The sequence below is a fragment of the Bacillus cereus group sp. BfR-BA-01356 genome (assembly GCF_022663635.1).
GTDB lineage: Bacteria > Bacillota > Bacilli > Bacillales > Bacillaceae_G > Bacillus_A > Bacillus_A cereus.
The window spans coordinates 1-57,671 of sequence record NZ_JAKUFX010000003.1 but is presented as its reverse complement, the minus strand read 5'-3'; the positions used below and the strand labels follow the sequence as shown (position 1 = coordinate 57,671).

Genomic DNA, 57,671 nt, shown 5'->3' with positions numbered 1-57,671 from the left:
ACTTCATACCCTGCTTGTTTAACAAAGATATCTCTTGCTTTTGAAGCGTATTCAATAGCTGAATATGCGTAATGCAAGTGGTATTTTAATATAGCAACTCTATAATTAAACTCTGCATATTCAATTTCATCTGAAATATGCTCTAATAACCCTTCAGCTTTTTCAAAATAGTTGCTAGCTTCACTATAATTAGTAAGAATTGTATAATGAATGGCTTTGAATAAATAATAATAATAATTAGAATATTCATCATTTGGTTTAGGCAATGCATCTATTTTATCAAAAGCTTTTTTCAAATTACCTAAACCATCTATTAACACTTTATATCGAAATTCTAACAGATAATAGTGAAATGAAACCTTTACATCTGATTCGATAATATAAAGCTTTTTATCGATCTCCCCTTTTAATTTTTTCGCTTCACTTATACGTTGAGCTCTAATATCTCGATACCAATCATTCAGCATCTTAGTAATTAATTCATTGCCAGTGATTTGTATATTCATCAAATCCACTCTCCTTCTTTTAATTATCATAAAAATAACATAATTCGATTATTTATATCTATCTATATATATATTTCTCAACAATTGAACGAAATTCATTCACTGAATTTCGTTCAATATTTTAATAAATCCGCTGTAAATATGAATACTTTTTCTTATAACCTCTGAATATGAGTATCCTTAAAACCCGTCTCATATTTCAATCCATACCCAAACATTCGATCCATTCCAATATATGCTGTCCATATTAAGCCAATCATTATAACGGTATCTATCTTAAAATAGACACCTAGTAGAACAATTAATATGGATATGATATATGTGTGACATACATTATATATTTTCACACCAACGTGATTATTAATCCCATATGCTAACATTGATAGATCCGGCGCTAAAAGGAATACAAAAAATATAATCCAACTAAACTCATATATCGAATACATATAAATTGTGGCTAAAAATACAACCATTCCTTCAAAATGTACAATACGTTTTTGCATTATTTATCATTCCTATTTTTCTATATTTATTAATACATTTTCATCGCTAAAAGTATTCTTTTCATTTTTTGCATTTTTTGACCAGATGGTTGCTAATATTGGCCCTGCAATGTTATGCCATACTGCCGCTAATACACTTGGGAGTGCAGCAGCCGGTCCAAAATGCAAAATACATTCCAGCTACATTACTTATCGCTTCTAGTACTTTCATCCACTCAGCCCCTATCTTTTAATTGAAACACCTTATTCGGATTCAAAATATTTTGCGGATCAAGAGCTTTCTTTATTTTCTCCATTACAAATAATGCTGCCCCATGCTCTTCTTCTTGATACTTTCGTTTTCCGATTCCAACGCCATGTTCTCCTGTACACGTTCCTCCTCGTTTAAGAGCATACTGAACGATACTTTCATTTATTTCGTCTGCCTTCTTCACTTCCTCTTTATCATTTGTATCAATCATTAAGAGTACATGGAAATTCCCATCCCCAACATGACCGAGAATACCGCCAATAAGCCCTACTTTATCTAATACCTCTTTCGCATGTTGAATCGCTCCAGCTAATTCCGAAATTGGCACACATACGTCTGTACTCATTAGCTTTTTACCAGGATAACTATGCACGTAAGAGTACGCTAAGTTATGTCTTGCATCCCACAGTTTATTTCTCGCTACTGTTTCCATCTCAAATGCAATTTCTATACATTTATGATCAAGAACGATTTCTTTCGTAAATTCAATATCTTGCTTTAACCCTGCTTCATTGCCGTGAAACTCTAAAAACAGTGTCGGTTCTTCTCTGTAACTTGTTTCATTGTAATGATTTACTTGTTTCATAGATAATTCATCAACGAGTTCAATTCTCGCGATTGGAATACCTGCCTGTAATATGTTAATTACAGCTTCTACTGCATCATTTATAGTTGGAAACGATGCCCTCGCAGCCATAACATGTTCTGGTATACCGTATACTTTTAAAGTTAACTCCGTGAAACATCCAAGTGTTCCTTCTGAGCCTACGAAAATACCATTTAAATGATAACCTGATGATGACTTCGCCGCTAAATTCCCGGTATGTATTACTTCTCCATCAGCAAGAACGACTTCTAAATCTCGGACTTGATCACGCATTACCCCATACTTTACCGCTGTCGTTCCGCTCGCATTTGTAGCAGCCATTCCTCCTAACGTTGCATCAGCTCCTGGGTCTACACTAAAAAATAATCCATACTTTTTCAATTCTTTATTAAGCTGAGAGCGCGTCACCCCTGGCTGTACTCTCACAAGAAAATCCTTTTCTCTTATTTCAAGTATTTTGTTCATAAGAGAAAAGTCCATTGTGATTCCTTTTTCGTAAGGAATTACATGTCCCTCTAAACTGGACCCTACTCCAAATGGAACGACAGCTGTTCCGTGCTGACTCGCTATTTTCATTATCGCGCTAACTTCTTCGGTCGTTTTTGGAAAAACAACTACATCAGGTAAACTACTAACATGGTAAGATTCATCTTTACTATGTAACTCTCGTACTGTCATATTTATTACTACTCGATCTTCAGGAAGTATGCCTTTTAATTCATTTACTACATGTTCAATTGTTATTTCCATAATCAACTCTCCTTTTTAAATTTAAAACAAGTATACCATCTTTATACAAAATAATTAGAAAAATGAGATTTTTAAACCTAAACATACAAAAAAGAACCTGCAGCACACGCTACAAGTTCTTTTCCACTACATTTTAAACGATTTCTTTATTAACAACATAAACCAAATTAAAGTAACTGCCATCAACGAATGAGAAAATCCTACAATATAAGTTAACCCTTTAAAGTCAGCTCCATTTAACTGAAGAAGCCCTCTCGCTGCTAGCGAACCTAACATTAATGCTAATGCAATGTTATGTAAAACAAACCACTTATTAAACCCTTGCACTTCATGAAACGCGAATACTTTTGCTAATCCTAAAGCAATTAAAAAGAAGAAAAAGCCAAGTACAAGTGTATGTGTATGCAAAAGATTTAACAAAGTAGATCCTAAAATCCCTTTATACTTACCATACTCCCTAGCGAAAATCCCTGATAATAAACCGATAATCAAATACGTAAACGATGCATTATATAATTTCTTCATTATGTACCTCCTTGAGTAGAATGTGTAGTGTGTCATATTTAGTAATAATGATAGTTATATAGTAAAAACTCCTAGTCACCTAGGAGTCATTGTATAAGCATCTCACTCTTTACAATCAATCCTAATTATAAAATATCTCCCTATACAAAACAAACGAACTTTATGTGAACAAACAAAGCTCCATTAAAATATGTTGCACTTTTGTTTTACACAATCCATACTAATTGTTATAACTTTTTAAAGGTGGTGTAATAATTGATAGTTCTTGAAACCGAACGTCTTAACCTTCGTTGGTTTGATATAAAAGACGCTCCTTTTATTCTTGAGTTAGTAAACGATCCTGCATGGATTCAGTTTATCGGTGACAAAGGAGTTAGAAACTTAGAAGATGCAAAAAGTTATATTGTAAACGGTCCCATCGATATGTATAACAAACTCGGATTTGGCCTTTACTTAGTAGAACGAAAAGAAGATCTCACTCCACTTGGTATGTGTGGCCTTATTAAAAGAGATTCATTAGAAGACGTTGATATCGGATTTGCCTTTTTAGAGACATTTCGTTCACAAGGATACGGCTACGAGTCAGCTTCTGCGATAATCGAATACGGTGTACAAAAGCTCAGCATGAAACGAATTGTAGCAATTACTTCTATAGATAACATCGCCTCAGGAAAGCTTTTAGAAAAAGTAGGATTACGATTTGAGAAAATCATTTCAGATTCAGGAGAAGATTTAAAATTATTTGGGTATAACGCATAGTAAAGAAGGTCGCCGTGAATGGTGACCTTCTTTACTATTTTACTGATCTCGTCATAATACTTTTAGTTCCATTATAGTTTTGCAGTAATTCTTGTGATTACTACTATGCCTTTCATATCACATTTTTTGGAAATTAATAGAAATAAAACTTTCACATTTAAATAAATTATATTAATATATCAAATAAAGGAAGTGAGAATAAATGGAACAACCGCTATTTTTATTAGTTCTTCAATTCATTGCATTCATATTAATCATTTGTATCGTATATGGAATGTTGTACAATACCGTATTAAATTTAAATATGCCTAAATGGACTGCACATATAGTAGCTACGGTCTTTTCCCTTGGTATTACCTATCAAGCTTTTAGAAATTTTATTTGAAAAACTTTTGTAGCAATTACTTCTATTGTTGATGCAGTAAAGCTTTTAGAAAAAGCAGGATTGCAATTCGAGAGGGTTATTTCAAGATCAGAAAACGTAACCATTTTTTATAAAGTCTTTCCAGCGCAAAATAGTGAAGAAGTTAGTTCCGCTGAAAGTGTGTTTGCATAAAAAGAAATGAATTTAATTGATGCTACAAAAATTTTATTTTAATTCTGGTTCTATTGTTTGGAATCGTTCTAGGGTACCATTTGTGTGGACTTTAAAAATTTTCATTTGCGCACCAAAATGTTGCGTTAAGTAAAATGTATCACCAGTTATTAAATTTCCAATCTTCCAATCAGGTTGATATGTACTTTCCATGGAACTTTCTAAATCCCCAATCATTATTAAATTGATATATAATGAAGATGAACTACTCAACATTTTCGTTAAAGATAGTCTATCAACCTCTAACTACCTAATGAACTCAAGTAAACACATCTTCAGTCATTTTAAGAGGTACAAAAGGCACCCTTTCGGGTGATTTTTGTATAAAAATTCTATTTTTTTATATTCGATACCAACCACGAACCTTTTTAAAATAATAGTATCATTATGTCTCCTTTTTAGAGATTATTTTTAATTACCTTGAATTTTTTGCACCAGAACCGGAAAATCCCTGACTACTCGAAATATCAACTATCAGGTGCTAATATTCAATAACGCGTACTGAAAATGATTAAACATTTTTATAAACCAGTGGAACATTTAAGAAATCAATTTTTCTCTTATCGAAATTTAATTAGCTTACAGTAATACAGTGGTCATATATTTTTAAGAATAACGGAAGAATATATAGAAATTGCTACAGAAATGTGAAGTTTAATTAATTTAGGAGGAACAAACTTGTTTAATCAGCTTGTAAAAGTTATACCGAATTTATTTACGATTGGAAATTTATTGTGCGGTGTTTTCTCAATCACCTTGAATATGAGTGAATATTTAGGAGCAGCCTCCATTCTCATTTTCTTTTCAGCTGTTTTAGATTTTCTTGATGGAAGAATTGCAAGAAAATTAAAAGTGAACAGTGAGTTTGGCGTAGAATTGGATTCCTTAGCTGATATTGTTAGTTTCGGCGTCGCTCCTGCGCTTTTATTTCATACGATAGCAACACCTTCTATTTTAACTTCTTTGGCATTTATCCTATTCCCAACAATGGGTGCTTTAAGATTAGCTAAATTTAGTATTAAACCAACTATTGGATATTTTAAGGGATTACCTATTCCAGCTGCAGGATTATCATTGGCTGGTATGGCATTGTTTTCATATAGTAATGCATGGATTACTTTAATCCTCGCCCTCTTAATGGTAAGTCCCATTAGGTTTAAAAAATTTTAATGAAGGTCACGCCCAACGCCATTAAGGAGCATTTTAAATGGATTTAACGCGTCAATAAGTATAAAAAAGCGGGACAATAATATTAAATTAGGTGCCCTTCGAAAAATTAAAACCTTGTATTTATGGCTATTGGGTTAATCCATCGATATGTTATTCTGAAACGTCAGTCCACTTTTAACAGGAGCTCCCTTTATCAAGAGAGCTCCTGTTCTTATTTCTTCTTCTTTTCTGTCGGTTGACTTTGTTTAGCAAAATTAGATGAATCATCAAAATTTGGTTGCTTTTTACCAGCATTATTACTTCTACCTTTTCCCATATGTAATGCACCTCCCCTCCCCCTTACTATTCCCAATAAAAAAATTCTCTTGCATCCAAGAGAATTTTAAATTGGGTTCTTATTGATAATACCTAAGTACTTCCAACACTGCCATTCCATAAAAGATGGATCCAATGTTAAATTATTTAATGCTAAAACAAATATTACATTTTCATATTTAACTGGATAATCAATTAATAATCCTAATGTATTTCCTGAATCTGCGACAATTATGATTCCCTTTTCTAACACGTCATCTATAACTTCTTTTAATTATTCTTACCTAGCATATAATATTTTCCTACACATTGAGATTGCATGTTGTATAAGGAAGCCCTTCTTCTTTCCATGCAAGAAATCCTCCCTTTAAATTCACTACTTCCTTTATACCAGCTCTTTGTAAAATACTAGCTGCTATAGCGGAACGTAATCCGGTTCGACATTGCAAAACTATTGGAAAATCTTTCGGTATATAATCTAGTTGTTCAAATAGATTACCTAAAGTGATATGTATTGCATCATGAAGGTGTCCTTCCTCCCACTCTTTTTTACTACGCACATCGATAACCTTAACGCTTCCACCTTTTATATGCGGATATAATTCAATCGATGTTTTTTCTTTGTAACTTTCAAATCTATCAAGTCTTTGTATTACTTTTAAGGGTGCAAAAGCAATAATATTATCTAACCCAATAGATTCAAATTCTCTAATAACTGCCTCTACTTTAACCTTTTCCTCATCTAGAATTATTAAAGTTTCTTTTTTATAATCTAATAACCATCCACACCAAGTTGTGAAATACTTGTTATAAGGTATGTTAATTGACTTCTCGATATGACCTGCAGCAAAACTCTCTACATCCCTTATATCAACTATTTGATAAACGCTCTTCAAAATTTCTTGAAGTTCTTCTACTGTATTAATAGCAGTACTTTTTCTCTTCTTACGAATTGGCGGACCATACTTATTTAAATTCTTCATTAATGAAAAATACTTTGGAGGCTCTGGCTGTCCCGTCAATAAAGTCGATATAAAATCACTTTCTTCATTACACCGAAATGCCCAATTGAACATCTTTTCATAACCTAATGTAGAAGTTGGAATTGCTCCTAATGCTTTTCCACATGCGCTTCCCGCACCATGTGATGGCCATATTTGCAAATAATCAGGAAGTATTTTTATTTTTTGTATAGAATCAAATAATTGTTTCGCTCCTATTTTTGCAGTATCTTTAATACCGACTGCAGTTTCTAATAAATCCGGTCTTCCTATATCTCCTACAAATATAAAATCACCTGTGAATATTCCTATCGGTTTATCATTCGTATAATTATTTTGACTTGTATCAGTTACTAAAAAAGAAATACTTTCAGGCGTATGCCCTGGGGTGTGAATTACATTAAATTTTATATGACCTACTTTAAACTCTGTGCCCTCTCTAACCAATTTGTATCGACCTTCGTTAAGATATTGATATTTCCAATCACAATCTCCTTCATCAGATACATATAAATTTGCATGGTAAAGATTAGAAAGTTCTCTAGACCCAGAAAGAAAATCAGCATGAATATGAGTCTCAGCCGCAGCAATTACTTCCATCCCCTCTTTCTTAGCAAATTCTATATATTGTTCTATATAGCGACTAGGATCAATAACGATTGCTACGCCTTCTTTCTGACAACCGACTAAATAGGAAGCATGTGCTAATTTTTCATCATAAAAATATTTTAAAAGCATAGCTATTCCCTCCAATTAGTTATTTCAAATTAATTTTCAATTTTTGTAACCACTTTTTATCTTCTCCTATAGAATCCCTTTCAACATTAAATTCCAATACATATATGGCAACATATATCTTTTAAGTAAAAACATACTATACTGTTCTTTCGCTTGATTAAATGGAAACGTTTCTTGAGGCTCATGTTCATAGTTAAATTCAGCAAGTATAAGACTTTTATATCCTGTAACAATCGGACATGATGTATATCCATCATATTTAGCCTGTAAATCTCTTCCGCTAAGTACGTCCATAATATTTTGTTTTAAGACGGGTATTTGTTTTCGAATTGCTGCTCCAGTTTTAGAGGTAGGTAAATTGGTACAATCTCCAAGTCCAAAAATATTTTTATATTGCACATGCTGCAAAGTATAAGGGCTTATATCTACCCACCCCTGATGATCATTTATCTCACTCTCTTTAATAAAATTAGGTGGCCCCATTGGCGGAACAACATGTATCATACTATATGGTACGGTTTCTCTTTTTAGTGTTTGCGTATCTTCAAAAATTGCCTCTCTCTTTTCGGCGATAATTTCCACTAGATTTTTATTATAATTCGTTATAATTTGCTTTCTTTCTAGTACTTGTTCTAAAGTATTTGCATATCGTGGAACCTGAAATATGTTATTGTTTGCAGAATAAAATATTACTTTACTTCTGTTTCTTACACCACTATTACAAAAATACTCCTCTGCTAAGTACATAATTTTTTGTGGAGCACCACCGCATTTAATAGGAGTATTAGGGTGGGTAAAAAGCGCATTTCCTCCTTTAAATTTTTCGATTTCTCTCCAAGTAGAATCAACATATGTATAAGAATAATTGCTACATACCCCATTAGTGCCAATAGACTCTTTTAAGCCTTTAATACTGTCCCAATTTATTTGGATACCAGCTGCTACAATAAGAATTTCATACTCAAGTAGCAGTCCGTCATCTAAAAGTATCTTATTTTCAGATGGAAATAACTCAACAACACTTTTAGGGATCCACGTTGCCCCTTTTGGAATAAGCGATTCCTGATTACGCATCGTACTTTCCTTTGAAACAATTCCTCCCCCCACTAAACTCCATAGTGGCTGAAAGTAATGTTTTTTTGATGGATCAATAATTGCTATACTTTCTTTCAATAGGGGTACATTTCGTAATAAATGTGCAGTAGAAGATAGTCCTGCTGTCCCAGCACCAATTACAATAATTTTATAACTATCTCTGGTCTTCATTATCCTCTTCCTATCTAAAATTGATTTTTAAATTAACTAATTAGTAGCCATTTTTTCATCGTAGTAACATGATTATAAGTTAAAAATATCATAGTTTTATCTGATTTAAATGAAAATTTTGTTAATTTTACCATCAACATTACTATATGCGTAAATCCCCTATGTTACTTCCATATTTTAATTTTAATATTAAAACTAAATATTATTATATAAAATAAAAATAATGCATTAAAATACTTTTCATGAATCCGGATAAGTAATGTTTAAAAAACAACATCTAACATCTTAGATGTTAAAATAAACAAATTCACATACTTCACAAATATGAAAAGTATTAAATATCGCTTAAGTTTCGTTACCTTTTTCTGTATATATTGATAAAAAATTGTGAAATTTTATCGCATTATGCAAGACATTTAATATTAAATATATTACTTTTACTATGAACTAAATGGTTTATAGGGCTTTTCTAAATAAACAAGGTGCTAAATTAATTCTTAAGAAGCCATTATCATTGCATTTATCTAAAAATTTTAAAAAATACACGCAGATGGATATCATCTTAAATACATATATAATTACCTTTAATTTTTTGACACGATTTCACATAATTCTTAAACTGATTTTTTTGCGTGCATTATGAAAAAAAATGCACCGTGTCAGTCTTTAAAAGATTATATATCATAACTTTAAGAGAGGCAGGAAAACTATGAAGATGAAAAGAAAAATCTACTGGTTAAATGCTAGCCAATAGATTTTTCTTTTTTATCTAAGGATTCTTTTAAAAGAACAACAATTTTACTACAGTAATCAAGAACAGGTTTCTAAATTAAGTTACTGGAGAATATATAACTCTGGCGCAATATCCCTACCAGCTTTCATTCCAATAATAACTCCATGATATAACGTCAAAGATGAAATCCCTCAACTTAGGTATTTGACTTTTTAAATTTATACAAATGTCTTAGCTCTATGTACTGTGATATATAGGTCCACATCAATATGTTATTGCATCATATACTGAACAGATAATTTAAATTACTTTTATAAAGGATGATGAGGATGAACCTAGAAGATATACAAAAATCCTATGGCGTAATTGTAAGTTTAGGAGGATTGTGTCAAGTCACCAACCAAATCAAAAGACACAATTTAAGAACATTTTCTGGACCTTTAGATTGGTTTTATTATCCATCACTTTCAGATGTAAACAGATTACTTCAAAATCGATTTAAAAAATTCATGAAGTTGGAAAATATGGTTATAGAAGGTTCAGAAAGTTACGGTCTTATTGAATCGGAATTTGATAATCAAATTAAATGGGCAGAACGAATTACCTACTGTATAAAGGACACTTATTATAATTGTTTTTCAATGCATGATTTTCCTATTAATTCCGAAAAGGATTTGAAATCAACCTATCCTTCTTTTAAAGCTAAATTAGACACTAGAATTAATCGATTCCTTGAAAAAATAAATAGTAGTGAATCCATTTTATTCATTAGAATTTGGGGAAATCGAGATGAAGCGGTTGAATTACAAAACGTATTATCTAAAATTACAAATAAGGATTTTAATATTCTTATTGTTAATTTCAAGGAGGGTATATCTAATATTGTTGAACAAAATTGGGGAATATCGAGGGTTTGTTCAATTGAACTCCCACGTTATCAGGATAGATGGGAAGGTGATGATTCCGATTGGGATGTTATTTTAAACAAAATAACATTAACTTAATAATTTTCTTCTTACTTTTAACATGATTTGGCCCGTAAAATCAAATAGGTGTAGAAAAATAAAATTCCTGTCTAATTGATACACACTTAATTAACAAAACGTTCATATAATAATTCGTAAGTCCTTCTTTATTGAATAAATAGTTCTTTACAAAATTAGTTCCATCACTAGAGCACCTTTATGCGGTGCTCTTTTTTGAATTTATAAAATGTAAAAATAGTTGTTCCATTTTCCTTTAAATGGCTAATTCCCTTTGTTATTCTTCTATTGATTTCTGTATAATCATTTATGCGATCAGCATATTCTGCTTATGTAGTGCATTCACGACTACTTACTTCCATACTTTATCTTATATTTTGTCTTCTTGGATATTTCATTATAAGCTTCTTCAATTCCCTGGATTTCCTTCCCCTTCTTTTATCTTAAGAACAAGCAATTTCTTTCATTAATATTAAATAAACTAAAGCATAGATTTTAAAAGAACCTAATTTACATATAATTAATGATAAACTACAGTGTGTATTCTCCACGTTTAATCAGCATCTGAATTATAAATCTAACATATTTTTTTTAGTTGATTGTCATTATGGTACAACCGTGTATACATTTACCAAACAAACTACATAGTTTAAATTAGTAAAATATATAGAGAGGAAGGAAGTAAATCTATGAAAGTCATAATTTTGTGTGGCGGAAAAGGGCTTCGGATGCAAGGAATTTTAGAGGACATTCCCAAACCATTAGTTCGAGTTCAAGGAAAGCCTCTCCTCTTGCATATAATGAATTGGTATAGAAAATATGGACATTCTGATTTCATTTTACCCTTAGGATATAAAGGTGAGAAAATTAAGGAATATTTTATGGACTTTAGCTGGAAAGAGAATGACTTTAGTTTGAATTTTAAAACCAGTCAATATACGCTACTTCAGAAATTAGAAAATTGGAATATACACTTTATAGATACAGGAATTGATACAATGACCGGGGCAAGACTAAAAAAACTTGAATCCTTTGTACAGGGTGAAACCTTTTTATTAACTTATGGTGACGGATTAGCCAATATAGATATTGATCAACTAATAGCATTCCATAAAGAAAAAGGAAAAATTGCTACATTAACTGGAATTAAAAAAAATAGTCAATACGGCCTATTGGCGGTCGAAGATGGAATTGCTATTGATTTTAAAGAAAAACCATTACTTGATGAAGTAATTAATGGCGGTTTTTTTGTATTTAACAAAGAAATATTCAATTATTTAAGTAATAATGATGATTGTGTTCTAGAAGAAGATCCTCTTCGAAATTTAATAAAAGACAATGAGCTCGCCGTCTATGAACACAATGACTTTTGGGCTAGTGTCGATACACCTAAAGATTTAAAAACTGTAAATGAAAGTTGGAATCCAAATAAATTTTAGTGGAGAGGACTGAATAAGCATTGAACTCTAATGATAAAAAAATAAGTTTACCTCGATTGTACATCCCCTCTAATGAGAAAATAGTTAACCCACTTTCAACAGGAATTAAAGCTTCAAATCTCTCCAAAAAAAATACTCAAAAAAGAATTAATCCCCAATTCTATAATCAACAACATGATCTAAATAATCATTTCTGCGTCATTGTAGGTAGTGAGTATGTCTTGAAAATTATTGCTTTACAGCAATCATTAATGCAGTACTCAGAAAAATTCACATTGTGGATTTGTTGTATAGATCCTTTTGCATATTCACTATTAAAAGAAATGAGTTTAATTAATGTAAACCTTTTACAAGTTGAAGAATTAGAAGATCGTGAACTAAAAGCAATTAAGAAAAAAAGAAAAGTAAATGAATATTGTTGGACTTTAAAATCTGTCTTGATAGAATATTTATTGGTCAATTATGATTTACCATCTATTCTATATTGTGATGGTGATTTATGCTTTTTCTCTGACCCTAATATTATTTTTGAGGAATGGGGTGACCATTCTATCTTCCTAACCCCCCAAAGAGATCGTGATTGGGTAGAAAAAATGTACGGAAAATATCAGGCTGGTCTAATTGGATTTAAGAATGATCTCTATGGACTAAAAAGTGTAAGATGGTGGAAAAATAAATGTATAGATTGGTGCAGTGCCGAGGCTGAAGAGGGGAAATTTGGAGACCAAAAGTATTTAGATTATATCCCTATATATTTTCCAAAAGTAAAAATTTCAAATAACTTAGGTATAAATGCTGCGCCTTGGAACTGTATATATAATAACGATTATAAAATTGACAAGACTAAAAATGATATATTTATTGAAAACGACAAACTAGTTGTTTACCATTTTGCATGTATTACTATCTTTACTGAAAATGATTTTGATCTTTGGTCTTTGGGAGAAATTTCAATACCCAATAATATATTAAACCATATTTACACTCCGTATTTAGAGAGAATTCAATTTGTTTTAAAGCAATTAAAGGATAAATTCAATAAAGATACTAAACAATTTTTAAGTAAAAAAGATATAAATAAAGCTCAAACTTTATATAAAGATTCACAATTAAGAAGAAAAATGAATCAATCCAATCATTTTATGAACTTTTCCATGATTATAAGTAAAGAACGATTAATTCAAGGATTGACCTCTTATTATTCCTTAGAAAATTTCAACGCTAAATTTACTGTATGGATCTGTTGTATGGATGATCTAACTTATCAAATATTAGAGAAATTAAAATTAAAGCACGCCATACTAATTCCGGTAAAAGAAATTGAAAATCATGAACTCCTCAGTATAAAAAATGATAGAAGTTTACAAGAGTATTGTTGGACATTAAAAGCGCCCCTATGTCTACATGTCCTTAGTCTTTATCCGGAAGTTGATCACATTATATATTGTGATGCTGATATGTATTTCTTTACAGCACCTAATATCATTCTTGATGAGTGGTGGAAATACTCTGTATTCCTTTGCCCTCAAAGAAGCTCTACTGAAATTGAAAGCATACACGGTATATACCAAGCTGGTTTAGTAGGCTTCAAAAACGATCAAAATAGTAAAGAAATTTTAACATGGTGGAAAGATAAATGCCTAGAATATTGTAATAATCATTATGATGTTGAAATGGATAGATGGGGTGATCAAAAATATTTAAATCACATTCCTAACATCTTTTCTAATATAAAAATCATGACTCATAGAGGTATTGATGCAGCACCTTGGAATGTCATTTTAAATAGCAGTTCTATATCCAAAACAGATAATAAAGTTTTTATTGATCAAGATGAATTAATAGCTTTTCATTTTGGAAGTATGCAAATTATTAATCCAAATGAGTTCGATTTATGGAAACACGAAACTTTAGAATTACCTCCAGCAGTTTTAGATTATATATACATTCCTTATATTGAACAATTGAATAAGACATGTCATACCCTTCATAATACTTTTCAAAAACCTTCCTCCTCTTTATTTGCTGATCAAATTGATACAACAACAATAAAAAATTATTTTAAATACCCCTCCCCTCATCACAATTAAGACTGATACTTTCCTTATTTAAAAATAAATCTATTTATTTCAGCAACTAAAAATACATCTTAATAAAGGATAGATTATCACTATGATTGCTTCATTTAAAAATAAAACTTTCCTTATTACTGGTGGATACGGTTTTATTGGTTCTCACTTGGCACGAAGACTTTTAAATTTACAAGCAAAAATTGTTCTTTTCATAAGAACACCATCAAACTCTTGGAGACTAAAGGATATTCTAAAATATATTGAAACCTATGAAATAGATATACGAGATAAAAAACAAGTACAAGATGCAATAAAGAAAATTAATCCCGATTATATCTTTCACCTGGCAGCCTATGGTGTAAATTCTGCCCATACAGATTACATCCATGCTATAGAAACAAATGTTATAGGGACTTGTAACATTATTCAAGCAGCAAAATTGGTGAATTGTAAAAAAATCATCAATTTTGGGAGTAGTTCTGAATACGGTAACAAGATGGAACCTATTCATGAAAATATGTTACTAACTCCTGTGGATATCTATGGAAGTACCAAAGCTGCTGCTACTATACTCGCCCATCAAATTGCTAGCGAAAACAATATTAATCTTATAACATTAAGACCTTTTGGCATATTCGGAGAAGGCGAAGAGCCGCATAAAATTTTTAGCTATATAATCTTGCGAGTATTACAAAACAAAGATGTAAATTTAACTTTATGTAATCAATTAAGAGATTATTGTTATATAGAAAATGTAATAGATGCCTGTATCCTAGCAGTAGAAAATACTACTGTACAAAATGAAATTTTTAATATTGGGAGCGGCACTATTCACCCCTTGAAACATTATGTAGAATTATTATTCAAACATTTGAAAACCAATTCCAGACCAAATTACGGTGCAATTTCCTCTAGAACAAATGAAAGATGGGTTCCTGAAGCGGATGTGCAAAAAATAAAAAACTCTCTTTCCTGGGAACCTAGAATTAATATTGAAGAAGGAATTATAAAAACTGTTAATTGGTATAAAAATAATAAACATTTATACCTAACCCCCTAAAAATAGGGTACTAAAGGAGGTGGACTAATTGTTAAACCAAAACTTTAATAATGCTTTTTACGGAAAAACAATTTTAATTACTGGACATACTGGTTTTAAAGGTTCTTGGTTATCCCTATGGTTGAATGAATTAGGTGCTACTGTAATCGGATATTCATTAGATCCTAAAAATAAGAATGATAACTTTAACATTACTAACCTTCAAAATAATATAATTGATATTCGTGGAGACATTAGAGATTTTAATAAATTAAATAAGGTTTTTACAGATTATAAACCTGAAATTGTATTCCATTTAGCTGCCCAACCTCTAGTTAATTATTCATATGAATATCCTAGAGAAACATACGAGGTAAACGTTGTAGGGACTATGAATGTACTAGAGGCAATTCGATTACATGAATCAGCTAAAATAGGAATTATGGTGACAAGTGACAAGTGCTATGAAAATAAAGAATGGCCTTGGGGTTATCGTGAAATTGACCCTATGGGCGGCCATGACATATATAGCTCAAGCAAAGGATGCTGTGAACTTTTAATTTCTTCCTATCGAAATTCTTACTTTTCAGAAGAAAACTTTTCTCAACACAAGAAAATAATTGCAAGCGTTCGAGCTGGTAATGTAATTGGTGGTGGTGATTGGTCAATAGATAGAATTATTCCTGATTGTATACGAGCATTAGAATCAAACAAAAACATTATTATTAGAAACCCTACTGCTATTAGACCCTGGCAACATGTACTAGAACCTTTAAGCGGGTATTTACTCCTTACAGAAAAAATTATAAATAATGGTATCCTTTATTCAGGAGCATGGAACTTCGGGCCATCCCTAAGCAATATTGTTCCAGTAGAAAAATTAGTGACCAGTTTACTAGATATTTGGGGCTGCGGGGATTGGACAGCAGAAAATATAGGTCCAATAAATTTTCATGAAGCAAATTTACTAAATCTTGACATTAGCAAAGCAAAATTCAATCTTAATTGGCAGCCAAAATGGTCCCTACAACAGACTTTAGAAAATACAATAGAATGGTATAAACATTATAATTCTTACACCAGTTCTGAGATGATAAATCTATGTATTAGCCAAATCAAACAATATTGCATGCTTTGAACTACTCCCACTTCCCCATACTTGCTGTGAGTTCCTTATGGAGGGAGTCTTCTTGGTTAAAATAATAAAAGATACATTAATTTTTATAGTCTAAATTATAAACCTACTATACCTAAAATTATGTGATTGTCCATTAACAAAGATTTTATTTCTTCGGTTATTTCAAATCAACTATTGACATTATACTTAAGAATAAAGGAATCACATATTTTTCTAGTGATTCCCTTGTTCTGAGAAAATAATGTCTTGCTTTAACGACAATACAGTATATGCGATTATTAATTTATTTGTTCTAGTTATGAAAAAATCTATTCCTGTCAAAAGAGCTTTCTTCAAAGAAAAACTTCCTATTTTCTTCTACTTATCCTACCCGAAAAGTAACTAAGATGAAAATTTTGATAATTATATCTACTATTATAGAATTATCCCCTTCTTGTAGCTATTCCACTAAAGTTCATGCTTATATATTGATTCCCTGATTTATTATCACCAATGTTGATGAATTCATGCATTGCTTATTCTATACACAAATTGCTTTTTGAATTATCTTTTCAGAATAAGTAAAGAAGGCTTTCTCTTTTATGCACTTCTTCCCTACCAGTCTTTAATTTGCCTTTAATCAACAATAAGAACAAATCTTCAATATAGTACATCTTCTATAAAACAAAACCATAAGTAAGATAATTTCACTATTACAAATAATGAGATGTTCTGTTTCACCTTTTTACATTATCTAAAAAAGAACTTATAGGAATTCTTACAAGTTCTTTTTTGTTTTCTTTATTGTCTTCTTATTTACATACGCAAGATTTATATATTTTATCGGATACATACTATATGTATCCGATAAAATAATTTAAAAATTAATATGTAATTGATCCGTTTTAAGAAAAGGAAATTTCATAAATCTTCAATCACAGTTTCTAAGTTCACCTGATAGAACGTATAAAGACTCATATCATCTTTTGATAATTTTTGGATGTTTTATTCTAAGTATATTCGACACAAATTGATTGTTTTTTATGAATTTTCTTGAAAAATATTGTAATATCACTCCATTTTTTCTTCTATTTTGTTATGATGTTTATAATTAAATTGGATTAGGATTTTTTTAGAAAATGGGGGCGTATATTATGAGTGTTTCAGTAAAGGGAAATGAGCAATTAACTTCTCTATTGAACGACTGGTATCGAGCTATGCTATCTCAACAAGTTATAAAAGCTACTAATCTAAAAAAGAAAATTGATGAAAAAATTAATAAGTTAAGCATTGAGCCGGATCAAGAACATCAGGATCAAAATTTGTTACTATACTATTCACTACTCGAATTTCGTTACAAGGTCTTAACAGATAGCCTTGGTATTCAACAAAATAGTTTTGATACTATTAGCGATTATGATATGCCTACAGATCAATTTCTACAATTCTATTATCATTTTTTCAAATCCATTCATTCCACTTTTATATCTAATTATACTGAGGCAGAGGAACATTATAAACTAGCAGAAAAAATATTGGTAGCTATACCAGATGAAATTGAACATGCTGAATTTTACTATAGAATTGCTACTTTCTATCACCATACCTATAACAATCTCGCTTCTATCGAGTACGCAAATAAATCGAGAGCAATCTTTTCAAAGTACGAAGGTTATGAAGTAAAAACAGCCTTTTGTAATAGTTTGCTAGGTGGTTGCTGCATCTATTTAAAACAGTACGAACAAGCAGAAGAATATCTACATTGCGCAATTGATTTACTACAAAAAAATAGGGAAGAAGATTCCTTGTTATACGTAAAAAATACTATGGGGTGGCTGTATTCTGATCAAAGTATGTCTACTTTAGCTATTCGTCACCTTTCAGAAGTAACAGAGAAAATCCCTACACACTTCAAGGCCATCTTCCTACAAGCTAAGGAACATTATAAGTTAGGAGAACAATCAACGGCCAGCCAACTCATTGATAAGGGACTACAGATTTGTAGAGAAATTCATAACGAAGAATACACACACCACTTCTCTATTTTAAAAAAATTAAACGAAAATATTCCATTGGAAGAATTAGAAAAAATCATTCAAGAAGGAATCTTATACTTTGAGGAAGAAGAATTATGGGAATATGTTGTCGAATACGCCGAATTATTTGCCACAAAATGTAGACAATTAGAGAACCACCAAAAAGTAAGTGACTATTTCCATATTTGTTATCAAGCAAGACAAAAATCAATCGCAAAAGGAGTGTTAAAATAATGAAAAAAATTAGCTTATTATTATCAGGCATTGCTTTTATTGGGGTATTAACGGTGGGAATTTTTCAGTTTTCTAAAACAGATCAGCTTGCTACTCATGGGCATTATCCTGCTCCTTCATATAGTGTTGGCGATTATGGTGGTGCACCACCACAAATTTAATGTAAATGTATTTAAAAACCCTCCAAATGGAGGGTTTTTAAATGGCTTATCTGCCTGTTCAATACGCATAGAGAGTACATATTATACTTATTTACTATGTTATAAGATTTTTCATTTCCACTCTGTAACAAGATTCTAGCATTCTCTCCTAAAATCTCAACTTAAATCTTAAATCCACCAATTAACTCTTGAAGTTCTTCCGCCATCTGTGCTAATTGTATTGCTGAAGAATTTATCTCTTCCATAGAAGCATGTTGTTCCTCAGATGAACCAGCTATCGTTTGCATACTTGAAGAATTTTCTTTTACAGCCATAGCTATTTGATCAATCGATGTATCAACTTTCATTGCATCAGTTGTCATTTTATTTGATAGTTCTACCATACCATGCACTTTTGATACAATATCATTTGCAGATTTTGAAATCTCATAAAAACTTTGTTTTGTATCATTCGCAACCTTAATTCCCGACTGTACTTCTACGCCTACTTCATTCATAGCTTTTACAGTCTCATGTACGTCTGCTTGTATTTCCTTAATTAAACTTCCAATTTCCATTGAAGATTCGGATGATTGCTCCGCCAACTTTCTAACTTCATCAGCAACAATTGCAAACCCTCTCCCCTGTTCCCCAGCTCTAGCTGCTTCAATCGCTGCATTTAATGCTAATAAATTTGTTTGTTCCGCAATATTTTGAATCGCTTCTAATATACTGCCAATTTGCTGTGATTTCTTATCTAATAATTTTATGACATTATCGGATTGAGAAACAGAGTGATGGATAGACTGCATTTGTGTTACAGTTTGTTCTACTAATTGTTCACCTTCATTGGCTTTTTGTTTAGTGTATATGGATGAAGCCGATACTTCAGAAGCATTCTCAGCTACGTATTGAATATTTCGTGTTACCTCACCAATTAATTCAGCTCCAGACTCAACTTCATTATTTTGAACCTCTGCACTGTTCGAGATTTCTTCCATCTCTTTTGTAATTTGTTCTGTCGCAACACTTGCTTGCTCTACACTAGCAGTTAGTTCCTCAGAAGAAGCAGCTACATGTCCTGCAGATGTGTTAATTTGAGAAATAATATTACGTAACGACTCTGCCATTGTATTGAAACTACCACCTAATTGACCAAGTTCATCCTTTGAACGAATATCTATTTTCTCGGTTAAATCTCCTTGACTAATTCTTTGAGCTGAAATGACTAATTGTCTTAGTGGAGTAATTATAGATTTGAGTATGAATAGAATTACAATTCCACCTAACAATAATGAAGCACCTATTATAGTAAGCGTTTTATAAAAAATAGGATTGGTAGCTTCTTCAATTTCTTTCGTAGGCATTACGCCAGCTATTTTCCAACCTGTTTTTTTATTTGTCTTAAAGCTTATGTTTCGATCTTCACCATTGAGGCTATAAGTAATTACTCCATCTTCTGTCTTGTACAATTCATCCACTAAAGTTTTATCTAATTTCTCTCCAGGTTTTAGTGATGGATGAACAACTATAGTTTTATCTTGACTAACTATAGATACAAATCCTTGCTTCCCAATTTTTATCATTTTGGATGTTTTTACGATATCTTTAATATTCAAATCTACGCCAATGACACCACTTTTATCTGCATTCTGCTTTGCAATTGCAATTACCATATTTCCTGTAGACTTTGATTTATATGGAGATGAAACAATAATCTCTCCATCTGCTTTTACTGCATCCTTATACCAACTGCTTTCTAGCGGATTAAACCCTTCTGGTATTTTTCCAACAGGTGCATGAATAAATTGATTGTTACTGGATGCCGTATAAATCGTTTCTATCTCTGGATGTAACTGTATATATTGATCAAATTTATTCTGTACATTTTGCGATTGTTCAGGATTATAATCCCCTTGTGTGAGTACTTTTGCAAAATGAGTGATATCTGTATGCTTATTTTCTAATTCATCATCAACAATCTTATCTAAAATACTTATATTATCTTTTGCTGATTGTAGAATTGTTTCATTAAGATCTGTTTTTGATTTATTATAAGATGATACTCCTACGATAAGGCTTGGTATAATTAATATTGCTATAAATGCCATAGACAACTTCGTTTTAAGCTTTATTTGCCCCAATCTTTCTTTTATATTAAACACTAGCTACTTCTCCTTTTCATTTTTACTACTTATATAGTTTATTTAAATTTTTCTCCTTTACTTTTCCACATTCATTTATGGTACCATTCGAAATGAAACCACAATTACATACTATTATCCATACTTTATAATTTAGTGATTTAATTTTCACAGACAGAGTTTTATCTGTCCTCCTTTCGAATATGTTATTTTTCTAGATTCAGCAATTATTAGACTACGAATTATTCCAAATAAACTTGATGCAACATATACTTCATTTAAAAAATAATTATTGGATTTGTTTGGATAAAAATCTAGTTTAGCGCTAATCCAATCGGATGAAATTCTTACCATAATACATTCACTAAACATAAATAAGTAAATTTATTTCTTTTAATACTTATATTTAACTGCCTTTTAACCATTCTAACTGTATTATTTCATCGTTTTATCTATTTATTACAACCACTTTTGTTTTATTGAATCACTAAACTATAAATTCTAAATAGGATAATAAAATAAATTAGAGAATTACATTGTAACACATATATATAAGTTGTTAATATTAAAATTTAAAACTTTACTATTTTTCATATGCAATATTACATGCGAAAAGCCATAATTTTTTTGTTATACTATGCATGTGGATTTTTCATCCAAAATCCACCCAAACGCATATTTATGTATATGCCACCCTAATTGATGAAAGTGAGAAGAGTGTTTATCATTTTTCTCACTTTTTTATTTAGGCTCTGTTAATATTGATTATTGATAAAAAGTATTAAATAAGGGAAGACACCTTAGAGTTGGTGCTTCCCTTATTTGTTGATTATTCAAATCTAAAATAGGTATTTTCTAAACCTATTCTTTGCTTTAATGTTCTGCCCAAAGCATAATTATTTGGTAATTCTTTTTCAATGACACAAATAATATAACCTGCTTTTCCTGTTGTTAAATTAGTTAGTTGTAAGTAGTTAGTGTTGTCGTAGATATAAGAAATAATATATTCATAGAAATTATTTTCTTTATCTTCTCTATTCATACCAACATTGTACAACCTAACTCTTGCTCCTACCCAAATTTCCTCATCATCATCAACATTACTTAAAGGCATCCATTTCGAGTTATCCAATATTTCACCCTTTTCTTAATTCATTCGTTTATACACGAATTTTGCTAGACACAAACTATCATAAGCATCCGTCATTTCATTGATTAGACGACCACCAACAGAGAAAAAAGACTCAACATAGCTTTTTACCCATTGAAACACTTGCTCTTTTAGTTATTTTTACATTTTGAATCTACGAAAATGAATTCCCTTATAAAAACTCTAACAGAGAATGTTCCCTCCAAATTTCACCTAGGGAATTATTTGTTTTCCAAAAAACCTGCCAACATCTTTATCAACTCATTTTAGAATATTTAAACAATAATTCCATATACATTACCTGCATAAATTATTCATTTTCTTTTATATAAGACCTACCTTTTTACTTTTGGTAGATTATTAGACATTGGATTATTATACATAAACCCCAAAAACATGCGGTATTTTGTAGAATTTTGTCTATCAATATGTATGTACACCCTTTTGTAGTGGATATAGACTGTGAGGTGTAAGGAGATACCTTACAAAATAATAAAAAGGAGATTATAGAATGAGTAGATTAACAAAATTCTCAAAGTTAGTATTTGCAACTTTAATCGCGGGAAGTAGTCTAAGCACCTTTGTTTCGTCACACAGTGTACAAGCTGACACCTTAGATCCTAATTACCAAGACAATGTAAAATTCATACCACCTTCTAGTGCTAGGCCAAAATTGGAACAAAAAAACACTATTGTTCCAGAAGCAAAAGTTGTTAAAAACCATTATGTAAAGTACTCTAAAGCACATTTCCAAACTAAAGAAAGTATACCAAAAGAGATTTATTATTCTTCAGAAGGCTTTAAGGGCTATATACAGGCAAGTACCGTTTGGGATATGGGAGATCATTTCGCAACACTATATTCCGGAACCGTTATTCGATGTTAGACTTTTAATCCATTCTCCCCTAATGCTTAAAATGATTAATAACTCACTGCCAATACTTTAATATCTATTGTTCATAAAATAAACCACAAAATCTTTCGATTTCATGGTTTATCAAATATAAAGATAATGCTAAACGAATACTCTAACATTACCTTCCCCAAAGTTAATTATAGAGTATTTTCAAAAAAAAGACACTCTTGTAGTGTCTTTTTTATAGTATTTTAAAAAGAATTCCACCTACTAACACCTTTTTGTTGCGCCTATTCGTTTATTTCAATATGATACTTTTCCATCTCGTATATGCAATAGACAATGATAGCTAAACTCCAACTGACACTATAATAATTATGTGTGTAGAAGTCATAGCCCGCTTTAATACCTTTCTCTATTACAACTAATGTAAATCCTAAAGCCACCCATCTGTTAATTTTCATCTTTATAAACGTTAAAGAGATAATTATTAAAAATAAAATATTTGTAAGATGATTTATCATTAGCTCATATTTTTGAATGTATACTGCCATTATACAAGCAACGATATTAGTCGCAATGCCAAAGGCAATCACCGCTCCCCAAACCCTGTCCGAAAGTCCCACTCCTGAGTCAGTCCCTTCCTAAACAAATATCCCTTTCTTTAATTCGTTCCTACACCCTATTCAAGATATGCTAAATTATCCTTGTCTGATGAATATCTATTTATCTTTTCATATAGAGCAAACAAAATTTCTACTCATAATTTTTTCTTTATTAGACAAACTATGTCTAAGCCGTTTGAACTAGCGGCTTCACTCTTCTGGTAATGGGATAGCACAATTTATTGAATTGACTAACTCATTCAACCCACTGGCACCGGCAGGCAACAAAATAGTTGTCTGCCATTTTCATGTATACTTTTTCTAATTTCATTTCAAACCAAGTGTGTGCTGTACTGATTTCAAAAGGACAGAATTTCATTTTTTAAAATGTAAAAAAGATAAGGTCCTGTCTACTTTTGGTATAGGACTTTTTCTTTTCACACATACTATTTTTGAACCTGTTTACCAATACGTGTCCTAATGGTGTCTTGAATTCCTCCTAAAAAGGGCTGCAGATACGACTGCATGCCCTTTTATTTACGTTGCTTCTCTATATTGAATAAAATAATTAAAAACTAAAAATGTAATATTACATATTTTTTCTGTTCAGATTATGTTAGGATTTACTTCGTAGTCGAATTATAGTTTCGTATCTAATTCAGCAATATGTGAACTGTTTACTTAAAGAAAAGACACCCAAAAGGTGTCTTTTCTTCTTTTAATCTAAAAAACATTTTTTCTTTTCAGTAAGATCCAATTATCCCTCTAACCTAAACCTCATAATTAAAGGCAATTTAATCATGGTACTCAAGAGTTTTCATCCATTTCAATATACCTATAGCTTAATTTAAAATCACATTTCCAGCACTATATTTGCTTTCCTACAGATTTTCTGTCTTGTTCTTAATTCTGTCAAAATCCTCATGTAGCTATACAAAGAATATATGCTACTATGATATTAAGAAACTATGCGTTCCCTTAACCCTGTATCCGGCCCTGTATTTATTACAGGGTCTTTATTTATTTTATTTACTTTTATTGGCTTATAAGGGTTAATACACAACCAATTTCAATTAAAATTGTTTAAATGTTAGTTAGAATTTGAAATAATATATCTATTAACTTTTTTAACAAATGTAATCTAATATTAAATTTCTAAATCTATACTGTACTATACACCAGTTAACACTATATAAATAGTATTAACTATCTTAATTGAATATTAGTAATAGTAAGTATAAATATTATCAATTTACTACATCTTACATTTATGTAAAAATAAATACATGTTAAGCTTTTTCAAAATCTTTCCCCTAATAAAGATTTGAAGTAGCATTTCATGATTCTCCTTACTGTTAATATGCCTTGAAAAAGAACCCTATAGGGTTCTTTTTCTTCTCATTATAACCTCAGTAAGTCCATGCAAAAAGGACTGCTAATTATTAGAACATTGCTTCATTTTCAAAGAAACAAAAAAAGGAATCCTTTACGGATTCCTTTTTGCAATGCACTCTTTTTCAAATGGTACATTTTGTACCTACTTTTAGTATAACTTATAATCCCTATAAGATAAATAAGATTAAATTGAATTTACTTCATTTATTTTCATAAAAGTATATAAATCTATAAATTAATACTACTAGGTTCACTTCCAAAAGGTTTGTATTTTTTCAATAAAAAGAATACATTATACTTCTTTATAATTTTACACTTTAGGTTTATCTGTTAATGCAGTAATAATCCTGTCCACTAAGTCTTCTGGCATCCATTCATGATTTGTATCATTCGTTTCATTTGGCCCTAAAGAATCAATAAACTTTTTAAACTTTGGAAATAAAACAATAGAAGTGATCCAATGTATCGTATGATTTATGGAGAAGAAATGAAAAACTCCTTGCTTTTCACCCTCCTGTAATATTTCTTTTAACTGTTCAAAATTACCTATGAAATACGGTTTAATCTTTTCTAATCGTGCACTTTCCTTAATAATCTCCTCATATGCCAATGATCCAATTTCAGGGTTCTCTTTTATATGTGTAGTAAAAACCGTTAAATAGTCTCTAAGGGCATTGATAGGATTAAATTGATTCTTCTCAAGAAAATTGGGTAGCTCATTAGCAAGACCATATTTCTTAAACACCTCATAATATAGGTTTTCTTTCCCGTTAAAATAGTAAGAGGCCATAGCAACATTCACTTTCGCTTCTTTTGCAATTTCTTGTATGCTCGTACCTTCGTAGCCACGCTCTCCAAATTTTTTCTTAGCAGCCTTTAAAATATTTTCCATCGTCTGCTCTCGAGATTTCCCCATTTCACACACCTCAAATAGTATATATTTCACTTCAAAAGCCCAATAAGGACTTTGAATAGAGTATCTTTTTAATGAAATTTAATTATATATTTAAAGTGGTAACTTAACAACCGATGAAGTTCTGATTACTTTAAACAATATCCCCTTGCGTAATGTCAATAGCTTTCAAATACTTTACGCTCTTTTCTAATCGAGTGAAAGTCTGGACAAAAAACATCTAATATTATCTTAACTTCGTGTGCAAACAAAAAAATAATAAGGACCAAAGTTTATCTATTTTATAGATAAACTTTGGTCCTTTCATTACATTATACAGATTTAAAATAAACTCGTATATTGATGAGATAATTATCCATCAATCGGCCATCATTTACTGACTAGATCTGTTTAATCTCGATATAAGGTCCTTTAATGTTTAATTTGTTAATATCATTAGAGATATTGCCTACAGTTGATTTTTCATTAAAAGTATAGACCTTTTCACCATTTACAAAGATACCCCAATCTTTATCTTCGTAACTGATACCATAACCAGCATTGCTAGATGTAGCTTTAAGTTGATTTCCATTCATTGAAAGAGATAATTTCCCTTTTCCTTTGTTAAGTTTATCATTCACGCTGTTGATACTATTCATTTGTTCTTCAAGGGCTTTTTGGTTATCAAGAGTAACTTGATGGTTTTTCCAGTCTAATTTATAGTGGTTCGTAAAGAATTCATTATATGTATCTTTATTATTTGTTCCCCACCATTTTGAACTTACCCATTCGATATTGTACTGATCTGAAATTCTACGATTTGTTATTTTTAAATCTGATGTAGTTTCTGTTTTATCAGCAGTAATAACCGCTACTACGTTTGGAGAAAAACCATATCCTGTTAAAGCTGGTACTGTATCTTTTGAAACAAAATTATTCGTTCCTTCATTATAACTACGTGATTTCATAAATAGTTGATTACCATAGAAAGTATTGAATGAATCACGATTATAAATTCCCCACTCTGGGAAGTTAAATGATTGGAATCCTACTTTCCAATTTAATTTTTTATCTGTGTGAGTCTCTAATACCGTTTTATAATCTACTTGATCATAAGATACACTTTCTTTCCAAGCAAAGCTACCTGTGATACTTGCATCGGCATTTGGCCCTTTATCATTTACTCCTACTTTAACACTTCCACCAAGTGTATACCCTACCTCCGAAGTGACCTTTGCTGAAGTCATTGTATTAACTGGGGCAGCTTTATGGAATTGAGCACTATCACCACTTGTTATTTCTGCTTCAGTATGATAGGCTGATGGCCATTTTAAACCTGCGTTATAGTATCCGCTATTAATTGTATATTTAGCATCTATATTACTACCATCAGTGGTAACAATTGCAATCTTTTTATCTGCGTAAGGATCCTCAATAAAAGAAACCTTTATTGAATTTTTGATATTTTGCTTCATGTCATAAGTAGTTTTAAAACTATTATAGACCTTCCCACCATTTTGAAGATTTTCTACAGTTCCTTTAGAATCTGCAAATGCAGATGTTGCTTGTAAACCAAATGATCCAGACATAATAACGGACGCTACCGCAACGCATTTAGCTATTTCTTTTGCTTTTTTCATACAGACAGCCACTCCTTCTTAAACATTTAAAAGATATAAATATATTATTTCTAGTTCACAAAAATAGAGATATATTCATAGCCATACAATATAGAAATTCATTAACTTTTATGACACTAACTAAAAACACATATTTCACTAATCTTCCTCTCACTATTATTGATAACTATTATCAACATTATTAAAACATAAAATAACGATTTAAACAACAATTTTAAAAAAATTATAGAATTCTTCATTTCGAGAATTACTATATTTTCAATTACTTATTACAGCCTATATTCAGATACATTATTTCCTTTCCATTCATAATAATCTAAAATTCCTTCATAAATGGCTTCTGCTGCAATTTGTCTGCCATTTTCCGTAGATAATTTACTGTAATCAATACCATTATCTATAAATGCCAGTTCCGTCAACACAGCTGGCATGTCATTTTCCCTTATAACATGAAGGTCTCCATGTTTAACTCCTCTGTCTCGTGTTTGAAGTGCCTCTACTAAACGTGTTTGAATTTTTTCCGCTAAAACACGACTTTCTTCCACATGAGGATTTGTTTTTTCAGATTTAGAAGATTTATAGTAATATGTTTCTGTCCCTTTTGCATTACCATTAAAAGCATTTGCATGTACGCTTATAAAGATATCACCCCGATTTTTCTTAGCAAATTTAACACGTTCCTGTAAAGAACTTTTTTGATCATGTCCTGGTCTATTATCAGATTGACGAGTTAATAAAACTGTAAATGGTGTATGCTTTTCAAGTAATTGTTGTAGACGTAAAGAAGTGTCTAGTACAATCTTACTTTCAGGTAATCCCTTTGTGGATTTCCCAGGATCTTCGCCACCATGTCCAGGATCAATAATAATTGTTTTGCTTTCTAATGGGTTTTTTTGACGATGTTGCATCATATCTGTTTTTGCAGTAAGTTGAGCAGCTTCAGCACGTGTTATAAATCTATTTGGTTGCCAACCGTTCTCAGTACCATTGGAAATTTTCAAACCGATTAAAATATTGGCATATTTTTCTCCCCAATGCCCTTTTAAATCTTCAAATTTAACCTGCTCATTATGATTTGGTGTGCTTTGTAGTTTATATGCATTTACTAGCATCGTAGCCATAGCAGCGCGAGTTACTTTTCCGGATGGATTGAAGATTCCATTACCCTCACCTTTAACAATACCAGCTTTTTCAGCAGCAGCAATATACGGAGTCGCCCAGTGGTTTTGTGAATCTGTAAATGATGGTTTTGCATTAGAGTCAATTTGTAGACCTAAAACTTTTGTCATAATTTTTGTAGCCGAAGCTCTGTCTAATGAGTCATTTGAACCGAAAGTTCCGTCTGGATAGCCATTCAATACCTGTTTATCAACTAAATAATTAACGGATTTGTCCGCCCATGCAGGAACATCTGGGAACTTATGAGTATTTGCAAATGTATTAGATGAGTAGGATAATAGACTTCCAGCAAGAATTCCTGTAGCAATTAATTTGTATTTCAAAATGTAACACCTCTATCAAGTTATTACAATTTGGTAAATATATCATTTATAATTAATCTTTAAATAATACGACCTTGAATAAAGAATAGATTAAATTGTTCGTATTACTATATAGCAGATAATGAATTTAAAATAGAACTATTACTCCAAAATAATCCTCGGACACACACTTATAGATAGAGATTATTAAATATACTCACCAACATTGTGTAACCAGTATAGTTACTTATACATACGAGTGTCAATTAAAATAACCTTACACTTTTGTAAGATAACCACCTTAATAGTAAACCAAGTAATTATTAAATAATATAAACAGTTACTTGATATAATAAAATAGCAGTCTTAAATTTTGAGCAAAGACTAATTATTTTGATAGGAGAATAACTTATAACAACCACATTTTTAACAATGCTTTTGAATCCCACTTTACTCTATAATTCTCTGTTATATCCCAACGTGAATGCTCCTATAATATAGTCAATTGCTGCAATGAATACTACAACTTATAATATTGTATTCCCCCAAAAAACATCTCTAGAAGTCACCGAAAGTGGCCTTTATTAATACACCCACACAATCCATCTTTTCACTCCCTTAGGACATCCTCAAATTTTACAAGGAACGAAAAAAGAAGAGGGATACCTTCCCTCCTCACCAATGAAATTAAAAAACACCTTAATTTATATCCCCTACCTTTTACAATCTCACTTCTATTGCTAGCCAGTTTAATTCTTCAATTCTATTTTCATAGATTCATATATTCTTCTAAGGTCTGCTTTTGTTTATATAGTTCTTAACAGAAAGAATGTATATCCTTCTATTTGTTTGACATCATTAAGATGCTCACAAATAGAAATAAATTCTATTCCTATATATAGATAAACAATCTAAAAATTTATATAATAAGATTAGAAGTGTAGCATATTATTATTGAAGGGTCTTGGTATAATGCTAGGCATTAATGTAAAAAAAACAAATGAAGAATTAATTATTTCATGGCAATTGGCGGAGATTACAATTCCATTACGTGATGTGATTGAGGTTACCGAAGATGCTACCTATGCTGGTGTTGAAGAAGTAGATGTAATACGTATTGGAACATCTTATGGGAAAACAGACCGTATTTTAATTAAAACAGTAAAACAAAATTATGTATTGTTTACTACAAATAAAGTTGCTATTTTAAATGCCATTCACGCTTAAATATAGGAGTCTTCTTGGCTAAAATGATAAAAATAAGCACATCTTGTTATAAAAACAGATGTGCTTATTTTTTAATTTCTATGCATTTTTACGTTTTAAGAAAATCACTCCACCAACAATTAACAGTAATGCTCCTGCAGCCATAGAGAACCAACTTGTAAGATTAGTACCTGTTTGCGGTAACCATCCAATTTTAGATTGAATTTCTTTCTTAGGTTGTGGTTGTTCTTTTACTTGCTCGTTAGGTTGCTCTGGTGTTGGCGTATTTTTATCTGAATTTGGCTGTTCTGGTTTAGGTTGTTCCGGCTTTACCTCTTTAAATTTCACTGTTTGTCCCTTATCTTCAATTTCAGCGTGAATAGCTACTAATATATTATCTTGATACAGTTCTTCAAATACTACTACTTCTTTACCTTGTAATGCAGAAGCATTAAATGTGAAATCTAGTGTGATAGAACCATTCTTCTCTTTAGCAATAAACTTAGATTCTACTGTTACTTCTTTACCCTCAACTAATAATGGCTTGTTTGTTGCTTTATCCATCAGTTTACCTTTTACAACATACTCTTTACCCGCGATTAAGTCTTTGTATTTCACTTTATCTTGGATTGTTACAGATTTAGAAGCGTCTAACTCTTTAGAACCATCAGCTTTGTTTGTTGCTGTCGTTTTTACTGATGGCTTAACGAACTTAACTGTTTGACCTTTATCATTGATATCAGCATGTGTCGTAACAACTTTTCCGTCTTTCAGTAACTCTTCGAATACTACTACTTCTTTTTCTTCTAAACCAGTTGCATCAAAAGTGAAATCTAGTGTAATAGAACCATTTGCTTCTTTTGGTGTAAACTTCGTTTCAGCAGTTACTTCTTTACCATTTACAACTAATGGTTTATTAGTCTCTTTATTCATTAATTTACCTTTTAAAGTGTACTCTTTACCTACTTGTAGGTCTTTGTATTCCACTTTATCTTGGATTGTTACAGACTTAGACGTGTGCATTTCTTTTGTACCATCTGTTTTATCAGTAGCTGTTGTTTTTATTGAAGGAATCTTTTCATCTTTGACAATGTGTTTAATGATTTGACCATTCTCTTTAATTTCAAAAGAGAACGTTTCTTCATTTAATACATAACCTTTTGGTGCAACAGTTTCTTTATATGTGTATTTTCCAAATGGTAACTTTTCAAATTTAGCGATTCCTTTATCGTCTGTTTTTCCTTTTACTACTTCTTTTCCTGCTTCGTTATAAATCGTAAATTCTGCATTTGGAAGCTTGTTATTTCCATCAGCTACATCTACCTTTGTAATTTCTAGATCACCTTTGATAAGATGATTAACTGCCAATAGCTCAATAATCTTTCCATGTTCCTTTATTTCGAACATAATCGGTTCTTTAACAAGAACGTAACCATTTGGAGAAGCCTTTTCTACAAATGAATATTTACCATACGCTAAATCTTTGACGTTAATCTCACCATTTTTATCTGTCTTATATTCCCCAACTACTTTTCCACTTTCATCTTTCAATTCAAATACTGCACCTTCTAATTTTTTACTAATATCTTCATTATCTACTTTTAGTAATTTTACACTACCTTTCACTTCGGTATTTTCCACTGTAAAAGTAAGTGTTTTATTGTGCTCTTTAATTTCAAAAGGATACTTTGTTTTATTTCCAATATATCCATTAGGTGTTTTTGTCTCTAAGAAATAATATTTACCATACGTAAGACCTTCAACGTTTGCAATTCCATTTTCTTTTGTTACTACTTTTTTCACTTCTTTTCCATCTTCAGTGAAGACTGTGAATTCAACATTTGGTAAAATCTTTCCTGAATCACTAAGCTTTTTAATTTCGATGCTACCTTTTACTTTGTTATTTACTATTTGGACAGCTCCTGTTTCTCCTGTCTTAACTTCAATAGTTTGTGGTTTATCATCTGAAACATAGCCTGTTGGTGCTTTAATTTCTTTTAATGTGTAAGTACCAATTGGTAAGTTGTTTAATTCTGCCATACCATCAGCACCAGTCGTGATTTTTCCGACTGATTCATTATTTGCATTAAAGACCTCAAATACTGCACCAGCTAAAACTTCTTCATTTTCTCCAACCTTTTTAATTTTTAAAGAACCAGCTGCTTCCCAATTTACTGCAAGATCACTACTAAGCTTTTCTTCATTTCTCTCTAATAGTACTGTAGCATTCTGAACAATATCCGTACCACGGTAAGCAATTGCTTGAACTTTAGTTAAATTAGCAGCAACACTTAAATTAAATTCACCCGTTTTTGTATTCTTAGGAATTTGGATACGAAATTTTTCTCCAACTGAAAGCTGATCTTTCACTTCTCCACTTTCACTAACAATTCTAACTCCATTAGGTGCATTTTTCGCTACTACCTTATAAGAACCACTCTTAGCATTTGTTTGTACTGAATATAGATTTGTTTCGAAGAATTCACCCTTTAATTCTGCTTTTTGCTTTTCAGCAGGAATCACATTCATAAAAACATCTTGAGTCTCTTCACTATTATTAGCATTACTAATAATAGCCTTAGCTGCTTTTTCAACATTTTTATTCTCATGTTTTAATTCATTTACATCGAGTTGACCTAATGCATTCCAAACCGCAAGTTGCGTTGCATAATGCGCTTCATTTTTATTAGCTACTCCCAGCTGTTCAGCACTTTTTTGCGGGAAACCATTTAATAAGACTCTATATACTACATTATCTGTTTTCCCCATTTCAGGAAGATCTTCACCATTTGGTGATTTTAATCCAAGGGTTAAGCAATAAGCAATTTGACCACTTGAATTTTTAATCATTTCAGTGCGAATGTACTTACCTAGACTATTACTATAACTCCAGTCCATTGAATATTTCTCATGCGTCATAACCTCTGCACTAGCCCTAGGTAAAAATACATTAAGGAATAATGCCAGTACTGATAATAATGTAAAAACTCTTATAATAACTCTCTTACCCAATTTTGTAACCTCCCTAGAATAAATTAATCCGAGTATATATCGCAATATCTAAAACATTCACGATCGACCCAATTATCATTATAAAACAATAAATTACAAATATTAAATAATTTTAATAAAATAGTCAAAAAATTTACACATTTTATTATTTATCAAGTTTTTTAACGAATTTACTATATACAAATTCTAAAACACGCCTACAATTTAAAAGACAAATATGTATGTTAAATATATAAATAGCAATTCCTTTACTCCAGTTATTAAGCTTTCCCCTATTAAAAATATCTTCTTCATTTTCTTGTTAACCTGAGTAACTTATACACCTCTTCTAATCTATTACACTCCTCCATTTAAATATAAAGGTGACTTCTCGTTCAAAGAATAAAGTGAAACTTTAATCCTCCCGATTCCCATCTAACTTCCTTGCTTTCATTGAATTTTTGGGCGGGAGTCTTACTGCCCCAAAATAGCGGAATATATTATGCAATATTGCATTTGATAATCATTTTCACTGTAACTATAATGATTACAGGGTTACTATTAATCCAATATTCTACATGGAGGTTTTATTATGTTTAAAAAAATTATTGTATCTTCTATGGCGCTTACTATGTTCGGTGGAGCTGCAACTATGCTAGAGGCACCTACTGCTCAAGCAGCTTCTTATAACTCAACGTCATCCTCTTACTTTGATGTCACTCCTGAAGAGGCCGTGGCTTTCTATCAATCTCAAGACTATAAAAAATTAAAAGTATTTTTGGATGACTTTGAAGCAAGAAACCCTTATACTCCAGGTGGAGGCTACGCTCAAGGGAGTGTACGTATGCAAAAATTCAACGATGCTCTTAGAGATGCAAAATTAACAAATGTCTATCAAGAATTTATTAGAATCTCATACTACAATCATTATCCAGAACCAAAATAATAACAACGGATTAAATGTTTATTATTTCTATAACTTAGCCTAATTTTAAATGTATAACCTAAAAATAATTACTAAAACCACTCATATAAGGGTGGTTTTTCTATTTCCCCATATAATTTAGCGGAATGTTACATCATCTTTATTTTAATATGTTTTATAGTAGACATTCTCTAGTTGACACAATCTAGTAGGTTAGCAATGGGAATTTCAAAATATATTTATAATTATTTTCTGTTTAATAGCAAAAAACGAACACCCTCTCACAATTAGATAAGGTGCTCGTTTTCATTTTTATCGGTAATTCTCAATTCACTTTAGCTTCTTTCCAATAAGTAAAGATTAAATTAACTTAAAAACAAAGCGTTTTAAATTTAATTCATAGATCTTACTGAAACTTGGAATTGCCCCTTAGAACCATCATCATTTGAAACGTAAATTTTATATGTTCCATTCGGCAATGGAGATAAAGCATTCCGTACATTTGTAACATTAATTTGTTGTTCTCCAGGTTTTATATAACCACCAACAATTAGCTCTGTATTTGGACCTTTTACACTATATCCCATTGTATTTTGACCATTATTTTTCATAGAAAAGCTTAAGTCAGTACTCCCATCATATACGAAAGAAGTTACAGCCTCGCCACTATAATCCATTGTTTGGGTTAATAATAAGTCTGCAGAAACATGTTCAACTACATGAATTGGATCATTCGTTTTGTGTACTTCTTCAGCATAAGTATTATTCCCTAACACACCAAGTGTTAATGCTGAAACTACTCCACAACTAAGCACTAGTTTATTTAACTTCATTTTAAGTTCCCCCTTGATGTTTGTATTCTATTACCATCATACATCCTTTTTTAAGTGCGTTTTTATGTAATAATTCATATCTATAAACCTATATATTTTAACTTTCCGCCTTAATAGTTATTGAGAAAGCCACATAGATAAAGCTACAATATTACACTTCATAAAAAACTTATAAATTTTAAAATCTTTTTCTAACAAAGTTTTATACGAGGAAGTACCAAAATACTCAAATAAATAGCATTTCTATTTCAGATAAAATGTACTAATAAAATTTTTCTAAAATTTCACTTTGTAATTTGATATATTCCATGTTAATATAACGAAGGCTACAAAACAGGAGTCACCACACATATCATTTTCACAGAATATTCATACTTAAAGAACCTTATTTTATCAGTAACTCAATCCCAATTTTACCTATACAAAAGTTAGTTTATAATTTCATATGCACATGAATTTAAATAGATTTTTTATCTATTATTTTTTCTATTTTCCTTATCGATTTTAATACGAGTAATATAACAGCACTTTTCAAGTACCCTTCCTTTTTAGATAAAAAGTCTACTAATACTAAACATCTTTGTCCAACTCATACATAATTCTACTTACAAACTATCGGAGATGCAAAACTATGGGAATTTCTACTCTTTTATTAAATACCTTTATTATAATAATTTGTATCCTTAGCTATCACGTACTCTGGCTAGAGTTTAAAGAAAAAATAACATGTAATAATATGTTATTTTCTATCCTTTCCTCCATTGCTATTATTTTTTGTATGACTTTTCCTTTTCATTTACATGTGGGATTTATTTATGATTTACGTTTTATTCCTATTATATTAGTTTTTCTATATGGAAATACAAAAAACATTGTTTTTATAGGAATTTTATATCTTTCTTACCGGTTTTACTTAGGCGGAAATGGCGTTCTTCCATCATTTATTATCTTCACTATTATTTTGGGTATAACAATGCTCTTTCGTTACTTATTACCTATGTATTTTAAAGAAAAAAAGATATTATTAAGCTTACTTCTTATTTTAGTATGTACAGCTTCACTTTCTATTTGCGGTATTGTAACTCAAATAAATACAGGAGGTAAAATAGACTCTACTCTCATAGAATTTTTATTAAATTATATAGTCATTAATATTTTCACAGTATTATTATCAGTTTATTTTATAGAGGAAATGATTGAGAAATATAAAATGAAAGAAAAACTGCAACGGGCTGAAAAATTTTATATAGCTAGCGAACTAGCAGCGTCAATTGCACACGAAATCCACAACCCACTAACCACGGTACATGGATTCACTCAATTATTAAATGAAAAACATGCCTCTAAGCTATCTCAGGGGCAATACTTAGAAATCATGTTAATTGAAATGCAGCAAATACAATCTACTATTAATAACTATTTATCTTTAACCAAACCACAGAACACCCTAAAAGAGAAAATAGATATTAATCACATTTTAAATCAGGTGAAAGATACTATTTCACCACTCGCTCTGTCATACAAAGTTGAAATCAAACAAAATAGTACAGATTCCTTTTATATAAATGGGGACCCCGAAAAATTCAAACTCTGTCTAAACAACATCATCCAAAACGGAATTGAGGCTATGAAAAATGGTGGATTATTACAAATAAATATACAAAAAGTAAAAGAAAATATCATAATTGATATTATTGATTCAGGAATTGGGATGTCATCTCAACAAATAAAACGAATTGCTTTGCCATTCTATTCAACAACAGAAAAAGGAACTGGGCTTGGTACTATGATTGCTTATAGTATTATTAGAGAATTAAACGGAGATATAGAGATAGAGAGTGAATTAGGTAAAGGGACACGTTTTTCTATTAGTATCCCTTGCTAACGTGATAACAATTTTCTATTTAGTTAATTACATAAAAGGATCAGAGTATATCTATTGTTACAGATATACTCTGATCCTTTAGTTTAATTCAATTAAAAACACTTAATATTTATAACTTTTCTTACATCGTGATGAAATACTAGTTCATCGATTTTATCTCATTTACTGATTAGATTTGTTTAATGTAAATATAATATCTCGCGATACTTAATTTGTTATTATCATTAGGGACATTTCCTGCAGTTGTTTTTTCATTAAAGTACAGACCTTGTGCCATTCATTGAAAAAGACAACTCCCTTTTTACTACTTCACTTCCACCGTATAATTCCCTGTTCCACCACCATACTGATACACATGTAAATAATACTTCCATGGATATGTGTAGTAACTACCTACTAGTTTATTCCCTTGTTGCTGAGCATACGTAACATAATTATTTAAATCTGCTTCAGAATAAAGTACCCAGTTCATTCCGATATTATTTTCATTCGTTACGTTAATTTGAAGGTTTTTAGCATTCTCCACATTAATTTCAAAGAAGTCACTTGTATCGCCATTTCCTAAACTAGCACGTAAAACTTGATTTAACTGCAGTTTGTTTGCTGTTTGGAATGAGTTATTCGGTTCTTTTTCTACACTGTTATCTTCTTTCTTTTGAACAGCTACAGTCGCTGTAGCAGTATTAGTATTAGTTGCTCCTTTATCGTCTGTTACTGTTAATTTAGCCGTATACGTTCCTTCTTTTGTATATACGTGAGTTGGATTTTGCTCATTACTTACTGCTCCATCACCAAACTCCCATTTATATGAAATAATTTTCCCATCTTCATCTTTTGATCCGTTGCTTGTAAATGAAATTGCTTCATTTACATTTCCACTATACGGACCGTTTATAACCGCAACTGGTGCTTTATTCTCTGCCCCTTCTTCCGTATTAATACCATGGAACACAACATCATATTCAAATTGTCCTGATGCATTCACGCGATAATTTACGAAGTATGCTGTTACTGTTTTATAGCCTGTCCATTCCTTTGCAATTAAACGTTTTAACGTATCATTAACGTTTTGTGTAATTGTTTTCCAATCTTCATATTCTCCTTTTGCTGCAGTTCCTGTATATGTTCCTTGTAGTGTGAATGCATTAAAGAACTGTGATTTATTTTTCTTCACTGATACATTTTTCAATTTTGCTTCCGCTGTTATTTCTGCTGCAATATCTGAAACTGGCTTCGATGCATGATTCGCTAAATAATCGTCTGATACTAATGGCACATTATATTTCTCACGATTATCAACTAACATTTGCATATAGTCTTGATATTCTTTATTTAAATTCGCATCTTTACTTAATGTAGAGCGATATGCATCATATGCTGTTACATCATTTTTCCTAATAAGATCATGTATTTTATCAAACATATCATATCTCTTATTGTACATATACGATTGTAAAGCAAAGGAATAATTATAGAAATCCCACGTTCCATACTTTGCATTTAACGTTCGCTCTGCCGTATAACGCTCTGCTGGGTTTGAAGATAACCCTCCTATAATACTCTTTCTCGGTACAACATTATCCGTTCTCGTTGCCCCTGCAAAAAATTCAGCATTTCCTTCTTCAAACCAAGATAATCTTTCATTTTCATATATTTTTCCTTGTCCCCATAACCCTGGTACTTCATATCTACCTTGTAAATAATGCGTGAACTCGTGCCGGAATAATTCTTCTAAACTATAAATACTTTCTTCTGGCGTACGCTCATAAGTAAAGAACGTACCTGTTCCTTCTATATAAAGACCACCGTTATTCGTTTCATATCCGTACAATTGACGATTAAATTGATATTCCGCTGGGCTATTATAAATAACCATCGTTAATACATCATCAGGATTTCCTTTTTCTAAAGGTTGATCACTTTCAACCGTACGATGGAATTGTGCCTTCACTTCTTTTGCCGCCCAATATAAACGTTTTACTTTTTCTTCTGTCACTTTATCTCCAGCTTTTAAAACAATTGCCCCATCATCAAACGTATACGTTTTTGGCAAATATTTTTTCTTTCCATCTTCTCTTATTTGATCTAAATTCACCACTTTACCATTTGCATCTTTCCCGCCATAATTCGTTGCAATTTGCTCAGCAGCTACGAAATATTGCTCCCCTAAATATGGATATATTTTCATCGCATCTGTTACAACTTGTAACCCTTTCGTTCCTGTACTATGGAACGTACCGAGTCTACCTGTATAATAAATGCCATTATTAATAAGCCAACCGGTTTTTGCTGTAATCGTTCCCATTAATGCAAAACGACTTAATTCATTAATATAACTATCTATTTTCTGATACCATACTGTATCTTTCGGTGCTTTCCTCGTATCGTACAAATACGATTGAATATCGTAATCAACACCTTGCATAATATCGTAAATAGCATTTCCAGCTGAAAGATTATCTACTAATGTAGAAAAATTATCATTATATTGTTTAAAAATCTTTGCAGCTGATGTTATCGTTTCCACATCACTCGAAGCGTTTCCTATTAACTTTCCGTATGATGATACCACTCTATTTTGCTCTAATGTACCCAGCTTGAAATTTGAATTGTTAGCTATCGCTTTTAATGCAGGTAAGCATTTATCATGATAACTCCGTTCATTTAATTTACTAAGTTCCGAATTATAAAATCCTAAATAAAATCCTGAACGTAATACCTCCACTAATGTCTCAATCCCTTTTGAATCATCCTTCGTATAGGCTTGTCCTTGCTGCTTCAATTTATCAATAATCGCCTGCATCCTACTATCATTTTGATAGAATGCTAGACTGTCTGTATTAAACTGAAATAGCCCCGTAATTTGCTCCCAATCAATTGTTACAAGTAAATCTACTAACTGCTGATTGCTTAATTGATTTAATTCAGCAATTGTATAAGTTTTCGCTACAGCTAATTGCTTACTTTCTTTTTTCACCTCAGGTGGTCTTTGTGATAAATCGGCAAATTGTAGCCTTTTCTCAAAAGACTTGCTTTCGAGCACTTTCGATGAATGAGCTAATTCTTGTACTGGTAGTTGTACACCGACTGGCTCCATTTTGAGCACATTTCGATAAGAAACTTGCTCTCCCTTAGTATCTTCTGCCAAACTTCCCCCTTGAAAACTCCCTAACATTAAACTAGCAAAACTTACCCCTACTAACATTTTCTTTGAATAGCCTTTCATGCTCTCCCCTACCTTACATTTTTAGTGTCCCGCTCCATTATTTTACTATTTTTACTTTTTGTCCTGTATTGAGAAAAAAATAAGGTAACGTTCACACATGTATCCATTCCATGTAAAATTAACGCTTGACTTTCCGTGCATTTTATATCAAAAAAAGATAGATAATAGCAAAATTTCTGCTACATCTATCCTCGTTTTCAACACTATGATTTTAACTTTATAAACGTAACTTCCGGTAATGTTTGCATATGCTGAATAAACTCATTCTTTTCTTCTGACGATATATTTTTCAGTTGCATTCCTACCTTATAAACAGTTTCTGTACCTTGCTGTGAAGCTTCCACCTCATATGAGAGTATTGGGATGCCTTTCACTTGTAGTGTTTCTAATATTTGTTGTATCGCTTCATGTTTATTTACAAACATTTGCACTGTTATATTTTGTGGAAATAAAAATTGCACCTTAAAAATACGACTTACAATTTCTAAACCAATTAAAACGAGAATCGTCGCTCCAATGCCTACTACATACATTCCCGCTCCAATTGCTAATCCTATACCGGCAGTAGCCCATAAACCAGCCGCGGTCGTTAATCCTTTCACCGCCTGCTTTTGAATAATAATTGTGCCTGCACCTAAAAAACCAACTCCACTAACGACTTGTGCTGCAATACGACTTGGGTCTAGAGACATATGCTCTTCAAACACAATATCTGAAAAGGCATATTTCGAAACAACCATTATTAACGCACTTCCTACCGCTACGAGGAAATGAGTCTTTAATCCAGCTTCTTTCGATCGAATTTCTCTTTCAATACCAATCATTGCTCCTAACAAGCCAGCAACACCGATTCGTATAATAAAATCAAAATCTACACTCACGGGCACTTCCCCCTTTCATTCATTATAGATAGATAAAACAAAAAATATCACAAACATCCATTTATCAACATGAAGGAATACCACTAAAATACACTTAATACTCCGGCCGTTTTATGTTAATATTTAAAATATTAACATAAAATAAATAACTTCTAATTTTAAACCTTCACTAATTTTCTAAAAAATAAAAGGTGAATTACATGAAATTAGGTTGAGAAACTTCAGAAAACGCTTTCATTTTGTATCATAATTTTTTATAAATACTACATAAACAAAGGAGCTTACTAACAATGAACGTCTCGTTACTTACACCTACTACTGATTTACAAGAAGAATACTTAGATTTCTATAACGAATGGAAAGATAGCGGTGAAACAATGATCCCGTGGGTTATCTCAAAAAATCCTGCTAACTTCCCAGCTATGGTTCAAGAACTTCTCGATGCGCATAACGGAATAAATATCCCTGAAACTTGGGTACCAGATTCTACATATTGGCTCGTTACAAATAATAATAGAATTGTCGGAGCTGTTAATATACGTCATAGTTTAACTGAACATCTATTTAACGCTGGCGGTCATATCGGTTATGGCATTCGCCCTTCTGAAAGAAGAAAAGGTTATGCTACGAAATTACTAGCATTATCATTAGAAAAAACGAAGGAATTAGACATCACGAAAGTACTTGTCGTTTGCGACGCAGTGAATACCGCTTCTGAAAAAACGATTTTACATAACGGCGGGCTTCGTGATCATGATTTCACTGAGGAAGATGGGAATGTAGTAAGAAGATATTGGATTGAGCTATGAATAATCACAAATAAGCGAGAAAGTGATTATACACTTTCTCGCTTATTTTACACTGCTTCTATTTCAAATTGTACTGTAATACCGCTTGGATCTACCACCACAAACCCATTTGTAGTTTCATTTATTTCATGTTGTTTTTCTATTAATCTTTCTTTCACTTCATCTAACGCCTCTTTATACGGTAGTACAATCGTATACACCTTTAGCCCAGTTGCATGTACTGGTGGGTGTGGATTGTTTACTCCGTTCCACGTATTTGCACCAATATGGTGATGATATCCCCCTGCTGAAATAAATAAGCAATCCTCTTCACGCTGTTGTACTTCAAAACCTACTGTTTCCACATAAAATTCATGTGATTTCTCTACATCAGCTATTCGTAAATGTACGTGCCCAACGACAGTATTAGCAGGCAAACCATCAAACTCATAATCAACAAGTGTTGCCAATTCTTTTAAATCAAGTGGTGTACTTCCTCCTGGCCCTTCTCCCCATTGATCACGCGGACGGTCTGCATAAATTTCAATACCATTCCCCTCTAAATCTTGCAAATAAAAAGCTTCGCTATATGTATGATCACTTGCACTATTAAACCTTGAAATTGGTAAAATTTCATTTGAATATGTATAACGCCCTTCTTGCTCATCCGGGCTGTCAATTACATTTTTATTACGAAGAACCCCAAATAGCGCAGAAGCAAAAGCTTCACGAGTCGGAACTAAAAAGGCTACATGATATATACCAGTCGTACGCGGTTCTTGCAGTACCCCGTCCTCTAACCTTTCAAGAACAAGTAACGCGTTCTTTCCACCTTTTCCAGATAAATATGCTTTATTCCCCTCTTGCTTAATTACCTCTAATCCTACAACATTCTCATAAAAAGCAATTTGACGCTCTAAATCTTTCACTTTAAATTCAACATGACCAATACGTGTTTTCGGATGAATTTTTACCATGAATAACTTCATCTCCTTATCCCTATATTTTCCCATTACATATAACCGTTACTATGAAGGATACAACTAAAATCATCCTATGTAAATAAGAAAAGTCAGAATTCACATGCATTTTTATTTTCATAATAAAAATGCCACCTTTTCTAACTTTTAGAAAAGGTGGCATTTTAACTCTTATCTCATTTTATGTACTTCAGCAACTAGCTTTCCACCCTGAATGCCCATATAAAGCTTCACAGGTGCATCATTCGTATTTTCAAATACTAAATCTAAATATGGATATGCAATTGTAGCATCTCTTCCTTGTGGAACATAACCTACCGTTTTAGAATGTGTAGTTCTCTCCACCATTTTCAGGCCAGCTTGATCTGCTGCATTGTATAAAGTTGAAGATGTTTGACAAACACCACCGCCATATCCATCTACTAATTTACCATCAACTATTTCTTTCCCTAATTGATATCCTTTATCTGGTGTTGTATCACCGATTAATGAATTAAAAGAGAAACGGTCTCCTTTTGCTAACACAACTCCATTTATGCTCGCTGCTGACAAACGAATATTCTCAATACGGCCACCTGTTGAACCACCTAAGTTCGTTTCATATCTACCAATTACCGTACCATTTCCTTGCGCATCACTTAATGTTGCGACTGGTTTTTTCTCCACGATCGGCAACTGATACGTAGCATCCCACATACCAACATTTAACAATTTATCTACTAATTCTTTTTCCATTAATTCATAAGAAGGTTTTCCTTCTTGCCAACTTCCATCAGGTGCTATACGTGAAGGAACCATTTTTTTGTCGACGCTTTTTCCAACCTCACCAACAACCTTTGTTACAGACTTTTTAAATTTCGCTTCATCTTCAAAATAGCCTAAACTAGATAAATCTAATTTTTTCACTTCAGTACCAGTTCGACCATCAACTAAACTAATAGTATCCTGCACTTCTGCTTTAGCCTCTACAGTATGCCCACCAATATCACTTACCAATGCAACATCACTTACTTTTGCACCACAGCCACTCATTATAGCTACACATAACACCCCAACCAATATACCCTTTACTTTACGGAACAATATACTCTCTCCCTTTCCCCAACATCACTATTATGTATTTATTTCATTTTTATGTATGTTTTGTCACAATCATTTTACAATATGTTTATAAAATGTTACAAGTTATTTTTCACTCTATATAAATTACTCTTTTCTTTTATAAATGTCTATACATATTTACATAAAAGTTTGAGTTTGATAGAATTGTAACTTTTATGTAAACTCTCTCCTTTATCCAGTATATACCATTAAGCAAAAGAAATACAAATCAAAAACCCTCAAGCTATTTTTTATAAAGTGAAACTGTAATCAGTGGGGGTTTTACGGGCATCCCGACCTTCTTTGTTTCTGCTGAATTTTGACATGGGGGTCTTATTGCCCAGCAAATAGCGGGATAAAGAGAAATCCCGTCAACATAAATAGGTATTTGCCGTGCCACCACTCCGCTTTTGCACATACATTATGGTGAATTCAACCTATTTTAAAGAAATGGAGGATGTTATTATGTATCCCTACAATCCATATGATCCATATAATCAATATGCGTACCAACAACCACAGTATGACTTACAAACACAATATCAATCTTATATAGATCAAGCAGAGCACACGAATCCATATGACCAAAATAGACAATTCCAACTTCCAATCTCTTTTCCTGGCACTGGAAATCGTCAATTAGAAAGACGCGTAAATGAGCTTGAACAAAGAGTTCGTCAACTAGAAAATACAGTTGAGCGCCATACACGTAGACTAAACCGCTTAAACCAACGTTTACGCACAGTAGAAAACAGACTAAACATTCCATTCGCAGCATTAGAAGACGGATTTTAATCGAGAAAATAAAGATTATATAAAGGAAGGGGCTTCCCCTTCCTTATATAAATTGACGAAAGTTTTTTCCATCTCTATACTGATAAGAGTTAATGAAATGAAACAAGGTGATAAATATGGATTTTGAAATAAATTATCTTTCCTTTTATGTTGTACAAGTAGAAGGAAAAGGTGAAGCAGTTGATAAACGCTACAAACATTTTCAAACTTTAGACGCTGAAGAATATGAAGATAGTTCCTTAAAAGAATTTTTGAATGGTGAGTTATTAAAAATATCGAAGCGAAAAGTAGAACGTCATGCAAAAACAGAACAAGCCCCAACAAAAATTGGTCGCTTTATTGTAGAAGAAGGGCACGAACTTGATTCAAACCCTCATTACAACCTTTTTAATCGTATTCGCTTTGCAGAAACAAAAGAAAACTTTAAAGATATGAGCGAACCTCTCGTTTATACATATCTTGACACAAGCGCTGTACGTGGTGGTGTATTTTTAATTGCTCAGGCAAAACTACGCAAATACTTTGATGATCCCTTCGTATTCGTAATGAAATGCGACTTTGAACCAAAGGTTGCTTCTATTTCTGATGAATCAACACTGATTCGTAACGTTGAAATGGCCATCACAACAAAGAATATGAAATCTATCCAATATCCGTACATGCCTGAAGAAGGTATGGTTGAAGTAGGCGAACTAAAAATACACCAAGCATCACATGCCCGCTACTTTGAAGACTTCTTAAAATTCGTCGAATACGAACGCTCTATGCCTGAAATTATGAAAACACAAGTAATGGACATGGTATACGACCAAATTGAAGATGTATTTGAAGAAGGTACGGAAGAACGCGAACAATTCGACCAAGCGATGGAAGTATGGGCTGCCAGTCCGAAACGCGAAATTATGGAACAATTTTCAACCGAAGAAGTAATGGAAGCAACTGCTCAAATCGTCGAGCATGCTCCTGAAGTCGAATTAAAACTAAAAGCAGATCATATCTCTGTGAAGGCCCTGCTTGCTGATTTCGGGGATCAAATACATATTGCGAAGGTAAATGATCGATATGTACTTATGATTGAAGCAGACACACTTACATTTGAAAAAGGCTTCTCTCCTATTGAGTTTCTGAAGCCAGATGAGCTGCAAGATGTGATTGAGCGGATTGAGAATAAGCAGCAGTATTCGTTTGATCCGAGCGGTATTGAATAAAGTGAAACTTTAATCAGTGGGGTTTTGTTCATCCCCCACTAATTATTAACCCTCACCAATCGGGCTTTTACGGGATAAATACTTCCATATAACTGTTGTTACTGGGCGCTTTTAATAAGCGCTCTTTTGTTTATATTAAAAACCGATTCTACTAAGAATCGATTTTTCTGCTTTATAATAAAACATGTTTATTTTCAAATTTTTTGATGCAAGATGACATTTGTTGCAGAATCAAATACATCCCTTCCTTGTTATACAAGCTTATTTCCATTAGAAATATCTACTTCAATATTTCTAGTTGACCAAGTCCTTCTATAAGTTGTTAAGATGCAAATTTCACTTTACTACCTCAAATTTATTGTACTCGTAAAAAGATAATTGAAAACGATATTCCGGATGTTCTCTCACCCAATCGTAGGCTTCTTCTAAAATTTCCATTTTGTTTTGCAAGTCATTAAGTTCACTACATTCGTCCCTTTTCTGTTTGCACAGAGGGCAGAATCCATTCACTATTTCCGCACTCGTCGCCCTAATAGTTTTACTTTCTAAATCAACTACTAGACGAAGAATAACAGAATGCTCTTCTTTTGTAGTCACCTTCATTTCAGCAATCCGATCCTCATTCCAAAAGACACCGTTTAATTGCATCTTTACTGTGACATCTTTAATATCCAAGTCTACCACTATCACACCTCCCTTGTACAAAACTCAATCTTACTCTTCTATTTTAAACTTTAATACACCACAACTTAAAGAGATATTAAGTTTTTTCCAATTCTTCTTTACTATGAAAGAAAGTGTAGTTAATGCTAATTGTGTGGTAAATATTATCCCAAAAACTAAAACAGTTAAAATGTTAAAGATTGTTTCCATTAAACTACACTCTTTTCTTTATATATATTTTTATTTTATTAATACGGTTTAAAACTCTTATTACGTCTTAACAATCCCAAAGCAATTATAATGCACAATCACAACAACAAGTTGATGCCTATTTAATATCAATACGCTGTTATTACATGTATGTAGTTAGAGGTGGAGGAGAAATTCATTTAACCTCTGTATTCTCCTCCATCTCAGCCAAATACCTAATCTGCCGTTCCGCTTTTCTCACTGCTGTACGAAAATGTTTTTTCAGGAGTTCTACTGTATTTTCACTTATATAATATCTTTCCGTTATACTTTCCCACGTGTCACCACTTTCAAATGTACTCCATTCAAAAGGGCGTTCTGTATTTTTCTTTAGTTCTTTAAACACCCATTTTCGCATCTTTTTTTTCGCTTTTTCTGTTAGTTTTCCGTTTTTTACAAGTTCAAGTTCACCATGTCTTTTGTATCGCTTATTAATATCTCTCTCGCTATATACTTTAAGAAGTATATTTGCTGTATTTTCAGCATCTGCTAAAGCACGGTGCTGTTTTCCTTCCCACGTTAAAGCGAGCTGTTCTACCGCAAATTGTAAACTTGGCGTATGTTCAAACAATTCCTCATATGCTTGGAAAACAAATTTTTGCAAATCAATTCTATTTTCTTTTTCTATACTTGGGCATTCAACACCATATAATGTACAATCATGAGATAGAAAGCGATAATCTTCTTTTCCCCATGAAACAAATATAGAACCTTCGCCGATGAACTGAATAAATTTCTCTATAATTTGAGGGAATTTTTCTACACCCATTAAATCTTTTTTCGTAATACCGGTTAATTTTGTTGTATGACGAGTTAATCGTGCACTTGGTTTTACTAACTCCGAAAATTCTTCAATTATCTTCATTGTACCTATTTCTATTTTTACAGCTCCGATATCAACTATTTCTGATGGATCTTCTGATTTATACGGTCTGAAATTCCTTTCAATATCAAACACAATGAAATGTGTAGCGTTTTTCAATTTATTTACCTCTTTCTAAATTCCTTTTCACACAAACACTTTATTTTCAGTATTTATTTATTCATGTACTTTATACAAAAATACTCCGAATAAATGAATGAAAATTCAGTCTTGTTATAATATGTAAGTAGGAGGACATCTATAAAAATGCAAAAAAAAAGAAGGGCGAGCCCTTCTTTTTTCAAAAATTACTTCTTGTTTACGTTAGTAGCTTGAGGTCCACGGTTACCTTGTTCTACTTCGAAAGTAACTTCTTGACCTTCTTCTAAAGTTTTGAAGCCTTCGCCTTGGATAGCTGAGAAATGAACGAATACGTCTTCTCCGCCTTCAACTTCGATGAAACCGAAACCTTTTTCTGAGTTAAACCATTTTACTTTACCGTTTTGCATGAAAAAAATCCTCCTACAATGTACCTATATGTACATATTCATTTTCAACCACCTTACAATAATAAGCCAGATATTAAAAAACTGCAACCCCTGAGGAGATTTAACATTGCTATCCTCCTCGGAAGTTACAGCTCATTTAAATCTCTATATTATTAAAAGTAAAATGGTTTAAATATACTATATCATATCAATATAATAAAAGTAAAGTTTTTTTCTTAAATTATTTTTTGTTCCCACTGCATTGCTTTTAATTCACCTGATCCGGCTACTACATAACCATCTTTTTGATTAACAATGCGCCATCCGTGCCCTTTAACTGAATCACATACTGTAACAATACCTTCTTCAAGAAGCACACGGCACACACTACTAATCCCCGCCTTATTTTGCGTTGAAGTTGTATATAAAACATGTTGATCTACACTTAAGTCTAAATAACTACTTGCTTTCTGCTCACTTTGACATGTATGCCAATATATTTTTTCACTTGCAATACTTTCATCTATTTTACAATAAGAAATATTCCCGCTAACTCCCTTGCACGATCCACTTGCCGCTACTAAATAAGAATTGTGTAAAGTCAACGCGGAGATCATTTGATTCATCGCAATTTTAATCCTCTTTAATTTACGTGTCTTCAAATCAAAGAGCCAAACACCACCATATTTAGCATGTATTTTCGTACCAATAAATAAGTAATGTTTATATAAAAATAATGATCGAATAGACGGTGCCGCACTGCCATACTCAAGAAACGGATGAATAGTTTCCCATGTCAAACCGAAATTATGAGAAAGATACAGCGTTTTTTCTCCATGAGCAACAACAGTTCCTTGTACAGTGCTACATACATTCCAACTCGTTGCTTTTGTTGGAAAACGCTGAATTGTCCAGTTCTCTCCACCATTCATACTGCGAATAAAAATCCCTTCGTCACCTACACCATAAACTACATTATCTTCGCTATGTAAATCCCTAATTCGTTTTTGAAAACCATTTAAAATTCGTTTCCATTCTCCGTCTTGTTCAACAAATAAGCCATTATATGTAGTAGCTAACAACAGTTTTCCATCTCTTAACTTTGTAATAGCAGTTGCACTTAACATTGTCTCCACGTTGACACTCCCATTCTTAGAACTTCTCAGCAAATGCAATTGCAAAATTACTGCATTTTTCAACATCCTCTTCATCTTCTGGAGCTAATTCAATTTTCAGCCCTTCTTGTACAAGCTCTGCACCGCGTTCCACAAGACGTTCTTCAAATATCGTTACCGCTTCACAAAACAGTTCATACGCCGTATCACCCGATCCGAATACCGCTACCTTTTTCCCAGCTAAATCTATATTTTCTAAGTCATCATGAAAATCTTCCGCTTCAAATGGTAATTCACCATCGCCCCACGTATAAGATCCTAAAATGATTCCATCATAAGCTAATAATTCTTCAGCATCCATGCCTTCCATTTCTTGCAATACTACTTCATGATCAAAAGCATCTAAACTAACTTTAATTAAATCAGCAATACTCTCTGTATTTCCTGACATACTTGCATAAGCTATTAAAATTTTTGCCACTTTGGCATCCCCCTCTAACGATAAATGATTCTCATTCTCATTATATTAATAATGAGAATCAATTTCAATTGATTTTTTCTACTTTTATTTACATTTCACATTACTTATTTCAAATAAAGTGAGGGTATTCATCTCCCACCTAACTTCTTTGTTTCCGCTGAATTTTGAGGCGGGGGGTCTTACTGCCCAGCAAATAGCAGGATAAAGTGAAAGTTTAATGAGTCCTCACCAATCAGGCTTTTTCAGACAGCCCACAAAGAGCGGAATAAATAAAAAAGCACAGATGACTATACAATCATCTGTGCTTTTTTATTATTTTTTAAAAATACCAAAAGGCTTTCCTACTGGTAAAACAACTTTTCCGAAGTGTGTATTTAACACTGCTGCTGCTGAACCGTAGAAAGATAATAACGAAATAAGAAGTTCAGAATATGCTGCTAAATTATGCATTGCATGCGGCATAACACCTAAAGTACTTAATGAAAGACCGATAAATAAGAAATCAATAAGGACGAAAATCATAAATAATACTTTATGTGTTTCCATTGCACCAATTGTCATAAAGATTGTGAAAATCAAATATCCGATAAAGGCTACACCAAGCTGTTTTGAATCTGCAGCTTGTGCTAATTTTTCGCCAAATACTCCAAGTTGAATTAACCAAGTCATTCCAACACCTAGCCAAAATAGACCGTACGCACCGAATGCTGTTGTACCGAATGTATTGTTATGCTTTGCATCATGAATGCAAGCAAAGATTTGTGCAAATCCTCCTAAAAAGATTGCCCACGGTAATACAAGTGAAACGCCATCTGTTAAGCCTAACTTTTGAGATGATGCTACAAGTGTTACCATCGCTAATCCAAATAGACCAATTCCAGATGGATCCGCTGTTGTCATTTTCACATGATGTGTAGTAGTTTGATTGCTCATATAAACCTCCTGATTATAAACATACTCGAATACAATACTTAAATCAGAAGACTATGTCAATGGTTTTTTTTGTATGTTGTCAGACGTTATATTTTATAATGATTAAATATATTTCTGACCACTTCATAAGGTTTTATATTCACTTTTTCCAACTCGTTTATCGGTAGCCATAACGGAATATAATTTCCCCTACCTTCCAGCTGAAATTCCTCAGCTGTTCCGCTTCCGAACACTCCGCCTGTAATATAGGCAGCATAATAATATTCATTTCCTTTATATTTTACCTTTGCAATAAGGTGCTCCACTTGTATATGTACCCCTAATTCTTCGTATACCTCTCTTTTCGTTGCCTCTTCAGGCGTTTCACCTTCCTCAATCCCTCCGCCAGGAAAAACATAATATGTTTCCTCTTCTCGAATACGTTTTATAAGAGCGATTTTTCCTTCCTGTACAATGATAGCGGCTCCGCGATTTCTTATCATTTTATTACCTCAATACGAATCGCAACTGTTCCCCACTCTTTTTCTTGTTCTTTCGTATATATTTTGTATGTACTTTCTAACATTTCCTCTAAACTATCATTTTCACAATCCAATAATTTTTTATCAATTTGTTCATACATAGATTTAAAGCTCTCGTATCGCTTTATTTCCGTTACTTTTACCGTCATCATTTCTGTTGTCGTAAGATTCGTAAATACGATTTCATCGTCTTTGTTTATTAGTTGACGTTTTTTATCGTATAGGCGTACTTCATATACTTTTTTCCCTGATTGAATTGACTGAAACGGTTTATTATATAAACCCATTTCGTATCGCATACATCCCACTCCCTTTTGTTCATTTCACCTATTAATACAGTTCACATTACTACATCCTGCATATAATATTCCATACGTATCGCTTAATTGAGAAAGGAGGCTGAAGAAGCATGTTATATTTAAATCAAAAACCTGAATATAATAAATATGATATTGGTGATTATACTTATAGTAAAGTAGGGCCAACCATTTTTTCTTGGAACGATGAAACAAAATTAAAAATAGGTAAGTTTTGTTCATTAGCAGAAGAAGTCGTTTTCATACTTGGCGGTGAACATCGCGCAGACTGGATAACAACTTATCCATTTAATGCACTTTTTGATGAAGGAGCACATATTACTGGTCACCCTTCTTCAAAAGGTGATATCGTAGTTGGCAATGATGTATGGATTGGTTATCAATCCTGCATTTTATCTGGTGTTACAATTAGTAACGGTGCCATTATTGGTGCAAAAAGTGTTGTTACAAAAGACGTCCCTCCATATGCAATTGTGGCTGGTAATCCAGCAAAATTTATTCGATATCGTTTCCCGCAAGAAACAATTGACAAACTAGAGAATCTTGCATGGTGGGACTGGGACATTTCTGTTATAAAAGGAGCTATTCCATTACTACTTTCCGACAAAATCGACGAATTTTTCACCTCGCCCGAAAAAGAATCTACATGATTAATGAAGAAAGAGCATCCTTCTCTTACAGGATGCTCTTTCTTCATTAATTTTTTCTTTATTTACAAATGATCACACGGAGAACATTGAAAAGGAATTTTCCCTAAGCAATTAAGATTCGTTTCGCAAATTTGTTCAATTGTTGGAACAAATGGAATGACAACTATGTTACTTTCTACTATTTGTGTAACAGGTGGCAACACTGTGCCTACTTGATGTTCAAAACGAATACTCGCTTGATTTATATAATTTCCTGAACCATTTGGCGCGCTCTGTACTGCTACTTGGAACGAAACTGTCCTTGCTTCACCAGGATTTAAACTTCCTATAATAAATCCTGATACTGGGTTTACATTTGGCACTGGCGTATTATCAACCGTTACAGTTCCAAGAACAAATTGAACACTACTATCTAACATATCTTGAAAACGAATATTTTGTATTGCTGTATCCCCCGTATTTGTAATAACTGTCGTAAACGTAATAACATCTCCAATTGTTGCTGCCTGTAAATTTGCCGTTTTTACGACTGTCGTTGAGACATTTTGAGGAATAAACGGGATAACAACTGTATTACTATCACCTTCAACTACTAATGGCGGCTCATTCGGATTTACAGTTGCAAGCCCATTCGCTGTAGCAGTATTTGTAACTAAATTATTTATTTGCCCTCCTATTATTACAACTTGGAAATTAATAATTGCTGCATCATTTGGCTGAAAATCACCTAACGGAATACCAGTATTCGGGTTAGCGAATGGAAAAGATACATCATTTACCGTTACCGTGCCATTTATAAATAGCGTATTCGGATCAATGATATCTGTTAACACAATGTTGGTCACAGGAACTGTACTATCATTTATAACAGCGATTCCGTAAGTGACAACATCCCCTATCATTGCTACTTCAAAGTTTGCTCCTTTTGCAACAAATAAGATTGCAGTATTTACCGTCACTATAACGGTATTGCTCGTATCCATCACTGTAACTGGCGGCTCCCCTGGTACTAAAATATATTCTGCTAACGCCCCAGCAACGTTCACTACTGTACCACCATCTGGAAAACTTGTAATCGTAGCTTCATATGTTACAATCGCCGTCTCACCGACTGGAATGTCTACAATCGTAAATCCAACCTGCGGATTTACTCCCGGACGAGCTACTCCATTTACAGTTACACTATTTGGTACAAAAACAGCTTCCTGAGATAGGACATCGATAAATTGAATATTCATCGCATCAGCAGTACCAGTATTTAATATTCGAACCGTATACTTTACTGTTTCTCCTACTCCAACAATTGAATGATCTACTTCTTTTTGCATATCTAAACTGCCTCTATTTACTGGTGTGACTGTCGTATTACTTGAATTCGTAATTGTAAACGGAGGTTCTCCTGGAATTAATTCAAAATCACCCGTTACTCTTGCTGTATTCATAATGCTACTAGAAGGCGGAACTGCGATTACATTTACTTCAAATGTAATTAATACGCTATCCCCTACTGCAAGATTAGGCAATGCAAAGCCTACAAATGGATCTAAACCTACTTGCGGAATCCCATTTATTTGTACACTTCCAGGAACGAATTCTAAACTAGGTGATGGAACATCGCTAAACTGAACGTTCGTCGCTGTTACCGTTCCCGTATTTGTAACTTGCACACTATACGTTAACGTATCTCCTAATCGTGTCGCTTCTTTATTTACAGATTTTATAACGCTGAATCGTCCTCTATTCACTCTAGTTATCGTCGTATTACTCGGCTCTGTTATTACAACCGGTGGCTCTCCTGGCACTAAAGTAAAGCTTCCTGTTATATTTGCAACGTTCGTAATTGTTCCTGATGACGGGATGTTTGTAACTGTCGCTTGAAACGTCACTATAACTGTTTCACCAACTGGGATATCTCCAACTCCAAATCCAGTAATCGGATTTAAGTTTGGTTGCGGAGCTCCATTTATCGTTACACTATTTGGTACAAATGACGCACCTGTTGAAATCGTATCAATAAACTGAACATTGTTAGCTGTTACTGTTCCTGTATTCGTTATTTGCACTGTATACGTCAATACATCTCCAACTAGAGTAGCGGCTCTATTTACTTGTTTAATAACATTAAAGCGTCCTCTATTTACAGTTGTGAGTGTTGTATTACTTGGCTGATTTACTATAACTGGTGGTTCTCCTGGTACTAAAATAAAGCTTCCGGTAACATTTGCCGTATTGGCAATTGTTCCGTTTGACGGAACGCTAACAACTGTTACTTGGAATGTGACTTCTACACTTTCACCTGGAATTATATCCGGAAGTGAGAAGCCAGTGTTAGGGTCTAATCCAGGCTGTAACGCACCGTTTATCGTTACACTATTCGGTACGAATGTTATAGAGGATGGTAATACATCACTATATTGAACATTCGTCGCTATCACTGTTCCCGTATTTTGAACTACTGTTGTATATGTGATTGTATCGCCTACTGCAACAACCGGCTGACTTACTGATTTTAAAACATTCAAACCAGATTCATTTATTTCTGTTAATGTCGTGTTACTTGTCGTCGTTTCCGTAATAGGCGGCTCTGTTTCACTTACAGCAAACGTAGCTGTAACATCTACAAAGTTAACAATCGTTCCACCTTCTGGTATGCTCGTAACCACTTCCTGATATGTGACGAGTACAAAATCATCTACAGGTATATCTGGAACTGTAAAACCAATGAAAGGATCTAATCCTGGTGCTGGTACCCCGTTTATACTCACGCTTCCTGGTACGAATGCTACACCGGCGGAAGTAGTATCGATAAATTGAACATTCGTCGCTGGCACTGTTCCGAAATTAAAAATCAATACATCATACGTTAATATTTCTCCTACAGTCGCTACTTCCTTATCTACTATTTTCACTGGAAGAATAAACGCTATATTAATTGTCGTAACGACTAAATTCGTTAATATCGTTTCCGTAATCGGTGGTTCCTGCGGATTTGGTTGTGAAGTAAATGTAACGTCTGCATCATTTAATATGACTTCATTATCTGGAATTTCTGTAATCGTCACTTGGAATGTGACCTCAATACTTCCACCAGCGATTAATAATGGCGTAACTGTAAATCCTATTTCTGGATTTAAACCAAGTTGCTGCACTCCACCTATCGTTACACTATTGTCAACAAACGTCGTTCCTTCTGGTATGACATCTTGGAAGAACACATCTGTAACAGGGATAATTCCTACGTTTGAAATGAGCACGGTATACGTTAATACATCCCCAACAGCCCCAGTTGCAACATCAACTGTTTTTGTTGCTGTTACTTCACCAGGAGGAGGTAACGGTATTGTAACTACCGTTGTATTACTTGAATTCGTTGTTGTTACAGGTGGTTGTAAAGGATTTAATAAGAAAGTGGCTGTAGCAGATGCTGTATTTAATACTGCTCCACGTGTAGACGGTGCAACTACCGTAACTTGGAACGTTACTGTCAATGCTGTTCCAGCTGCAATATTAGGAAGCGGGAAACCAACATTTGGGTCAAATCCAGGTTGTTGCGTTCCATTTATCGTTACACTATTTGCTACAAATGTTGTTTCTGGAGAAACTGGATCAAGGAAAGAGACATTCGTTGCTGTTACTGTACCGTTATTTCGAATGACAACAGAATACGTGTAAGTTTCTCCAAGTGCTGCTTGTTGTACAGATGAAGATTTTTGTATATTTAACTGTGCTGTGTTTACTTGCGTCACTACAAAATTACTATTTGTAACAGTCGTTATTGGAGGGTTTGCTGGATTTATAAGAAAACTTGCAGTAACGTTCGATTGGTTTCTTATATTTCCACCGCTCGGAACACCCGTCACTGTAACTTGAAACGTAATGGTAGCCGTTTGCCCGACCGGAATATTTGGTACCGGGAATCCTGCCATAGGATCCGCGCCTTGCTGTACGACTCCATTTATCGTCACACTATTTGCTACAAAGGCAGTACCAGACGGAATTGGATCTTGAAAAACAATATTCGTTGCAGGAACAGTTCCTGTATTTTGAATAAGAATCGTATACGTTAACGTATCTCCTACACCGGCTTGTGGTGTATTTACACTCTTCATTACATTAAGTGATCCTACATTCACTCGCGTCACAACAATATTACTAATCGTTACAATTGTAATTGGTGGCTGGAGAGGACTTACTTGGAAATCAGCAGTGACATTCGCATTATTCGGAAGAACTCTATTTGGTGGTACACTCGTGATTGTCACTTGAAAAGTGACCGTCACCATACCTCCTACTGGAATATTAGCAAGTGGAAATCCAGTTGTCGGGTTTAAACCTGGTTGAGGTGTCCCGTTTATCGTTACACTATTCGCTACAAAAGTGGTTCCAGCTGGAATCGGATCAAGGAATGATACATTTGTCGCTACTACCGTTCCACTATTTTGTATAGCAACTGTATATGTTAGTGTATCTCCTACACCTGCTTCAGTAGCGCTTACACTCTTCATTACATTTAACCCTGAGGAATTCACAACTGTCATAACAGTATTACTTGGAACCGTCACAGTAATTGGTGGCTCTGTTGGATTTACAAGAAAATCTCCAGTTACATTCGCGTTATTTACAACATTATTCCCTGGTGGAATTTCATCAATTAATACCTCAAATGAAATAATTACACTCGCGCCAGTAGGTAAATCATTTAATGGGAATCCTAGTCCTGGATCTGCCCCCTCTTGTAAAACACCATCAACCAATACACTATTTTCAATAAATAATGTCCCTTGTGGAATTGAATCTTGGAAAAATACATTTGCAGCTGGTACACTACCTGCATTTATAACTTCGATTGTATATACTAAAACATCTCCTACCGTTGCAACATCCGTATTGACTGCTTTCACAACTTCAAAGTTTCCTGATTGTACTGTCGTATTCACAACATTACTCGGTACATTGATTGTTACTGGTGGTTCATTCGGATTCACTTGAAAGCTTGCTGTTACATTTGCTTGATTTAAAATATCTTCATTTTCTGGATTCTGTACAATTACTACGTCAAATGTGACTACAACCGTTTGAGCCGCAGGAATATTCGGAAGAGAGAATCCTGTATTCGGATTTAGTCCACTTTGCTGTACTCCATTAATTGTTACAGAATTTGCAACAAATGAAACAGCAGAAGAAATAGGGTCTTGGAAAAATACATTTGTTAACGGAACGTTCCCTGTATTTTGGACGGCAATTGTGTACGTTAAAGTATCCCCTACCGCCGCTTGCGTTGTATTTACTTCTTTTATTACATTTAAACCGCCTGTATTAACTTGTGTCACAACTGTATTCGTTTGTCTATTAATTGTTATCGGTGGCTGATTCGGAATAACGACGAAATTAGCAGATACATTTCCGCGATTCGCAATCGTACCTCCCGATGGTGTAGATGTTACTCGTACTTGAAATGTAACAGTCCTACTTCCGCCAGGAGATATATTAGCTACTGTAAACCCAGTCGCTGGATTTACCCCATCACTATCAAGCTAAGATTATACAATATCAAGTATAGTAGAGATTATTTCTTTTTTCTAAAAGCCAGGCTTAGAAAATTTAAAGGTTTGCATGCGAAATAAACCCTATC

General features: G+C 32.7%; 47 protein-coding genes and 1 pseudogene (1 of these 48 running past the window's edge). 18 read left to right on the top strand and 30 right to left on the bottom strand.

The window, feature by feature from the left end; genetic code table 11:
• From MR168_RS02160 to MR168_RS02140, 5 genes are all read right to left on the bottom strand, one after another.
• Nucleotides 1–506, bottom strand: partial view of a response regulator aspartate phosphatase gene (locus tag MR168_RS02160; RefSeq protein WP_001025508.1) — the 5' portion only. The gene continues 589 nt to the left of window position 1, outside the view; only the first 506 of its 1,095 coding nucleotides appear in the window; it begins with the start codon at nt 504–506; its stop codon lies off the left edge, out of view.
• Nucleotides 507–661: 155 nt separating this feature from the next.
• Nucleotides 662–1,009 carry a DUF4260 domain-containing protein gene (locus tag MR168_RS02155; RefSeq protein WP_076876437.1) on the bottom strand — a complete coding sequence of 116 codons (348 nt, stop codon included), beginning with the start codon at nt 1,007–1,009 and terminating at the stop codon, nt 662–664.
• A gap of 12 nt (nt 1,010–1,021) precedes the next feature.
• A complete protein-coding gene (locus MR168_RS02150; protein ID WP_000545391.1) occupies nt 1,022–1,177 on the bottom strand; it encodes a transporter in 156 nt (51 codons plus the stop codon).
• A gap of 47 nt (nt 1,178–1,224) precedes the next feature.
• Nucleotides 1,225–2,616: an FAD-binding oxidoreductase gene (locus tag MR168_RS02145; RefSeq protein ID WP_086412753.1), complete on the bottom strand. Its 1,392-nt coding sequence runs from the start codon at nt 2,614–2,616 to the stop codon at nt 1,225–1,227.
• Between the two features lie 126 nt (nt 2,617–2,742).
• The gene (locus tag MR168_RS02140; RefSeq protein WP_086412754.1) at nt 2,743–3,141 is read right to left on the bottom strand and encodes a DUF2871 family protein; all 399 of its coding nucleotides are present in this window, start codon (nt 3,139–3,141) and stop codon (nt 2,743–2,745) included.
• Between the two features lie 255 nt (nt 3,142–3,396).
• Between MR168_RS02140 and MR168_RS02135 the strand changes: the two genes are divergently transcribed.
• Both MR168_RS02135 and MR168_RS02130 read left to right on the top strand, forming a co-directional pair.
• On the top strand, nt 3,397–3,900 hold the full coding sequence (locus MR168_RS02135) for a GNAT family N-acetyltransferase (protein ID WP_000636205.1): 504 nt from the start codon (nt 3,397–3,399) through the stop codon (nt 3,898–3,900).
• Nucleotides 3,901–4,102: 202 nt separating this feature from the next.
• Nucleotides 4,103–4,285, top strand: a complete 183-nt coding sequence (locus tag MR168_RS02130) for a hypothetical protein (RefSeq protein ID WP_006922728.1) — start codon at nt 4,103–4,105, stop codon at nt 4,283–4,285.
• 204 nt (nt 4,286–4,489) lie between these two features.
• Here the strand turns inward: MR168_RS02130 and MR168_RS02125 are convergent, their stop codons facing one another.
• A complete protein-coding gene (locus tag MR168_RS02125) occupies nt 4,490–4,672 on the bottom strand; it encodes a DUF5065 family protein (protein WP_002000399.1) in 183 nt (60 codons plus the stop codon).
• A 501-nt stretch (nt 4,673–5,173) separates the two neighbouring features.
• Between MR168_RS02125 and pssA the strand changes: the two genes are divergently transcribed.
• Entirely contained in the window at nt 5,174–5,665 is a 492-nt protein-coding gene (gene pssA / locus MR168_RS02120) for a CDP-diacylglycerol--serine O-phosphatidyltransferase (RefSeq protein ID WP_000483080.1), read from the top strand.
• 382 nt (nt 5,666–6,047) lie between these two features.
• On the opposite strand, the gene MR168_RS02115 is transcribed toward pssA, so the two are convergent.
• The 3 genes from MR168_RS02115 to MR168_RS02105 form a co-directional block, all read right to left on the bottom strand.
• The gene (locus MR168_RS02115; protein ID WP_000890300.1) at nt 6,048–6,233 is read right to left on the bottom strand and encodes a hypothetical protein; all 186 of its coding nucleotides are present in this window, start codon (nt 6,231–6,233) and stop codon (nt 6,048–6,050) included.
• A gap of 49 nt (nt 6,234–6,282) precedes the next feature.
• Complete coding sequence (locus tag MR168_RS02110) at nt 6,283–7,719, bottom strand: MBL fold metallo-hydrolase (protein ID WP_000925320.1); 1,437 nt, start codon at nt 7,717–7,719, stop codon at nt 6,283–6,285.
• Between the two features lie 66 nt (nt 7,720–7,785).
• Entirely contained in the window at nt 7,786–8,985 is a 1,200-nt protein-coding gene (locus MR168_RS02105; protein ID WP_086412566.1) for an FAD/NAD(P)-binding oxidoreductase, read from the bottom strand.
• 1,062 nt (nt 8,986–10,047) lie between these two features.
• Between MR168_RS02105 and MR168_RS02100 the strand changes: the two genes are divergently transcribed.
• The 7 genes from MR168_RS02100 (at nt 10,048) to MR168_RS02070 (ending at nt 18,799) form a co-directional block, all read left to right on the top strand.
• Nucleotides 10,048–10,722, top strand: a complete 675-nt coding sequence (locus tag MR168_RS02100) for a papain-like cysteine peptidase (RefSeq protein ID WP_001047153.1) — start codon at nt 10,048–10,050, stop codon at nt 10,720–10,722.
• Between the two features lie 668 nt (nt 10,723–11,390).
• Nucleotides 11,391–12,140, top strand: a complete 750-nt coding sequence (locus MR168_RS02095) for a sugar phosphate nucleotidyltransferase (protein ID WP_000864434.1) — start codon at nt 11,391–11,393, stop codon at nt 12,138–12,140.
• Between the two features lie 20 nt (nt 12,141–12,160).
• Nucleotides 12,161–14,230, top strand: a complete 2,070-nt coding sequence (locus MR168_RS02090) for a glycosyl transferase (protein WP_242291182.1) — start codon at nt 12,161–12,163, stop codon at nt 14,228–14,230.
• A gap of 82 nt (nt 14,231–14,312) precedes the next feature.
• Nucleotides 14,313–15,272: an NAD-dependent epimerase/dehydratase family protein gene (locus tag MR168_RS02085; RefSeq protein WP_000561952.1), complete on the top strand. Its 960-nt coding sequence runs from the start codon at nt 14,313–14,315 to the stop codon at nt 15,270–15,272.
• Nucleotides 15,273–15,300: 28 nt separating this feature from the next.
• A complete protein-coding gene (gene rfbG / locus MR168_RS02080; RefSeq protein WP_000934347.1) occupies nt 15,301–16,389 on the top strand; it encodes a CDP-glucose 4,6-dehydratase in 1,089 nt (362 codons plus the stop codon).
• A gap of 1,133 nt (nt 16,390–17,522) precedes the next feature.
• On the top strand, nt 17,523–18,638 hold the full coding sequence (locus MR168_RS02075) for a Rap family tetratricopeptide repeat protein (protein ID WP_000116953.1): 1,116 nt from the start codon (nt 17,523–17,525) through the stop codon (nt 18,636–18,638).
• Entirely contained in the window at nt 18,638–18,799 is a 162-nt protein-coding gene (locus MR168_RS02070) for a hypothetical protein (protein WP_000724107.1), read from the top strand. Before MR168_RS02075 ends, MR168_RS02070 begins: the two co-directional genes overlap by 1 nt.
• 161 nt (nt 18,800–18,960) lie before the next feature.
• Here the strand turns inward: MR168_RS02070 and MR168_RS02065 are convergent, their stop codons facing one another.
• Together MR168_RS02065 and MR168_RS02060 are read right to left on the bottom strand one after the other, a co-directional pair.
• Nucleotides 18,961–20,943 carry a methyl-accepting chemotaxis protein gene (locus tag MR168_RS02065; protein WP_000481869.1) on the bottom strand — a complete coding sequence of 661 codons (1,983 nt, stop codon included), beginning with the start codon at nt 20,941–20,943 and terminating at the stop codon, nt 18,961–18,963.
• Nucleotides 20,944–21,751: 808 nt separating this feature from the next.
• A complete protein-coding gene (locus MR168_RS02060) occupies nt 21,752–22,036 on the bottom strand; it encodes a hypothetical protein (protein WP_002024558.1) in 285 nt (94 codons plus the stop codon).
• A 547-nt stretch (nt 22,037–22,583) separates the two neighbouring features.
• On the opposite strand from MR168_RS02060, the gene MR168_RS02055 reads away from it, so the two are divergent.
• Complete coding sequence (locus MR168_RS02055) at nt 22,584–22,958, top strand: hypothetical protein (protein WP_000088960.1); 375 nt, start codon at nt 22,584–22,586, stop codon at nt 22,956–22,958.
• A 260-nt stretch (nt 22,959–23,218) separates the two neighbouring features.
• On the opposite strand, the gene MR168_RS02050 is transcribed toward MR168_RS02055, so the two are convergent.
• The 4 genes from MR168_RS02050 to MR168_RS02035 all read right to left on the bottom strand — a co-directional run bounded on the left by MR168_RS02050 (nt 23,219) and on the right by MR168_RS02035 (nt 28,962).
• The gene (locus MR168_RS02050) at nt 23,219–23,554 is read right to left on the bottom strand and encodes a hypothetical protein (RefSeq protein ID WP_000524431.1); all 336 of its coding nucleotides are present in this window, start codon (nt 23,552–23,554) and stop codon (nt 23,219–23,221) included.
• 1,684 nt (nt 23,555–25,238) lie between these two features.
• On the bottom strand, nt 25,239–25,844 hold the full coding sequence (gene hlyIIR / locus MR168_RS02045; RefSeq protein ID WP_242291181.1) for a hemolysin II regulator HlyIIR: 606 nt from the start codon (nt 25,842–25,844) through the stop codon (nt 25,239–25,241).
• Nucleotides 25,845–26,221: 377 nt separating this feature from the next.
• Nucleotides 26,222–27,460 (bottom strand): hemolysin II HlyII, encoded by a 1,239-nt coding sequence (gene hlyII, locus MR168_RS02040; protein ID WP_016123131.1) that lies wholly within the window; start codon nt 27,458–27,460, stop codon nt 26,222–26,224.
• A 269-nt stretch (nt 27,461–27,729) separates the two neighbouring features.
• On the bottom strand, nt 27,730–28,962 hold the full coding sequence (locus tag MR168_RS02035; RefSeq protein ID WP_000875660.1) for an N-acetylmuramoyl-L-alanine amidase: 1,233 nt from the start codon (nt 28,960–28,962) through the stop codon (nt 27,730–27,732).
• Between the two features lie 951 nt (nt 28,963–29,913).
• Between MR168_RS02035 and MR168_RS02030 the strand changes: the two genes are divergently transcribed.
• A complete protein-coding gene (locus MR168_RS02030; protein ID WP_025708935.1) occupies nt 29,914–30,168 on the top strand; it encodes a SunI/YnzG family protein in 255 nt (84 codons plus the stop codon).
• 78 nt (nt 30,169–30,246) lie between these two features.
• On the opposite strand, the gene MR168_RS02025 is transcribed toward MR168_RS02030, so the two are convergent.
• Nucleotides 30,247–33,159: a VaFE repeat-containing surface-anchored protein gene (locus MR168_RS02025; protein ID WP_086411873.1), complete on the bottom strand. Its 2,913-nt coding sequence runs from the start codon at nt 33,157–33,159 to the stop codon at nt 30,247–30,249.
• A 571-nt stretch (nt 33,160–33,730) separates the two neighbouring features.
• On the opposite strand from MR168_RS02025, the gene MR168_RS02020 reads away from it, so the two are divergent.
• Entirely contained in the window at nt 33,731–34,084 is a 354-nt protein-coding gene (locus MR168_RS02020; protein WP_000473483.1) for a hypothetical protein, read from the top strand.
• A 371-nt stretch (nt 34,085–34,455) separates the two neighbouring features.
• On the opposite strand, the gene MR168_RS02015 is transcribed toward MR168_RS02020, so the two are convergent.
• Nucleotides 34,456–34,896: a hypothetical protein gene (locus MR168_RS02015; protein WP_000773522.1), complete on the bottom strand. Its 441-nt coding sequence runs from the start codon at nt 34,894–34,896 to the stop codon at nt 34,456–34,458.
• A gap of 631 nt (nt 34,897–35,527) precedes the next feature.
• On the opposite strand from MR168_RS02015, the gene MR168_RS02010 reads away from it, so the two are divergent.
• A complete protein-coding gene (locus tag MR168_RS02010) occupies nt 35,528–36,781 on the top strand; it encodes a sensor histidine kinase (RefSeq protein ID WP_086411874.1) in 1,254 nt (417 codons plus the stop codon).
• A 304-nt stretch (nt 36,782–37,085) separates the two neighbouring features.
• On the opposite strand, the gene colA is transcribed toward MR168_RS02010, so the two are convergent.
• Together colA and MR168_RS02000 are read right to left on the bottom strand one after the other, a co-directional pair.
• On the bottom strand, nt 37,086–40,007 hold the full coding sequence (colA, locus tag MR168_RS02005) for a collagenase ColA (RefSeq protein WP_242291180.1): 2,922 nt from the start codon (nt 40,005–40,007) through the stop codon (nt 37,086–37,088).
• A 203-nt stretch (nt 40,008–40,210) separates the two neighbouring features.
• The gene (locus tag MR168_RS02000) at nt 40,211–40,888 is read right to left on the bottom strand and encodes an MgtC/SapB family protein (RefSeq protein ID WP_000109719.1); all 678 of its coding nucleotides are present in this window, start codon (nt 40,886–40,888) and stop codon (nt 40,211–40,213) included.
• Nucleotides 40,889–41,178: 290 nt separating this feature from the next.
• Here MR168_RS02000 and MR168_RS01995 point away from each other — a divergent pair, with 290 nt between their 5' ends.
• A complete protein-coding gene (locus tag MR168_RS01995; RefSeq protein WP_001103123.1) occupies nt 41,179–41,697 on the top strand; it encodes a GNAT family N-acetyltransferase in 519 nt (172 codons plus the stop codon).
• A 47-nt stretch (nt 41,698–41,744) separates the two neighbouring features.
• Here MR168_RS01995 and MR168_RS01990 read toward each other — a convergent pair whose 3' ends face one another.
• Both MR168_RS01990 and MR168_RS01985 read right to left on the bottom strand, forming a co-directional pair.
• Nucleotides 41,745–42,689: a VOC family protein gene (locus tag MR168_RS01990; RefSeq protein ID WP_002024552.1), complete on the bottom strand. Its 945-nt coding sequence runs from the start codon at nt 42,687–42,689 to the stop codon at nt 41,745–41,747.
• 138 nt (nt 42,690–42,827) lie between these two features.
• Nucleotides 42,828–43,739 carry a VanW family protein gene (locus tag MR168_RS01985; protein ID WP_000488973.1) on the bottom strand — a complete coding sequence of 304 codons (912 nt, stop codon included), beginning with the start codon at nt 43,737–43,739 and terminating at the stop codon, nt 42,828–42,830.
• 483 nt (nt 43,740–44,222) lie between these two features.
• Between MR168_RS01985 and MR168_RS01980 the strand changes: the two genes are divergently transcribed.
• Nucleotides 44,223–44,552 carry a hypothetical protein gene (locus tag MR168_RS01980; RefSeq protein WP_000283715.1) on the top strand — a complete coding sequence of 110 codons (330 nt, stop codon included), beginning with the start codon at nt 44,223–44,225 and terminating at the stop codon, nt 44,550–44,552.
• A 116-nt stretch (nt 44,553–44,668) separates the two neighbouring features.
• Nucleotides 44,669–45,760 (top strand): DUF3900 domain-containing protein, encoded by a 1,092-nt coding sequence (locus MR168_RS01975; RefSeq protein ID WP_000345046.1) that lies wholly within the window; start codon nt 44,669–44,671, stop codon nt 45,758–45,760.
• Between the two features lie 336 nt (nt 45,761–46,096).
• On the opposite strand, the gene MR168_RS01970 is transcribed toward MR168_RS01975, so the two are convergent.
• The 8 genes from MR168_RS01970 to MR168_RS01935 form a co-directional block, all read right to left on the bottom strand.
• Nucleotides 46,097–46,444 (bottom strand): hypothetical protein, encoded by a 348-nt coding sequence (locus MR168_RS01970; protein ID WP_006922630.1) that lies wholly within the window; start codon nt 46,442–46,444, stop codon nt 46,097–46,099.
• Nucleotides 46,445–46,808: 364 nt separating this feature from the next.
• Entirely contained in the window at nt 46,809–47,654 is an 846-nt protein-coding gene (locus MR168_RS01965) for an exonuclease (RefSeq protein WP_000786417.1), read from the bottom strand.
• A 188-nt stretch (nt 47,655–47,842) separates the two neighbouring features.
• Nucleotides 47,843–48,043 carry a cold shock-like protein CspB gene (gene cspB, locus MR168_RS01960; RefSeq protein ID WP_001179150.1) on the bottom strand — a complete coding sequence of 67 codons (201 nt, stop codon included), beginning with the start codon at nt 48,041–48,043 and terminating at the stop codon, nt 47,843–47,845.
• A gap of 215 nt (nt 48,044–48,258) precedes the next feature.
• Nucleotides 48,259–49,158 carry a WD40/YVTN/BNR-like repeat-containing protein gene (locus MR168_RS01955; RefSeq protein WP_006922620.1) on the bottom strand — a complete coding sequence of 300 codons (900 nt, stop codon included), beginning with the start codon at nt 49,156–49,158 and terminating at the stop codon, nt 48,259–48,261.
• 16 nt (nt 49,159–49,174) lie between these two features.
• Complete coding sequence (locus MR168_RS01950; RefSeq protein ID WP_001062752.1) at nt 49,175–49,618, bottom strand: flavodoxin; 444 nt, start codon at nt 49,616–49,618, stop codon at nt 49,175–49,177.
• Between the two features lie 312 nt (nt 49,619–49,930).
• On the bottom strand, nt 49,931–50,551 hold the full coding sequence (locus MR168_RS01945) for an acetate uptake transporter (protein ID WP_000070938.1): 621 nt from the start codon (nt 50,549–50,551) through the stop codon (nt 49,931–49,933).
• An 86-nt stretch (nt 50,552–50,637) separates the two neighbouring features.
• Nucleotides 50,638–51,033, bottom strand: a complete 396-nt coding sequence (locus tag MR168_RS01940; protein ID WP_000620831.1) for an NUDIX hydrolase — start codon at nt 51,031–51,033, stop codon at nt 50,638–50,640.
• Complete coding sequence (locus tag MR168_RS01935) at nt 51,030–51,371, bottom strand: ASCH domain-containing protein (RefSeq protein WP_001268359.1); 342 nt, start codon at nt 51,369–51,371, stop codon at nt 51,030–51,032. The genes MR168_RS01940 and MR168_RS01935 overlap by 4 nt, the downstream gene beginning before the upstream one ends.
• Before the next feature lie 110 nt (nt 51,372–51,481).
• Here MR168_RS01935 and MR168_RS01930 point away from each other — a divergent pair, with 110 nt between their 5' ends.
• Complete coding sequence (locus MR168_RS01930; protein ID WP_016123208.1) at nt 51,482–52,039, top strand: CatB-related O-acetyltransferase; 558 nt, start codon at nt 51,482–51,484, stop codon at nt 52,037–52,039.
• A 62-nt stretch (nt 52,040–52,101) separates the two neighbouring features.
• Here MR168_RS01930 and MR168_RS01925 read toward each other — a convergent pair.
• Nucleotides 52,102–57,561: pseudogene (locus tag MR168_RS01925) on the bottom strand (DUF7507 domain-containing protein); the annotation flags it as partial.
• Nucleotides 57,562–57,671 lie beyond the last annotated feature (110 nt).

Coding starts and splice junctions, on each gene's coding strand:
- MR168_RS01975 (WP_000345046.1), top strand. CDS start 44,669: ATGGATTTTGAAATAAATTATCTTTCCTTTTATGTTGTACAAGTAGAA.
- hlyIIR (WP_242291181.1), bottom strand. CDS start 25,844: ATGGGGAAATCTCGAGAGCAGACGATGGAAAATATTTTAAAGGCTGCT.
- MR168_RS02010 (WP_086411874.1), top strand. CDS start 35,528: ATGGGAATTTCTACTCTTTTATTAAATACCTTTATTATAATAATTTGT.
- MR168_RS01995 (WP_001103123.1), top strand. CDS start 41,179: ATGAACGTCTCGTTACTTACACCTACTACTGATTTACAAGAAGAATAC.
- MR168_RS02075 (WP_000116953.1), top strand. CDS start 17,523: ATGAGTGTTTCAGTAAAGGGAAATGAGCAATTAACTTCTCTATTGAAC.
- MR168_RS01940 (WP_000620831.1), bottom strand. CDS start 51,033: ATGATAAGAAATCGCGGAGCCGCTATCATTGTACAGGAAGGAAAAATC.
- MR168_RS02030 (WP_025708935.1), top strand. CDS start 29,914: ATGCTAGGCATTAATGTAAAAAAAACAAATGAAGAATTAATTATTTCA.
- MR168_RS02070 (WP_000724107.1), top strand. CDS start 18,638: ATGAAAAAAATTAGCTTATTATTATCAGGCATTGCTTTTATTGGGGTA.
- MR168_RS01990 (WP_002024552.1), bottom strand. CDS start 42,689: ATGGGAAAATATAGGGATAAGGAGATGAAGTTATTCATGGTAAAAATT.
- MR168_RS02110 (WP_000925320.1), bottom strand. CDS start 7,719: ATGCTTTTAAAATATTTTTATGATGAAAAATTAGCACATGCTTCCTAT.
- MR168_RS01945 (WP_000070938.1), bottom strand. CDS start 50,551: ATGAGCAATCAAACTACTACACATCATGTGAAAATGACAACAGCGGAT.
- MR168_RS01935 (WP_001268359.1), bottom strand. CDS start 51,371: ATGCGATACGAAATGGGTTTATATAATAAACCGTTTCAGTCAATTCAA.
- MR168_RS02105 (WP_086412566.1), bottom strand. CDS start 8,985: ATGAAGACCAGAGATAGTTATAAAATTATTGTAATTGGTGCTGGGACA.
- MR168_RS02125 (WP_002000399.1), bottom strand. CDS start 4,672: ATGATTGGGGATTTAGAAAGTTCCATGGAAAGTACATATCAACCTGAT.
- MR168_RS02095 (WP_000864434.1), top strand. CDS start 11,391: ATGAAAGTCATAATTTTGTGTGGCGGAAAAGGGCTTCGGATGCAAGGA.
- MR168_RS02100 (WP_001047153.1), top strand. CDS start 10,048: ATGAACCTAGAAGATATACAAAAATCCTATGGCGTAATTGTAAGTTTA.
- colA (WP_242291180.1), bottom strand. CDS start 40,007: ATGAAAGGCTATTCAAAGAAAATGTTAGTAGGGGTAAGTTTTGCTAGT.
- MR168_RS02055 (WP_000088960.1), top strand. CDS start 22,584: ATGAGTAGATTAACAAAATTCTCAAAGTTAGTATTTGCAACTTTAATC.
- MR168_RS02020 (WP_000473483.1), top strand. CDS start 33,731: ATGTTTAAAAAAATTATTGTATCTTCTATGGCGCTTACTATGTTCGGT.
- MR168_RS02145 (WP_086412753.1), bottom strand. CDS start 2,616: ATGGAAATAACAATTGAACATGTAGTAAATGAATTAAAAGGCATACTT.
- MR168_RS02060 (WP_002024558.1), bottom strand. CDS start 22,036: ATGCCTTTAAGTAATGTTGATGATGATGAGGAAATTTGGGTAGGAGCA.
- MR168_RS02085 (WP_000561952.1), top strand. CDS start 14,313: ATGATTGCTTCATTTAAAAATAAAACTTTCCTTATTACTGGTGGATAC.
- MR168_RS02015 (WP_000773522.1), bottom strand. CDS start 34,896: ATGAAGTTAAATAAACTAGTGCTTAGTTGTGGAGTAGTTTCAGCATTA.
- MR168_RS02155 (WP_076876437.1), bottom strand. CDS start 1,009: ATGCAAAAACGTATTGTACATTTTGAAGGAATGGTTGTATTTTTAGCC.
- MR168_RS02130 (WP_006922728.1), top strand. CDS start 4,103: ATGGAACAACCGCTATTTTTATTAGTTCTTCAATTCATTGCATTCATA.
- MR168_RS02140 (WP_086412754.1), bottom strand. CDS start 3,141: ATGAAGAAATTATATAATGCATCGTTTACGTATTTGATTATCGGTTTA.
- MR168_RS01930 (WP_016123208.1), top strand. CDS start 51,482: ATGTTATATTTAAATCAAAAACCTGAATATAATAAATATGATATTGGT.
- cspB (WP_001179150.1), bottom strand. CDS start 48,043: ATGCAAAACGGTAAAGTAAAATGGTTTAACTCAGAAAAAGGTTTCGGT.
- MR168_RS01980 (WP_000283715.1), top strand. CDS start 44,223: ATGTATCCCTACAATCCATATGATCCATATAATCAATATGCGTACCAA.
- hlyII (WP_016123131.1), bottom strand. CDS start 27,460: ATGAAAAAAGCAAAAGAAATAGCTAAATGCGTTGCGGTAGCGTCCGTT.